The sequence below is a fragment of the Eoetvoesiella sp. genome (assembly GCF_035555955.1).
Lineage (GTDB): Bacteria > Pseudomonadota > Gammaproteobacteria > Burkholderiales > Burkholderiaceae_B > Eoetvoesia.
Genome location: NZ_DATMGA010000066.1, coordinates 169,838 through 226,404, shown reverse-complemented (window position 1 = coordinate 226,404; position 56,567 = coordinate 169,838). Strand labels below are relative to the sequence as shown.

Annotated in this window: 51 protein-coding genes, 3 pseudogenes and 1 riboswitch (1 of these 55 cut by a window edge); of the genes and pseudogenes, 30 read left to right on the top strand and 24 right to left on the bottom strand. The window is 61.0% G+C overall.

Annotation, left to right across the window (positions count from 1 at the left end; translation table 11 throughout):
• Positions 1 to 39, top strand: partial view of a HepT-like ribonuclease domain-containing protein gene (locus VNT00_RS16020; RefSeq protein ID WP_325589268.1) — the final stretch only. It extends 303 nt beyond the left edge of the window; the window shows 39 of its 342 coding nt (coding positions 304-342); the start codon falls outside the window, past its left edge; its stop codon occupies positions 37 to 39.
• Between the two features lie 103 nt (positions 40 to 142).
• Here VNT00_RS16020 and cueR read toward each other — a convergent pair whose 3' ends face one another.
• Complete coding sequence (gene cueR, locus VNT00_RS16015) at positions 143 to 538, bottom strand: Cu(I)-responsive transcriptional regulator (RefSeq protein ID WP_325589266.1); 396 nt, start codon at positions 536 to 538, stop codon at positions 143 to 145.
• A 127-nt stretch (positions 539 to 665) separates the two neighbouring features.
• Here cueR and VNT00_RS16010 point away from each other — a divergent pair, with 127 nt between their 5' ends.
• Both VNT00_RS16010 and VNT00_RS16005 read left to right on the top strand, forming a co-directional pair.
• Positions 666 to 866 (top strand): heavy-metal-associated domain-containing protein, encoded by a 201-nt coding sequence (locus tag VNT00_RS16010; RefSeq protein WP_325589264.1) that lies wholly within the window; start codon positions 666 to 668, stop codon positions 864 to 866.
• 197 nt (positions 867 to 1,063) lie between these two features.
• Positions 1,064 to 1,723, top strand: a complete 660-nt coding sequence (locus tag VNT00_RS16005; protein WP_325589262.1) for a DUF1345 domain-containing protein — start codon at positions 1,064 to 1,066, stop codon at positions 1,721 to 1,723.
• A gap of 45 nt (positions 1,724 to 1,768) precedes the next feature.
• On the opposite strand, the gene VNT00_RS16000 is transcribed toward VNT00_RS16005, so the two are convergent.
• Both VNT00_RS16000 and VNT00_RS15995 read right to left on the bottom strand, forming a co-directional pair.
• Positions 1,769 to 3,280 (bottom strand): MutS-related protein, encoded by a 1,512-nt coding sequence (locus VNT00_RS16000; protein ID WP_325589260.1) that lies wholly within the window; start codon positions 3,278 to 3,280, stop codon positions 1,769 to 1,771.
• A complete protein-coding gene (locus tag VNT00_RS15995; RefSeq protein WP_325589258.1) occupies positions 3,277 to 4,902 on the bottom strand; it encodes a MutS-related protein in 1,626 nt (541 codons plus the stop codon). The genes VNT00_RS16000 and VNT00_RS15995 overlap by 4 nt, the downstream gene beginning before the upstream one ends.
• Before the next feature lie 71 nt (positions 4,903 to 4,973).
• Positions 4,974 to 5,042, bottom strand: a riboswitch (Fluoride riboswitch).
• Between the two features lie 152 nt (positions 5,043 to 5,194).
• Here VNT00_RS15995 and VNT00_RS15990 point away from each other — a divergent pair.
• The 4 genes and pseudogenes from VNT00_RS15990 to VNT00_RS15975 all read left to right on the top strand — a co-directional run bounded on the left by VNT00_RS15990 (position 5,195) and on the right by VNT00_RS15975 (position 8,932).
• Positions 5,195 to 6,391, top strand: a complete 1,197-nt coding sequence (locus tag VNT00_RS15990) for a sialidase family protein (protein ID WP_325589256.1) — start codon at positions 5,195 to 5,197, stop codon at positions 6,389 to 6,391.
• Positions 6,388 to 6,867, top strand: a complete 480-nt coding sequence (locus VNT00_RS15985; protein WP_325589254.1) for a hypothetical protein — start codon at positions 6,388 to 6,390, stop codon at positions 6,865 to 6,867. The genes VNT00_RS15990 and VNT00_RS15985 overlap by 4 nt, the downstream gene beginning before the upstream one ends.
• Positions 6,868 to 7,664: 797 nt before the next feature.
• The gene (locus tag VNT00_RS15980; protein ID WP_414650946.1) at positions 7,665 to 8,216 is read left to right on the top strand and encodes a Mu transposase domain-containing protein; all 552 of its coding nucleotides are present in this window, start codon (positions 7,665 to 7,667) and stop codon (positions 8,214 to 8,216) included.
• Between the two features lie 23 nt (positions 8,217 to 8,239).
• A pseudogene (locus VNT00_RS15975) lies at positions 8,240 to 8,932 on the top strand (ATP-binding protein).
• An 85-nt stretch (positions 8,933 to 9,017) separates the two neighbouring features.
• Here VNT00_RS15975 and VNT00_RS15970 read toward each other — a convergent pair.
• Positions 9,018 to 9,146, bottom strand: a pseudogene (locus VNT00_RS15970) (hypothetical protein); the annotation flags it as partial.
• 295 nt (positions 9,147 to 9,441) lie between these two features.
• Here VNT00_RS15970 and VNT00_RS15965 point away from each other — a divergent pair.
• From VNT00_RS15965 to VNT00_RS17870, 4 genes and pseudogenes are all read left to right on the top strand, one after another.
• Entirely contained in the window at positions 9,442 to 10,035 is a 594-nt protein-coding gene (locus tag VNT00_RS15965) for an undecaprenyl-diphosphatase (RefSeq protein ID WP_325589250.1), read from the top strand.
• Between the two features lie 51 nt (positions 10,036 to 10,086).
• A complete protein-coding gene (locus tag VNT00_RS15960) occupies positions 10,087 to 11,304 on the top strand; it encodes an MFS transporter (protein WP_325589248.1) in 1,218 nt (405 codons plus the stop codon).
• Between the two features lie 45 nt (positions 11,305 to 11,349).
• Positions 11,350 to 11,572, top strand: a pseudogene (locus VNT00_RS15955) (transposase); the annotation flags it as partial.
• The gene (locus VNT00_RS17870; RefSeq protein WP_414650945.1) at positions 11,573 to 11,710 is read left to right on the top strand and encodes an integrase core domain-containing protein; all 138 of its coding nucleotides are present in this window, start codon (positions 11,573 to 11,575) and stop codon (positions 11,708 to 11,710) included.
• Between the two features lie 27 nt (positions 11,711 to 11,737).
• Here VNT00_RS17870 and VNT00_RS15950 read toward each other — a convergent pair whose 3' ends face one another.
• Positions 11,738 to 13,150, bottom strand: coding sequence for a Cu(+)/Ag(+) sensor histidine kinase (locus VNT00_RS15950; RefSeq protein ID WP_325589246.1), 1,413 nt, complete (start codon positions 13,148 to 13,150; stop codon positions 11,738 to 11,740).
• A gap of 3 nt (positions 13,151 to 13,153) precedes the next feature.
• Positions 13,154 to 13,837, bottom strand: coding sequence for a heavy metal response regulator transcription factor (locus VNT00_RS15945; protein ID WP_325589244.1), 684 nt, complete (start codon positions 13,835 to 13,837; stop codon positions 13,154 to 13,156).
• A gap of 302 nt (positions 13,838 to 14,139) precedes the next feature.
• Between VNT00_RS15945 and VNT00_RS15940 the strand changes: the two genes are divergently transcribed.
• The 5 genes from VNT00_RS15940 to VNT00_RS15920 all read left to right on the top strand — a co-directional run bounded on the left by VNT00_RS15940 (position 14,140) and on the right by VNT00_RS15920 (position 18,920).
• A complete protein-coding gene (locus VNT00_RS15940) occupies positions 14,140 to 15,984 on the top strand; it encodes a copper resistance system multicopper oxidase (RefSeq protein WP_325589385.1) in 1,845 nt (614 codons plus the stop codon).
• On the top strand, positions 15,981 to 16,955 hold the full coding sequence (locus VNT00_RS15935) for a copper resistance protein B (RefSeq protein WP_325589242.1): 975 nt from the start codon (positions 15,981 to 15,983) through the stop codon (positions 16,953 to 16,955). Before VNT00_RS15940 ends, VNT00_RS15935 begins: the two co-directional genes overlap by 4 nt.
• 115 nt (positions 16,956 to 17,070) lie before the next feature.
• The gene (copC, locus tag VNT00_RS15930; RefSeq protein WP_325589240.1) at positions 17,071 to 17,454 is read left to right on the top strand and encodes a copper homeostasis periplasmic binding protein CopC; all 384 of its coding nucleotides are present in this window, start codon (positions 17,071 to 17,073) and stop codon (positions 17,452 to 17,454) included.
• Positions 17,455 to 17,458: 4 nt separating this feature from the next.
• Entirely contained in the window at positions 17,459 to 18,394 is a 936-nt protein-coding gene (copD, locus tag VNT00_RS15925) for a copper homeostasis membrane protein CopD (protein ID WP_325589238.1), read from the top strand.
• Positions 18,395 to 18,461: 67 nt separating this feature from the next.
• On the top strand, positions 18,462 to 18,920 hold the full coding sequence (locus VNT00_RS15920) for a c-type cytochrome (protein ID WP_325589236.1): 459 nt from the start codon (positions 18,462 to 18,464) through the stop codon (positions 18,918 to 18,920).
• Between the two features lie 19 nt (positions 18,921 to 18,939).
• Here VNT00_RS15920 and VNT00_RS15915 read toward each other — a convergent pair whose 3' ends face one another.
• The 3 genes from VNT00_RS15915 to rrtA all read right to left on the bottom strand — a co-directional run bounded on the left by VNT00_RS15915 (position 18,940) and on the right by rrtA (position 23,937).
• Positions 18,940 to 21,072 (bottom strand): copper-translocating P-type ATPase, encoded by a 2,133-nt coding sequence (locus tag VNT00_RS15915; protein WP_325589383.1) that lies wholly within the window; start codon positions 21,070 to 21,072, stop codon positions 18,940 to 18,942.
• Positions 21,073 to 21,434: 362 nt separating this feature from the next.
• A complete protein-coding gene (locus VNT00_RS15910) occupies positions 21,435 to 23,273 on the bottom strand; it encodes a hypothetical protein (protein WP_325589234.1) in 1,839 nt (612 codons plus the stop codon).
• Positions 23,274 to 23,346: 73 nt separating this feature from the next.
• On the bottom strand, positions 23,347 to 23,937 hold the full coding sequence (gene rrtA, locus VNT00_RS15905) for a rhombosortase (protein ID WP_325589232.1): 591 nt from the start codon (positions 23,935 to 23,937) through the stop codon (positions 23,347 to 23,349).
• Between the two features lie 157 nt (positions 23,938 to 24,094).
• Here rrtA and VNT00_RS15900 point away from each other — a divergent pair, with 157 nt between their 5' ends.
• On the top strand, positions 24,095 to 24,721 hold the full coding sequence (locus tag VNT00_RS15900) for a glutathione S-transferase family protein (protein ID WP_325589230.1): 627 nt from the start codon (positions 24,095 to 24,097) through the stop codon (positions 24,719 to 24,721).
• On the opposite strand, the gene VNT00_RS15895 is transcribed toward VNT00_RS15900, so the two are convergent.
• Positions 24,713 to 25,405, bottom strand: coding sequence for a prepilin peptidase (locus tag VNT00_RS15895; protein WP_325589228.1), 693 nt, complete (start codon positions 25,403 to 25,405; stop codon positions 24,713 to 24,715). The two genes, VNT00_RS15900 and VNT00_RS15895, sit on opposite strands and share 9 nt — an antisense overlap.
• Positions 25,405 to 25,863, bottom strand: a complete 459-nt coding sequence (locus tag VNT00_RS15890) for a type II secretion system protein N (RefSeq protein WP_325589227.1) — start codon at positions 25,861 to 25,863, stop codon at positions 25,405 to 25,407. Before VNT00_RS15890 ends, VNT00_RS15895 begins: the two co-directional genes overlap by 1 nt.
• Positions 25,864 to 26,223: 360 nt before the next feature.
• Here VNT00_RS15890 and gspG point away from each other — a divergent pair, with 360 nt between their 5' ends.
• From gspG to gspF, 11 genes are all read left to right on the top strand, one after another.
• On the top strand, positions 26,224 to 26,676 hold the full coding sequence (gene gspG, locus VNT00_RS15885) for a type II secretion system major pseudopilin GspG (RefSeq protein WP_325589226.1): 453 nt from the start codon (positions 26,224 to 26,226) through the stop codon (positions 26,674 to 26,676).
• Positions 26,648 to 27,220: a prepilin-type N-terminal cleavage/methylation domain-containing protein gene (locus VNT00_RS15880; RefSeq protein WP_325589224.1), complete on the top strand. Its 573-nt coding sequence runs from the start codon at positions 26,648 to 26,650 to the stop codon at positions 27,218 to 27,220. Before gspG ends, VNT00_RS15880 begins: the two co-directional genes overlap by 29 nt.
• The gene (gene gspI / locus VNT00_RS15875; RefSeq protein WP_325589222.1) at positions 27,217 to 27,588 is read left to right on the top strand and encodes a type II secretion system minor pseudopilin GspI; all 372 of its coding nucleotides are present in this window, start codon (positions 27,217 to 27,219) and stop codon (positions 27,586 to 27,588) included. Before VNT00_RS15880 ends, gspI begins: the two co-directional genes overlap by 4 nt.
• Positions 27,585 to 28,229: a prepilin-type N-terminal cleavage/methylation domain-containing protein gene (locus VNT00_RS15870; RefSeq protein WP_325589220.1), complete on the top strand. Its 645-nt coding sequence runs from the start codon at positions 27,585 to 27,587 to the stop codon at positions 28,227 to 28,229. Before gspI ends, VNT00_RS15870 begins: the two co-directional genes overlap by 4 nt.
• Before the next feature lie 86 nt (positions 28,230 to 28,315).
• Positions 28,316 to 29,182 (top strand): type II secretion system minor pseudopilin GspK, encoded by an 867-nt coding sequence (gene gspK / locus VNT00_RS15865; RefSeq protein WP_325589218.1) that lies wholly within the window; start codon positions 28,316 to 28,318, stop codon positions 29,180 to 29,182.
• 1 nt (position 29,183) lies between these two features.
• Positions 29,184 to 30,206: a type II secretion system protein GspL gene (gene gspL, locus VNT00_RS15860; RefSeq protein ID WP_325589216.1), complete on the top strand. Its 1,023-nt coding sequence runs from the start codon at positions 29,184 to 29,186 to the stop codon at positions 30,204 to 30,206.
• Positions 30,203 to 30,802, top strand: coding sequence for a type II secretion system protein M (locus tag VNT00_RS15855; RefSeq protein WP_325589214.1), 600 nt, complete (start codon positions 30,203 to 30,205; stop codon positions 30,800 to 30,802). Before gspL ends, VNT00_RS15855 begins: the two co-directional genes overlap by 4 nt.
• A gap of 8 nt (positions 30,803 to 30,810) precedes the next feature.
• Positions 30,811 to 31,551: a type II secretion system protein N gene (gene gspN, locus VNT00_RS15850; protein WP_325589212.1), complete on the top strand. Its 741-nt coding sequence runs from the start codon at positions 30,811 to 30,813 to the stop codon at positions 31,549 to 31,551.
• A gap of 29 nt (positions 31,552 to 31,580) precedes the next feature.
• Entirely contained in the window at positions 31,581 to 34,055 is a 2,475-nt protein-coding gene (gene gspD, locus VNT00_RS15845) for a type II secretion system secretin GspD (RefSeq protein WP_325589210.1), read from the top strand.
• Positions 34,052 to 35,473, top strand: coding sequence for a type II secretion system ATPase GspE (gene gspE / locus VNT00_RS15840; protein ID WP_325589208.1), 1,422 nt, complete (start codon positions 34,052 to 34,054; stop codon positions 35,471 to 35,473). The genes gspD and gspE overlap by 4 nt, the downstream gene beginning before the upstream one ends.
• A gap of 55 nt (positions 35,474 to 35,528) precedes the next feature.
• Complete coding sequence (gene gspF / locus VNT00_RS15835; protein WP_325589206.1) at positions 35,529 to 36,740, top strand: type II secretion system inner membrane protein GspF; 1,212 nt, start codon at positions 35,529 to 35,531, stop codon at positions 36,738 to 36,740.
• Between the two features lie 142 nt (positions 36,741 to 36,882).
• On the opposite strand, the gene VNT00_RS15830 is transcribed toward gspF, so the two are convergent.
• The 4 genes from VNT00_RS15830 to VNT00_RS15815 all read right to left on the bottom strand — a co-directional run bounded on the left by VNT00_RS15830 (position 36,883) and on the right by VNT00_RS15815 (position 43,119).
• Positions 36,883 to 38,046 (bottom strand): formylglycine-generating enzyme family protein, encoded by a 1,164-nt coding sequence (locus VNT00_RS15830; RefSeq protein WP_325589204.1) that lies wholly within the window; start codon positions 38,044 to 38,046, stop codon positions 36,883 to 36,885.
• Positions 38,033 to 40,222 carry a sulfatase-like hydrolase/transferase gene (locus VNT00_RS15825; protein WP_325589202.1) on the bottom strand — a complete coding sequence of 730 codons (2,190 nt, stop codon included), beginning with the start codon at positions 40,220 to 40,222 and terminating at the stop codon, positions 38,033 to 38,035. The genes VNT00_RS15830 and VNT00_RS15825 overlap by 14 nt, the downstream gene beginning before the upstream one ends.
• Positions 40,223 to 40,518: 296 nt before the next feature.
• The gene (locus tag VNT00_RS15820; RefSeq protein WP_325589200.1) at positions 40,519 to 41,589 is read right to left on the bottom strand and encodes an aromatic ring-hydroxylating dioxygenase subunit alpha; all 1,071 of its coding nucleotides are present in this window, start codon (positions 41,587 to 41,589) and stop codon (positions 40,519 to 40,521) included.
• 660 nt (positions 41,590 to 42,249) lie between these two features.
• Entirely contained in the window at positions 42,250 to 43,119 is an 870-nt protein-coding gene (locus VNT00_RS15815) for a pirin family protein (RefSeq protein WP_325589198.1), read from the bottom strand.
• 375 nt (positions 43,120 to 43,494) lie between these two features.
• Between VNT00_RS15815 and mgtA the strand changes: the two genes are divergently transcribed.
• Complete coding sequence (gene mgtA, locus VNT00_RS15810) at positions 43,495 to 46,287, top strand: magnesium-translocating P-type ATPase (protein WP_325589196.1); 2,793 nt, start codon at positions 43,495 to 43,497, stop codon at positions 46,285 to 46,287.
• An 87-nt stretch (positions 46,288 to 46,374) separates the two neighbouring features.
• A complete protein-coding gene (locus VNT00_RS15805; protein ID WP_325589194.1) occupies positions 46,375 to 47,661 on the top strand; it encodes an arsenic transporter in 1,287 nt (428 codons plus the stop codon).
• Between the two features lie 52 nt (positions 47,662 to 47,713).
• On the opposite strand, the gene VNT00_RS15800 is transcribed toward VNT00_RS15805, so the two are convergent.
• The 9 genes from VNT00_RS15800 to VNT00_RS15760 form a co-directional block, all read right to left on the bottom strand.
• On the bottom strand, positions 47,714 to 48,622 hold the full coding sequence (locus VNT00_RS15800) for an intradiol ring-cleavage dioxygenase (protein ID WP_325589192.1): 909 nt from the start codon (positions 48,620 to 48,622) through the stop codon (positions 47,714 to 47,716).
• Positions 48,619 to 49,698 (bottom strand): branched-chain amino acid ABC transporter permease, encoded by a 1,080-nt coding sequence (locus VNT00_RS15795; RefSeq protein ID WP_325589190.1) that lies wholly within the window; start codon positions 49,696 to 49,698, stop codon positions 48,619 to 48,621. Before VNT00_RS15795 ends, VNT00_RS15800 begins: the two co-directional genes overlap by 4 nt.
• A 10-nt stretch (positions 49,699 to 49,708) precedes the next feature.
• Complete coding sequence (locus VNT00_RS15790) at positions 49,709 to 50,593, bottom strand: branched-chain amino acid ABC transporter permease (RefSeq protein WP_325589188.1); 885 nt, start codon at positions 50,591 to 50,593, stop codon at positions 49,709 to 49,711.
• Entirely contained in the window at positions 50,590 to 51,324 is a 735-nt protein-coding gene (locus VNT00_RS15785; protein WP_325589186.1) for an ABC transporter ATP-binding protein, read from the bottom strand. The genes VNT00_RS15790 and VNT00_RS15785 overlap by 4 nt, the downstream gene beginning before the upstream one ends.
• Positions 51,321 to 52,043 (bottom strand): ABC transporter ATP-binding protein, encoded by a 723-nt coding sequence (locus VNT00_RS15780; RefSeq protein ID WP_325589184.1) that lies wholly within the window; start codon positions 52,041 to 52,043, stop codon positions 51,321 to 51,323. The genes VNT00_RS15785 and VNT00_RS15780 overlap by 4 nt, the downstream gene beginning before the upstream one ends.
• A gap of 17 nt (positions 52,044 to 52,060) precedes the next feature.
• A complete protein-coding gene (locus VNT00_RS15775) occupies positions 52,061 to 53,338 on the bottom strand; it encodes an ABC transporter substrate-binding protein (protein ID WP_325589182.1) in 1,278 nt (425 codons plus the stop codon).
• Positions 53,339 to 53,363: 25 nt separating this feature from the next.
• A complete protein-coding gene (locus VNT00_RS15770; protein ID WP_325589180.1) occupies positions 53,364 to 54,872 on the bottom strand; it encodes an aldehyde dehydrogenase family protein in 1,509 nt (502 codons plus the stop codon).
• 16 nt (positions 54,873 to 54,888) lie between these two features.
• Positions 54,889 to 55,899 (bottom strand): hydroxyquinol 1,2-dioxygenase, encoded by a 1,011-nt coding sequence (locus tag VNT00_RS15765; protein ID WP_325589178.1) that lies wholly within the window; start codon positions 55,897 to 55,899, stop codon positions 54,889 to 54,891.
• Between the two features lie 78 nt (positions 55,900 to 55,977).
• Positions 55,978 to 56,484 carry a cupin domain-containing protein gene (locus tag VNT00_RS15760; RefSeq protein ID WP_325589176.1) on the bottom strand — a complete coding sequence of 169 codons (507 nt, stop codon included), beginning with the start codon at positions 56,482 to 56,484 and terminating at the stop codon, positions 55,978 to 55,980.
• Between the last annotated feature and the right edge of the window lie 83 nt (positions 56,485 to 56,567).

Genomic DNA, 56,567 nt, shown 5'->3' with positions numbered 1-56,567 from the left:
TTGCCTGAACTATTAAGACTATTACCTTTGAAACCATAGCCTGGAAGCTTGGGCGGTGAAAGCCGTCCGGTTGGCAAAGTTATCGGCTCGGTTGATATTTCCGCGATTCAGTCCATATAACCATATGGGCTGAGTCGCTTGCTTATGCATGCATGGACGAAAGCTCGTCGAGAATAGGGCAGTCGGGGCGGTTGTTGCCCTGGCAGCATGCAGCCAGGTGTTCAAGCTGGTTCCGGATGGATTGCAGCTTCGCGATGTCTTCGTCCAGCTCGGCAATGTACTGGCGCGCCAGCTTCTTGACGTCCGAGCTTTTGCGGCTGTCGTCTTCCCACAGGCCGATAAGGGTCTTGATGCGCTCGAGCGAAAAGCCCAGGTCGCGCGAGCGCTTGATGAAGCGCAGGGTCTGTATATTTTGATCGGAGTACTGGCGGTACCCCGATCCGGAGCGGTTGGCCTTGCCGATAAGGCCTATGCTTTCGTAATACCGAATCATCTTGGCCGTTACGCCCGATGCGGCGGCCGCCTGTCCAATATTCATGTCCGTGGTTCCAATCGTGTTCGACCCGCGTTGCGCATGACTGCGCATTTGTGCCGGAGTCCTTTACATTGCCATTGTAGGAAGGTTTATAGTAAAGCCGATCTTGTTTTTATGCACAGAGGAAGCCATGCTTGAATTCAACGTGAACGATATGACTTGCAACCATTGCGTCGGCGCCGTCACCAAGGCGGTAAAAGAGGCCGCGCCGGGCTCGACCGTGGAAGTCGACCTCGACAGCCACCGCGTGCGCGTCGACGGCGCAGCCAGCGCCGAAGCCGTGGCCGAGGCCATTCGCGAGGCCGGCTATACGCCGGTAGCTTGCTCCTGAGGACACCACATTTGCCCGCTGCGCGTGGTCAACCGCGCCAGCGCAGCAATCTGGCTTCTATGGCGGACAGCGCCAATGCAGCAAGCAGCCCGATGACGCCCAAAGCCTGAAGTCTGGCCCGGGCGATAATGCCCTCGCGTAGCCGCGGCTTGGATCTATGCTGCGGTGATGCAGCTTCAGGCAACGAGGAAAATAAAATGCTTGCAACACGCCATTTTTTTTACAATCATCAGCGCTTGCTTGTCGCTGTCGCGGCCGGCGTAATTGTCGCCCTGGCTTTCTTTTCCTCGCAGGAGACCATTGCCCACCAAATACTGGCCGGCTGGAATGTCATGGTGTGGCTCTATCTGGCATTGACTGGCTGGATGATGTTGCGGGCCGACGCCCCCAGGGTCCGCAAGCTTGCCGCGCAAGAAGACAAGAGCTGGGCGGCGGTATTGGCGGTCATGTCGGTTGCTTGCATGGTAAGCCTTGGCGCCGTCATTCTCGAGTTGCCGGCCGCTCATGGCCTGTCCGCCGGCCAGCGCTTCTCGCATTACGTTTTTACCGCTGTTACCGTATTCGGCTCATGGTGCCTGCTTGGCGTCCTGTTCACGCATCAATATGCACGGCTGTTTTACCGCTCGCGGCCTGAAAGGCGGCCCTTGCGTTTCCCCGATGATGAGCAGAAGCCCGACTATTGGGATTTTCTTTATTTTTCCTTCACCATAGTCGTGGCCGTTCAGACTTCGGATGTGGCCGTCATGGACAACGGCACGCGCAAGGCGGTTCTGGCGCAGTCCGTGCTTTGTTTCCTGTTCAATGTGGCCATTGTCGGGCTGTCGATCAATATCGCAGCCAGCCTGCTTGGAGGATGACGCGGCGGGCTATATGCCGGTGGCTTGCTCCTGCGTCTGCTGGTTTCAGACGGGCAGGGCTGCCGGCTCGAAAATTTCCTTGTACAAATCCGCTCCGTAACTCGTTTGCTGAGGCTCTCCGGGTTTGACATGGAAAGTGCGGGTTCCATCTTCAAGGCGCTCGGCAAGAAGGTAGGCGGCCCGATCGACCGGCTGGGCGTAAAGGCCGTGCGCGAACGCATATTGATGCGTCACGAAAAACACCTTTACGCCGCATTCCAGCAGGGCCTCGGTAATCGTCCGGGCGACTTCGGAGCCCTCTCGTTCGTTCGTCGCGGCGAAGGATTCATTGAACAGAACCAGTGCATTGACCGAAACCTGGTCGACGATGGAACTCATGCGCTTGAGTTCCTCGTCGAACTTGCCACTTTCCATCCCCGCGTCTTCCTCGCGTTTGTAGTGCGTGTACAAGCCTTCGCATAAATTGGCCGAGAATGCTTTCGCGCAGACGAACAAGCCGCTTTGCATCATGAGTTGCGCAACGCCGATGCTGCGCAAGAACGACGACTTCCCGCCCTGATTGGCGCCCGTGACGATCACCAGACGGCTGTCTTCGAGATCAAGGGTATTGGCCACCACTTTCTTGCGCATTTTCAATGCAAGGCAAACATCGTACAACTCTTCGAAGCTGGATCGGCGCTGGCCGGACTGCAGCACGTCGGGAAAGACGATTGGCTCCTCGAGCCGGGCCAGGCTTTCGCTCAGGTTTATGCCGCATACGTGGAATGCCAGTTCGGCGCGCAGCAGCGTAAAGAAGCTGGCAACGTGCTCGGCCGATTGGGCCAGCGCATTGGCTACCAGATTGATGCCCCGGTCTCCAAGCTCCGAAAGGGCGCGGGCCCCGTTTTCGTCCCGGGGGGGAAGGGTATAGCTGTAGGACGGCGGCTTCCTGGAAAACAGGCGGGTCAGCCAGTTGAGCCCGTCGTCGGACGGCGTGCGAAGCACATAATCGCTGCCGCGATTTCCCTGGCCCAGATGTGCGCTGACCAGAATGCCGTGCCGGAATCTCAGGGTTTTCAGATGGCTTCGCAGCTGTTCGATGTAGGCTTCGCCAAGTTCTTCGCTCAATGTTGCGAAAAGCCGCTTCCAGCCAGGCGAGTTGAATTGCGGCGCGACGCGGTTGGCCGTATCCCGCAGCTCTTCGAACTTCGGTATCAATACATTGATGACCTCCATCGAGCTGTGCAGGTTTGCAAGCGGGTAATGCAGGCCGATGCCCCAGTAGCCTTTCTGCTTGAGTTCCAGCGCCTCGATGGAGAGTTGGTAAAGCTGCCGCACGACCTCTTTGTTTTCCAGGGAGTCCCGCAGCGCGGCCTGGCGATGCGCGACGGTTTCAATATCGGTCTTTACCGAGGCGAGCAGGGCAGTGCGCTCAACTTTCTGCAGGTATTCATCCTCGCCCGCCATGGCCTGAACAAGCGTGTCGAGTTCTAGATCGTCGATCAGTTCGCGGCCGTTCAACGGAAAAGGGGCATCCAGGTCGAAATCGCGGTTCTCGTACATCAAATGGACTTTCATGATTGCACCCGTTCTTTTATGTGCTCGGAGAGCAAGCCATACTTTTGCGCCAGGGCCATGGCGTAGGAACGGCCTGTTGCGCGGGCCCGGACGATCTTGAAGGTACGCACCGTTTGCGAGGGGTCGACGCTGCTGACCATGCTCACCACGCTGTCGCCATACGATGCCAGCTCGTCGATGAAGGTCACCCATACCCCAAGGACGTCCAGCTCGATCGCTTTCTCCATGACCTTCTGGCTGAGATACAGTCCATCGGTCAGCGACGTCGAAGTGAAGATTTCGTTCATGACCAGGATGCTGCGCGGGCTGGCCGAGGTCAGTATCTGATGGATCCTGACGAGATCGTCCTTGAGCTTGCCGCGAAGATTGTCGATGTTCTCTTGCCGCTCGAAATGCGTGAATATGCTGTCGCTCAAGAGCAGCCGGGCTTCGGTTCCCGGCACCGGGCAGCCCATGGCGGCCAGAAAGAACATCTGCCCGAACATGCGTGCGAAGGTGGTCTTGCCTCCTTGATTCGGCCCGCTGACGACGATCATGCGTTCGCCGTCCTTGAGTTCGAAATCGTTGCATACGATCTTCTTGTTCATGGAAAGCAGCTTCTTGCCAAGGGCGATGTCGAAACAATCTTTGGCGTATACATGCTTGTCCGAATCGCTGATGCGCGGATAGCAGAAAGAGCGGCCGGCCTGGCTGAATAGCGCCATATGCTCCAGGTACGCCAGATAGAACTGGATCTCCCGGTCGAATTCGGCAATGGTCGGATCCAGGTAACTCTTGCTTTGCTCCCGAAGTTCGTCGAGCCTGCGGAAAATCTCGGGATTGAGCAATGCGACGAATTCCAGCACTTTCGCTTCTATGCCGTTCATGTCCGGATACTCGTGAAACTGGATGCGATGGTCGTGCACCGCGCCCTGCCGGAATTTCCGGAAGGCTTCTTCGATGACTGCGCTGTAGTCGGGCTCGCCGTCGTAGTGGCACACGCTCAAGGTGTCGCCTGAAATATGAATGCTGTAGGCAATGGCGTCCAGCTCGGACAGCAAGGCGCGCGCATTGTCGAAGAGCGTCGTGAATTCTTTTGAGTCCACATAGGCGGACACGTATTTGCGCAGCTCGAGCCCGATGGCCCGGGATTTTGCGGTGCTGGCCGTCAAGGCGAGGTTCAGGGCGCCTACGGCCGTGCAATAGATCATGACCGCTTCGATGTGCCAGCGTTTTTCCTGATAGGGATAATGAAGCTTCTCGGCCTGCACGAGGTGTTCGCGCATCTTGCGCATTTCCGCGGCGAAAGCCTGGAGCGCGCGCAGCAAGGGCTGTTCTTCGAGGTCGCGGAACACTTCATGGCGATACTCGACGTCGTCCTCGACGCACAGCGGGCTCCGAAAAATGCCCGCGAGGTTGTATTCCTGGCGGGCTGCGATGATGGCGTCGATGGCCTGATCTAGGTTCAGGTCGACGAAATAGCCGGGTTGGGGCGGTGTGTTCTTCGAGAGGCGAACGCTGCGCTGTCCGTCGGTGAACAGAACGCTGAACGCCGGCTCTGTGCCGGGCGCGCAGCCCGCTGGCCTGGGTTGTTGTTCGTTGGAAAGGAACTGCCGAACTGAAAAGGAGTTTGGATTCGCCATTGCGTGCCCCGACTGAGTCAGTTGGCGGCAGCGAGGGCTTGCAAAAATGCCTACGGGCCTCGGCTGCCGAGGTTAGCGTAGGCATCATCAACCCGGAATCGGGCGGTTAGCGTGGGAGGAATGCCATCTCCTGTCTTCATTCTAGCGGGTTATCGAGGAGTTGACCATCGGCCCCAACGGGTTTCCTGGGCTTCATGGCACCGGCCGCCGGGTGGCGGGCCAGCTTGTGGCGCCTGTCCGGGCCAGAGCGGGAAGGGGCCGTCGATGGTATTCTCCCGATAGAGGTAATGAAATGAGCAGACTGTCACGTTTATTATGGATATTGGCCCTTGTGGCGATGCCGTGGGGCGTTTTTGCCCACGATGGCATGCACATGGGCGGCCACAACATGGAATCGGGGGTGGCCACGAGCGCCGCTTTCGGGCCCGACGGCCGGCTGTGGGTGGTCGGCGCGAAGGCCGGCCATCTGGTGCTGCGCCACTCGGATGACCTGGGCCGCACGCTGAGCGCGCCCGTCATGGTCAATGCCCAGGCGATGCCGATTTTCACCATGGGCGAGGACAAGCCCAAGATCGCGCTTGGCAAAAGCGGGGAAATCTACATCAGCTGGACCGAGTCGCTGCCCAAGCCCTACACGGGCTATGTGTTCTTCACCCGCTCGGTGGACGGTGGCAAGCATTTTTCCAAGCCCTTCCGGGTGCATCGCGACGGCGCCGAAATCACGCATCGCCTGGATGCGATGAAGGTGGATGCCAAGGGGCGCATCCTGATCGCCTGGATAGACCGGCGCGATTTCGAGGCGGCCCGTTCGCAAGGAAAGGATTACCTTGGCACGGCGGTCTACTACGCCTGGTCGAACGACCATGGCAAGAGCTTCGGCCCAGAGCACAAGCTGGTCGACCATAGCTGCGACTGCTGCCGCATTGCGTTGTCGGAAGCGCCGAACGGCGGTGTTGCCGCCTTCTGGCGCGCCGACTATCCCGGCAACATCCGCGACCATACCTATGCGTTGTTGCGCGGCGGCGCCGTCGTGGACGAGCCGGCCCGCGCCACCTATACACAATGGCACGTCGAAGCATGTCCGCACCAAGGGCCGGGCCTGGCAGTGGGGGCCGATGGCGTGCGCCACGCTGTCTGGTTTTCCGCCAAGGACAATGCTCCGACCATCTGGTACGGGCAACTGGAGCCAGGGCAGCCGCCCCGGCATCTGCAGCCGGTTGCGCAGCTTGGCGCGGCCCATGCCGATATCGCGGCGGCGGGCCGGCAGGTGTGGATCGCCTGGAACCAGGTAGACGCCGAAGGCTTGAAGCTCATGGTGCGCGAGTCGGGCGATGGCGGCGCCCACTTTGAGGCCGCCCGTGAAATCGCCCGCACCGATGCGGCGGCGGGATCCCCGCAACTACTCTTGAACGCCAAGAATCAAGCCTTTGTGGCGTGGAGTACCAGCAGCGGTTTCCGCCTGGTGCCGGCAGCCGGGTCTGTCCAATGAAGAAACTGTTTATTCCGCTTATTTCGCTGTTGGTGGCTTTTCCGGCGGTTTCCGCGGCGCAGGAGCTGGAGCCTCTGCGCGCCAAGGATGTGCCGGAGTTGTTGAAGCCTCCGGCGCAAGGGGTGCGGGTCATCGAGTTGTGGTCGCTGTATTGCGTCTATTGCGAAGCCAATCTGCGCGAACTCGCATCGCTTGGCGGCGCCGACACCGAAGTTCACGCGGTCACCGTCAACATCGACGACATCGGCCAGCGCAACGACATCACCAGGCGGCTGAAGTCCGCAAACGCGGAAAGCGTTCCCGCGCGAGCCTACGCCGAGGCATCGCCGCAACGCATGAATTTCCTGATCGACCCGCACTGGGGCGGTGAAACGCCGCGCACGCTGATCATCCGCGCCGACGGCAGCCGGAAGGCGCTCAGCGGCACGCTGACCGGCGCGCAGTTCAAGGCTTTGCTAAAGGGCGAAGCGGATTGATGCGCGAGAGCGCCTGCCGCTTGTGGAGCAACCAGTGATTGAGAACGTGCGCGTGAAGTGCCGCACGGAAGTGGTTTCAGTGCTGGTCGCCGCAGTCATCGGGGATTCCCGGCATGGTTCAATGCCTGATAAAATACGCATAATGTATATTATGTTAAATAATGACTTTGAGCATATGATCGGGAGACTGGGAAGCCGTCTATTCAAGTAAAACTATGGGTATTTTTCAACTAAATTTTAATAGGAAGAGCTGCCTCCCATTCATGCCGTTCCCCTGGCGTTGAGCACTAGACGGCACTGCTCTGCGCATCTCGATATGCTGTCAGACCGTCAAGGTGGTTGTCGAGCCCTTTCCCCGCGTTTGCGACGTGTGGTGGTGGACTTTCCAAGGGCTCAAAAATGCGATCAGGATGCTGTTTCTGATCCTGACTCTGGCGTGTTGCGTGACATGGGATAGTGTGGTGCTCTGGGTGTCATGCCGGGCTGTCGCTACCAACTCTCGTTGCCGATGGGTTTCGCCGTATCCCATAGGGCCAGATCCGCAGGCTTAGACGCGGCTGCATCGCACATGGTGACGAGTTTTTCTAAGGTGTATATGCACCTGCTGGACAAGGTTATTTGGCCGCTGGAGGTCACGTTAAGCGTCATAGCCTGACCCGCAGCCAGGTCAAGAGCCTTAAGGAGGACAGGCGGCAGTACAGCGACAGTGCTATTTCCCCACTTGCGCAGCACGATTTCCATGTTTCGATACCTTGATTGCTTTAACCAATACTTCAGCTTGCAACCAATCGCTCCGCGTGCATCGGGACTGCCATGTCGCGCACGCGCGCATCTTGTACTCGGTGCCCTTTACGCTGGTGGGCAAGACCTTGTGGTTACGCTGCACGGATGGGTCGGTGTCCATCTATGAGGACTACCGCCAGGTGGCTGCGCATCGACGCGGTCAACGCCCTGGCGAACGCATCACCGTGCGTGACCACCTGCCGCCCCAGGCCTTGCAATTCCTGGCCCATGACCGGCAATGGTGCCTGGCCCAGGCGGGCGAGGTGGGTTCGGCTTGCCATGAACTCATCGCGCACTTACTCAATGATCGCATCCTGGAACGTTTACGTGCGGCGCAAGGCGTCTTGCGCTTAAAGGAGGCTTACGGCGCCCAGCGTCTGGAGGCGGCCTGCGGGCGTGCGCTACATCACGCTAGTCCGTATTACCGCACCGTCAAAACCATCTTGGCGGGTAACCATGACAAAACGCCCTTAATAAACGCCGCCCAGGACTCACCCTACGGTGCCGACGCACGATTCGTGCGGCCCGCCCATTCGCTGTTCGACCCTGACGCGACGCGTCATTAACCGGCAAAAAGGAGCTGTACATCATGAACCCCATCCCCAATCTGACGCCCCAGCTGAAGCAACTTCGCCTGTCGGGCATCCTGGGACTCGCTGGAGGCCCGCAATCGTCAAGCCATTGACGGCAAGCTGGCCTATACCGAGTTCCTCGCGCTGCTGATCGAAGATGAGATCGCGCGCCGTGACCAGAAAAAATACGCCACCCGGCTACGGCGCGCGGCGTTCCGCACCACGAAAACGCTGGATCGGTTCGACTTCGATCAATTGCCCCAATTGATCTGGCTCAGGCGCTTGGCCATTGCGCCGTGCGCCAGGGCATTGATGTACTCTTTACTACCTGCGCCAACCTGACCTCCAGCCTGAACGCGGCACGTGCTACCGGTGGTTATGAGCGAAAGCTGGCCAGCCTAGCGCGCATCGCGCTGCTGATCATTGATGACTTCGGACTCAAGCCCCTCAGGCCGCCGGCGGACGAAGATCTGCATGAGCTGATTGCAGAGCGTTATGAAACCGCGCCCACCATCGTCACCAGCAACCTGGATCTTCCTGAGTGGGATCAGGCCTTCCCCAGCAACCGCTTGCTGGCCTCGGCCACGTTGGATCGATTACGCCACAATGCCTATTGCCTCATTCTGGATGGCAAGTCGTACCGCACGCCAAAAACCGTACTTACCCCTGGCGTAAAGACCGAAAATAGCGTAAAAATAGCTCAAGATTAAACCCATCGCAGATGTTCGTTATGGCATGCTGCCATGGCGCCTATAAGCCGAAAAAACCCGGCTCCTATGTGGCGAAAGGTGACACCTGCCCCAGTCCTGCGTTCACCGCCAGGAAATCTGCAGCGGTTTCGCCCACTGTAGTGGACATGATCTTGATAATCCAAAAGGATAGCGTGATCGCGGGAACCTTCACGAACCAGTCGTTCGAGTCCATCGTATTCAAAGGTGAGATATTCATGATCGTGTATCTCCGATAGCCGCAATGGTAGGTTTGATGTAACGGTTCATGGTGGACTCTCCAAAAGAAACGCAGGAATTGCACAGTGGAGAGACTACGGGGGGCGACTTAGGACAGGCTGAGGAACCTTCCAAGATTACTGACAGGATCCGCGCCTCCCTGGATAGCAACTTTCCCTCAGTCTGCGCTAAGTCAGGCCTTGTAAACTTTCTGCCGCGAACAACTTCGGCCGTGAGAACAGGTCATTTCAAAGCAGGGGCACGTAGGTTCCATGGAAGCTATCAACCAGTCACTCTTCCTGTGGCTTAACGCACCAGACCACCCAGACCACCTCATTCTTTCCATCGCCATTTTTCTGGCTAGGGACCTCATCTGGGCGATACCGGCACTGATCGGAATTGGTTGGCTCTACGGCGGAGCCCGTACACGGCAGCTCCTATTGGTCGCAACGGCAAGCGCAATACTGGGGCTGTTCGCCAATCAACTGATCAGCCTATTCTGGTGGCATCCACGCCCCTTCATGGTTTATCTGGGTCATACCTTGATTGCTCACGCACCCGATTCATCTTTTCCAAGCGACCATCTGACCTTGTGGTGGGCCGTTGCGTTCAGCTTCCTTGCACAAGGGCGGCACAACCTAGGCACGGGGCTGGCCCTTCTCGGGGTCCCACTTGCGTGGTCGCGCATCTATCTCGGGGTGCATTTCCCGCTAGACATGGTGGGCGCCGGCCTTGTTGCGGTGGCAAGCACCTGGCTATCGCTACGCACTGCCTTTTGGTATCTGCCTCCCGCCTTCCACCTGGCAACCCTGATTCACCGTAAGATATTTTCACCGCTGATCGCGTGTGGTTGGGTCAAACGCTGAGCACACTCACCATATTACTGACGGCGAAGGCCCAAAGAAGGAACCGAGATCATGCAATCCGGTGTGACGGAGACTAGAACCTACAACCCACCCTCAAAAAGTATCCCACATGGGGTCTGGGTTTTGGGTTTCGTCAGTCTGTTGATGGATGTCTCGTCGGAACTCATCCACAGTCTGCTGCCCATGTTTATGGTGACCACGCTAGGCGCCAGCGCCCTGGAGGTCGGCTGGATCGAAGGTATCGCCGAATCTACCGCGCTCATCATCAAGGTGTTCTCCGGTGCCCTCAGCGACTACCTGGGCAAGCGCAAGGGATTGGCGGTCTTTGGTTACGCGCTCGCAGCGCTGACCAAGCCGTTGTTTGCGCTGGCGCCCACAATCGGCGTGGTGTTTGCGGCACGCCTGCTGGATCGCATCGGCAAGGGCGTGCGCGGCGCACCACGCGACGCGCTGGTCGCTGACCTGAGCCCCCCGGAGATCCGTGGCGCAGCCTTCGGCCTACGACAGGCGCTGGATGCGGTCGGCGCCGCCTTGGGGCCGCTGCTAGCCGTGGGTTTCATGCTGATCTGGGCGGATCACTTCCGCACGGTCTTTTGGGTGGCTGTGATTCCTGGAGCAGCTTGTGTCCTGCTCCTAGTCTTCGGCCTGCGGGAGCCTACTTCTACACAAAAAGTAAAACGCACTATTCCGATCCGCCGCGAAAGCCTGCGCCGAATGCCAGCCAGTTACTGGTGGGTGGTGGGCATCGGCGCAGTCTTCACCCTGGCCCGCTTCAGCGAGGCCTTTCTGATCCTGCGAACCCAGGACAGCGGCATCCCCATCGCTCTCGTGCCACTGGCTATCGTGGCCATGAATCTCGCGTTCTCTGTGTCGGCCTACCCTTTTGGAAAACTCTCAGACCATATGAGCCACCAAGCTCTGTTGGCGCTAGGCCTGGTGATGCTGATTGCAGCCGACCTATTGCTAGCCATGGGGCAGCACTGGACCATCATCACAGCCGGTATTTTGCTGTGGGGAGTTCATCTGGGAGCGACCCAGGGCTTGCTTGCCACCATGGTGGCGAATGCCGCACCGCCCCACCTGAGAGGTACTGCTTACGGATTCTTCAACCTTGTGAGCGGCGTTGCCATGCTCTTTGCCAGCGTTTTTGCGGGTCTACTCTGGGAAAAAATGGGCGCAGCCGCCACGTTCTACGCAGGCGCCGGCTTCTGCGCTATCGCACTCGCAACCTTGGCGAGCCATTCACTAGCAGGTCTACGTTCGAGCTGATGGACGAGGATAGGTAATCCCCCAGAAAAGGAACGGTCTTAAAGCATGAGCAGCGCTACGTTCTATAAATGGCGCGCCAAGTACGGCGGCATGGATGCTGGCCTGATGACACACATGAAAGAGCTGGAGGCGGAGAACGCCCGGCTGAAAAAGATGTATGCAGAGGAACGGCTCAAGGCCGAAATCCTGAAGGAGGCCATTGAAAAAAGTGGTGAAGCCATCTCACCGACGTGAGATGGCGCAACAAACGATCAAACGTTCGGCGCTGATGCCCTGGGCGGAAAAGCGCCACATCACATTGCAATTTATCCAACCAGGCATGCCGCAGCAGAACGCCTATATCGAACGGTATAACCGCACGGTACGCTACGACTGGCCCGCTCATTTTGGGCATGGGTTAGCTTAGTGGTGTTGCCGCAGCCTGGTCGCAGCGTTATCCGAGATGCATTAGAGTGGGCAGAGTTATTTCGAAGGTAATTAGGTTGTCCGATGCGGACACATTAATGGATCCGCCGTGCGCCTCAACGATGGATTTAACGATCGCCAATCCCAGTCCGGCACCCTCGCCGCTACGCTGCCTCGAAGCATCGGGTCGATAGAAGCGCTCAAAAAGATGTGGCAGATGCTCGGGTAATATCGCGGATGCTGGATTTTCTACCCGAAGCACGGCTTTGTCAGGAGTCGAACTCACCGACACGGTTACCGCGCCTGATTTAGGTGTGTTGCGAATGGCGTTGGACAGAAGATTACTCAGGGCGCGGCGTATCATAAGCCTATCCCCTTGCACCTCAATGCCGTGCCCAATCAAGATGAGCCTGACCATTTGCTCTTCAGCCCAAGCTTCGAAATAATCGAACAGGCTTTGTACTTCCGCGGCGAGGTTGATCGCAATGAACTCGGGTTTAAGCAGCTTATTGTCCGCTTGGGCCAAAAACAGCATGTCGCCCACCATTTTCGCCATCCGCTCGTACTCCTCCAGATTGGAGTACAGAATTTCGCGATATTGCTCAATGCTGCGTGCTTGAGACAGTGCCACTTCCGTTTGTGTCTTCAAATTGGTAATAGGAGTACGCAGCTCATGGGCGATATCGGCCGAGAAATTGGAGAGTCGGCGAAAGACGCCCTCAATGCGATCCAGCATGTCATTGAACGATACCGCCAGCTCCGTCAACTCGACCGGCACAGTTTCGGGCGCCAGTCGAATATGCAGCTGATCCGATTTGATGCGCTGGATTTCCCGGCTGATGCGTCGTATTGGTGCGTGGCCGCGATATACGGCAAACCATGTAGCTAGAATTGCAATCAAGCACGCCGCCACGGCAATCAGCCTCAAGTAGCTTCGAAAACTCTCTAGGTAGTGCAAATGAAAATTGATACCAGTGGCGACCGCCAGGATCAAAGACTGCCTCTGCGCAATGTCGTTGCCCATGAGTTGCACAATTGCCCCCCGGTATGCCTGCTGCTGGTCTCGCCAGATGCTTACCGAGTCGGCATCAATCTTGTCGACAACCGACGCCAACTGCATGAAACGTTCGAGATCCGAGTTGGGTGTCGCGTAGATTACGGTTCCATCTGGCTCGGACAGAAGAAATTGCGCGTTGTGCTGGCCCGAGATCGCGCCAGCCAATCGGCGCGTGAGGGCTTCGTTGCTTTCTCCTGGCTTTTGCGCTGAAAGCGACTGGGCCACGGACTGCACCACCGCATTCAGTTCATCGACATCCTGCTGCACGAAATGAGTATTAATGGACTGTTCGACGATCAATCCAAACGCCAGCAGCACGACTGTAATGACCGCTCCAATGGAGACGGTCAAGCGCAGGGCCAGCGACGCGGGACGGCACGTCATGGCTCAGGTCGTGCCGCTGACATCAAGCATATAGCCCATGCCGCGTACTGTATGAATAAGCTTGGGCTCGTATGCGTCATCGATTTTGGCGCGCAGGCGCCGGATCGCCACGTCAATGACGTTGGTGTCGCTGTCAAAGTTCATGTCCCAGACTTGGGACGCGATCAGCGAACGGGGCAGCACCTCGCCCTGGCGCCGCACCAATAGCTCCAGAAGTGCAAATTCTTTGTTGGTTAGATTGATGCGCACTTCTTTGCGGCTGGCGCGTCGACGCGAAATATCCAGCACGAGATCGGCGACCTGCAGTTGATCGCTTAACACCGAGGTGGAGCCCCGGCGCAGCAAAGTACGTACGCGGGCGAGCAGCTCCGCAAAGGCGAAGGGTTTGATCAGATAGTCATCGGCACCCAGTTCCAAGCCTTTTACACGATCTTCCACACTGTCGCGCGCCGTCAAAAATAGAACCGGCGTGACCGATTTCGCCGCGCGTAGCGCTTGCACAATGCGCCAACCATCAACGTCGGGCAGCATGACGTCCAGGATAATCAAGTCATAGGATTCAGTTAGGGCTAAATGATGACCATCCAGGCCGGTTCGAGCCAGATCGACCACAAAACCCGACTCCACCAAACCCTGACGCACGTACTCGCCGGTTTTTATCTCGTCTTCAACCACGAGTAGTTTCATAGAGGTCGTTCCTGCGAAGTTCTACTGTTTTCTGTTCGACTTACAAGGCGACACCCCGGCCCAGAGTTGTCAGTAATCATAGTAAGACTTTACCTGCATCAGTCTGACGCGACGATGACGAATGGATTACAGCATTGTAATGGCGGCGTCATCCGACCGACACGAGCACTTCATTAAAGTGTTAACCATTGATTTCATTAAAACTTCGATCATCTGGGGATGCTCCACTTCTCGCCTCCTTCGAAACTCTGGGATACGCTCACGTGAAACATCTGCTACCGCCCTCTTTTGCACTGCCTATCATGCCCCGTCGCCGATTCGTTCAAGGCCTCGCGTCCGGTGGGATTCTGTTGGGTTTGTCGCCATTTGCCCGCATGGCGTGGGCTCAGTCGGGCGATACCCGAACGGGCGTGCCCGCGGTGCTCTCAGGGACCGAGTTCAACCTGGAAATTGGCGAATCGCCGGTCAACTTCACTGGTAACCCACGAATGGCCACGACCATCAACGGGTTGCTTCCCGGGCCCACTTTGCGCTGGCGCGAGGGCGACACGGTCACCATTCGCGTTACAAACCGGCTAAAAGAAGCCACCTCAATTCACTGGCACGGCATTCTCTTGCCCTTCCAGATGGATGGTGTGCCGGGCATCAGTTTTGCCGGCATACCCCCAGGGGAAACGTTTACCTACCGCTTCAAAGTCCAACAAAGCGGCACATATTGGTATCACTCCCATTCGGGTATGCAAGAAGCGACGGGCATGATAGGGGCCATCGTGATTGCGCCTGCTCAAAGCGACCCGATCCGGGCCGACCGCGAATATGTGGTTCAGCTCTCAGACTGGGCCGACGAAGATCCCATGCGCGTGCTGGCCAAGCTGAAAATGCAGGGTGACTACTACAACTACAACCAACCAACCGCAGTGGATTTCTTCCAGGATGTGTCTCGGGATGGCCTTAAAGCGGCGATCGACAAGCGCAAGATGTGGAACGAGATGCGCATGAGCCCAACCGATCTGGCGGATTTGTCGGCTAATGTGTTGACCTATTTAATGAATGGCACGACGCCGGCGGGCAACTGGACCGGGCTATTCCGTCCAGGCGAGCGTGTTCGCCTGCGTTTCATCAATGGCGCGGCCAACACCTTTTACGACGTACGAATTCCTGGACTGAAATTAACGGTTGTTCAGGCCGATGGTGTCAACGTGGAACCTGTCACGGTGGATGAGTTCCGCTTCGGACCGGGGGAAACCTATGACGTGCTGGTCGAGCCCAAGGACGATACCTATACCGTATTTGCACAAGCGATGGACCGCACTGGGTACGCGCGTGGCACGTTAGCCACGCGTGCGGGGCTTACAGCTGCTGTTCCTCAGATTGATAAGCCAGAGTGGTTAGACATGATCGACATGATGGGCGCCATGCATGGCGGCATGCATGGCGGCATGGCGGGGATGAACCACAGTGGTTCGAGGGAAGGCCCAATGCAGGGCATGCACCACGGAGCAATGCAAAACATGGACCATGGCTCGACGACCAGCAGGCAGAGTAGCGGCATGATGCACATGGATCACCGGCCCATGACCGGAATGCACCACAGCGCTATGGGCAACCAGAATAAAGCCGCCAGCACCACAGTACGCCATGCCAGAACGGAGTACGGTCCCAGCACCGATATGCGCGTTGATATGCCGCGCACCAACCTGGACGACCCCGGCATCGGGTTGCGCAACAACGGTCGGCGTGTGCTTACCCTGGCGGACCTGCATACAGTAGGCGGCGCCATGGACCCGCGTGGGGCCGAGCGCGAGATCGAACTGCATCTTACCGGCAATATGGAACGCTACACCTGGTCATTTGACGGGGTGGAGTTCGGCAAATCGACACCTGTGCATTTTCGCTACGGCGAGCGGGTCCGGGTTATTTTGCACAATGACACCATGATGACGCACCCGATGCACTTGCACGGTATGTGGAGCGAACTGGAAACGCCCGATGGCGCTTTCCAGGCACGCCGCCACACGATTCCGGTTCAACCGGCACAGCGCATCAGTTTTCTTGTGACAGCCGATGCACTTGGGCGTTGGGCCTGGCATTGCCATTTGATGCTGCATATGGATATGGGCATGTTCCGCGAAGTGGTGGTGGCATGAGCGCAACGAATAAGAAAAAGGGAGCCTTGGCCGTGAATACCCCTATAAAAAAACGCATTCTCGCCCTCGCTGTCGCGACGCTAGGCGCTACCCCGATTTTTGCCCACGCCCAGACGCATGATGTCCATAGTGGCCACACCGCCATGCCGATCCGCTCGGCGCCTGCCCATGACATGGGAGCAATGGATAAGGGCAGCGGCGGGATGGATCATAGCGCCACGCAGATGCAAGGCGGATCGGCCCCGCCGGATGCACGCGATCCCGATGCTTACTCCGACGGCTATACCTTGGGTTCAGGCAAATATTCATTGGGTTCGGCGCATCGCTTGCATATGTCGGACGAGCACAATTTCGCGTCGGTACAGATCAATCGGCTGGAGTATGTCCGAGCACGCGGCAACGAGTCCGCGGCCTATGAGGGGCAAGCCTGGTTTGGCGGCACCTACAACCGGGCGGTACTCAAAGCTGAAGGCGAAGTAGCCAAGGGCAAGCTGGTGGATTCCCGAACAGAGTTGTTATGGGGACATGCCATCTCGACGTTCTGGGATAGTCAATTGGGTGTGCGCTATGACCATGGCACCGGACCAGATCGTGGCTGGTTGGCTTTCGGGGTTCAAGGCCTGGCTCCCTATTGGTTCGAGGTCGATGCCGCTGCGTATGTTGGCAATAACGGTCGGACCGCGTTGCGCCTGGGAGTTGAATACGACCTGTTGATTACGCAACGACTGGTTCTGCAGCCCAGGATTGAAGCCAACTTTTACGGCAAGCGCGACGAGGCCCGCGAAATCGGCAGTGGCTTGTCGAATACCGTGGCTGGACTCCGTTTGAAGTACGAAATCACCCGGCAATTTGTCCCGTATATCGGTGTCGAGTGGTTCGGCAAGTTTGGCCAAACGGCTAACTTCGCCAGGGATGCAGGGGAGCGTCCGCACGAAACCCGCTTCGTGGCAGGCGTTAGCTTCCGGTTCTGAACCGTATTGCGGGAAACATCAGGCTTGAAGTAGCGCCTGATGCTTAATAATTAACGCCAATTTCTATGAATATTTGTTATTGACATAGTGCGTGACCAACAAAACCAGGAACAACATGTCTACTTTTCGCATTTCTCTAGGCATTGCCACCATCGCCGGTGGGCTTCTTTTCAGTACGATGGCACAGGCCCATCCCAAGCTGCTTTCCTCTGAACCTCAAGCCAATACGCAAGCGGTATCACCGGAAAAAATAGAGTTGCATTTTTCCGAAGCGCTCGTTGCTCAATTCTCCGGTGCCAAGCTGCTTATGACCGGCATGCCAGGAATGACGCACCCCCCCATGGCGGTCGATGTCAACGTGTCGGGAGGCAAAGATTCCAAGACTATGGTTATCACGCCGGCCAAGCCTCTCATGACCGGTGCGTATCGCGTCGAGTGGCGTGCCGTTTCATCGGACACCCATCCTGTGACGGGCAAGCTTTCATTCGAAGTAAAGTAGTTCAATGAACGATTGGCTCCATATTGGTGTGCGTTTTGCGCTCTACTCCGATTTGATGCTGCTATTCGGCCTGCCGTTATTCGCGCTCTATAACTTCAGGAATGAACAACGCTTTGCGAAGGACGCGCTTAAGTTTGATTCGCTTCTGATTGGCGCAGCGGGTATTGGCCTGCTGTTATCGGCATGCAGCATGGCCGTGCTTGCCAAATCCATGAGTGGCGTTCCGAATTTCGCTGACCTTAGGCTGCATATATTCGACATGATTATCACAGGCACCAATGTAGGCCTGGCATGGGGTGCACGAGCCATAGCCCTGTTTCTAGCCATGCTTTCTTTGTTATTGTTGAAACGCTGGCGGCTCGCTGGCTTTTGCTTGGTCACGGTTTTCGCCGCGATCGCGCTGGCCTCTCTCGGTTGGAGCGGGCATGGCGCCATGGATGAAGGCATGCGCGGGTATGTGCATCTTGCCGCTGACATTGCGCATCTGCTTGCCGCCGGCGCATGGCTGGGGGCTCTGGCCGCGTTCGCATTGTTGTTACGAGGCGCCAAGCGCGACCCTTACAATCGGATGCTCCTGTTGAGCCACGGACTATCGGGGTTTGCAGGAGTTGGAACAATTATTGTCGCCACTCTGGCAATAACAGGCATTGCGAATTATTGGCTTATTGTGGGACCCACTCTGGCTGGTCTTGTATCCAGCCCTTATGGCACTCTGCTTCTGATCAAGCTTGGGCTGTTCGCTGCGATGCTCGGACTCGCTGCGGTAAACCGTTACCATCTAGGCCCCTTATTATTATTAAGGCTGGCCATAGCGCGCGGCGACCATGCATCCGCAGTCGTATCCTTGCGCAAGAGCTTGATTTTTGAGACCAGCGCGGCAGTTGTAATTCTAATGTTAGTGGCTTGGTTGGGGACGCTCAACCCAGTCGAATCAATGTGAACCCAGTAACGTTTTCTGCAAAATAAAAAGGATAGCTTGAGTGGTAACTGTAATGAAAAGGCCGGCCATGATTGTCAGTGCAGTTGGCTTAGTGGCGCTGGGTGTTGGCATATTCCTGTACGGAGCACGCACCGACTCCAGCCGCACGTATATCGACCCATCGGATCAAACCCTGGTTGCGCTCGGGAAAAAAGTCTATGCCAATAACTGTGCCGCCTGCCACGGCAGCAAGCTAGAAGGTCAGCCCGATTGGCGGATTCGTAAAGCGAACGGCCGGCTGCCTGCGCCTCCGCATGATGTAACTGGGCACACCTGGCATCATCCGGACGCCGTTTTAATTGACATTACTAAAAATGGACTCGTGCCTGGCATAACAGCGCCGCCTGGGTATGTCAGCGATATGCCGGCCTACGGCAAGCTACTGACCGACCATGAGATTACAGCCGTGCTGGCTTACATCAAGAGTTCCTGGCCTGCGAAGGCACTTGCCGCCCAGAAGGAAATAACCCAGCAGGCGTCGCAGTAGCTTAGCCAGACCAGAGCGGCTATTTTGATTTATGCAATCGCAAGGCATTTGTCACCACCGAGGCTGAGCTCAAGCTCATCGCCAGCGCGGCAATCATGGGTGAGAGCAACAGCCCCGTCAATGGATATAACACGCCTGCTGCCAAGGGTACGCCCAGCGCGTTATACACGAAGGCAAATCCCAGGTTTTGTTTCATGTTGGCAATGGTGGCATCAGATAAATGGCGAGCAATCGAGATGCCTCGCAAATCGCCTTTGACCAGCGTGACCTGGGCGCTGTTCATGGCGACATCCGTGCCGGTACCCATGGCAATGCCCACATCGGCTTTTGCCAGTGCGGGTGCGTCGTTAATGCCATCGCCGGCCATGGCTACGATGTGCCCTTGGTTTTGAAGTTTTGTGACAAGATCAAGCTTATCGGCCGGTTTTACCTCGCCATGGAATTCGTCGATGCCCAGGCGTTCGGCTACGGATCTGGCTGTGGAAACACCATCACCGGTAGCCATAATGACGCGGATTCCGGCGGCCTTCAGTTCATTCAAGGCTTCCTGTGTGCTGGCTTTAATGGGGTCTGACACGGCGAGTAAACCCAATAGATCGCCATCCGCTGCAAGGTACATGACGCTCGCGCCTTGCACACGCAGGCTATCGGCCTTTTCGCTCAATATCGCCACATCGATGCCTTCTTGCTGCATCAGCGCGGTATTGCCGAGCGCAAGACGTTTGTTCCCAACTTTTCCACGAACGCCAATCCCCGAGTCAGACTCGAACTCTTGTACCCCGGCCAATGCAATACCCTGCTTTCGCGCGGCACTAACAATGGCGTCTGCCAGGGGATGCTCGCTGCCTTGATCTAGGCTGGCGGCAAGACGCAATACCTCGCCGACGTTAACGCCCTGGACGGGAACTGCTTGCTCAAATGTGGGTCGTCCTTCGGTCAAAGTTCCGGTCTTATCGACGATCAAGGTATCGACCTTGCGGAAATTCTCGATAGCAGCGGCATCTCGGAACAAGACGCCGTGCGTTGCACCACGGCCAGTGGCGACCATGATGGACATGGGCGTAGCCAAGCCTAGCGCGCAAGGGCAAGCAATAATCAGCACGGCTACGGCATTGATGAGGCCGTACACCCAACTGGGCTGGGGTCCCCAGAATCCCCACACGAAAAACGTAATCACGGCTATGGCAACCACCGCCATGACAAAATACCCTGCCACGTGATCGGCCATGCGTTGCATAGGCGCCCTGGAGCGCTGCGCTTGCGCAACCAGTTGCACAATTTGAGACAACACCGTGGCCGCGCCCACTTTCTCGGCGCGTATCACCAAGGCACCCGATGTATTCATCGTAGCGCCAATCACTTTGTCGCCCACACGTTTGCTTACCGGTAGCGGCTCACCCGTAAGCATGGATTCGTCAATTGAACTCGCGCCCTCTTCAACCGTCCCGTCCACCGGCACTTTTTCGCCCGGACGCACACGCAAGCGATCGCCTTCGTGCACGTGGGTAAGCGGCACATCTTCTTCAATGCCATCAGGCAGGATACGCCGGGCCGTTTTCGGGGCTAAGCCCACCAACGACTTGATCGCCGCAGACGTCTGCGAGCGGGCTTTCAATTCAAGAATTTGCCCGAAAAGCGTCAATGAAATAATGACGACTGCGGCTTCGAAATACACCGCGATACGTCCCATGGACAAGAAGGTGTCGGGAAAAACGTCTGGTGCAACAGTCGCCACTACACTGTAGATAAAGGCGGCCGATGTTCCTAAGCCGATTAGGGTCCACATGTTAGGGCTACGGTTGATGACCGATTGCACACCCCGTACGAAAAACGGCCAGCCTGCCCAGAGTACGACTGGCAAGGAAAGCACCAGCTCGACCCAACTTTGGGTAGTCATGCCAAACCAGCCCAATTGGTGACCGAACATGGCCAGCGTCATGACGATTATCGTTAAAGGCAAGGTCCACCAAAACCGGCGGCTGAAGTCAGCCAGCTCAGGATTATCGTCCTCCAGTGTGGGCATAAGCGGCTCGAGCGCCATCCCGCACTTGGGACAGTTTCCGGGGCGATCTTGGCGAATCTCCGGATGCATCGGACAGGTATAGATCGTGCCCGGAGCGACTGCCTGAGGCGATTGTTCGGTCACCGACATACCGCAAACGGGATCTTTCAACACCGAGGCCGCTGCCGGTTTAGCGTGGCTGTCTTCACTTTTCGTCGATCCGTTGCTCAAGTCGTCTGGTTGACTGTGATGCGTATGTTCGTGATCGTGTGGTGCCATGACGTACCGATGTCCCCATTTAGTACTGGGTTACGCTAAGCGTTATCACCATCCTGAAAAAGGGCAGAGCCCGAAATCGCAACGGACGGTAGGCATAGTTATCATGCCACACTTTACTAATGGCGAAATCGAAAATTTGGCAACAATACCATTACATATTTGTTAACTTCGAGGCATCCGATAACGACATCTGGATGGGGTTGCCCTATTGATCTAGGATCCCGGTCATTAAATCATTGACGGCGCCCGGCCGAAAAACGGCGATAGCCCAGAAGCAGCAAGCCGCCCGCCAGGCCGAACAGACCCATGGCGCCGCCGCCCGAGCCACCTTCGTGCGCGGGAGGTTTCACGAATAGCGCGGCATGCCAGGCGATGCCCTGATTCTCGGCGTCGCCCAGCTTGGCGCCGGCTTCGCTGTCGATGGAGAACACATGGCGCCCTGTGCTGCGGTCGTAGAAGCGGTATACGGGCGACAGCCCCGGCCAGGAGCGGTTGAAGGCTCCGAACGCGCGCCCTTCCCTTGTCCAGTTGGCATCGCCGTCCAACTGAGCCTGTTCAGAGGTATCCAGTGTGTAGATGCGATCGCCGCTTTTGGATACATAGCTCATTACCGCGGTGACGCCGGGCCGGTCGGTTTCGTTGGCGAACTCCACATCCTTGAGCGTATAGCCCTGGCCGTTCACCAGGTCGTTGGCCCGTTCGGAGTCGCTCGTCAGCACGTCCGGCCGACCGCTCGCGGCCAGGCGAAATACCACTGGCAGGTCGGTGTCGAGATCGTAGCTGGCCAGCGACTGGCTGGCATAGCTGACGGTGCGCGGCTCATCCAGGCTTTTGTCGATGGGGTACACCTGCGGATTGGCCGGTTTGGTGTAGGTGGTGCCTGCCTGCGGACTGCGCCCCGGGCCGCCAGGATTGTAGATGTCGCTATAGCCCGACACCTTGGAGGTGGGTATTTCCACGGATTGCAGCAAGCGTATGGCGGCGGCGCCGCCCTTCAGGATTACATCGAAATAATTGTCGTGGTCTTCCGTGTAATAGGCGCGCTGCGGAGCGCCCTCGGAAGGCGGGCCGACTTCTGCCAGGCCCACAATTTCGATCTTCCCCGCTCCCAGGTCGTAAACCTTTCCGGCTTTGTCGAGGACAACGGGATTGCCGTTCGCATCCCTGGCGTGCAGCCGGAAAAAGGTTTCGAAATCGGTGGACATGAAGCCGCTGACGCCGTCCGGCGAGAACCCGCCCGACGTGAACAAGCGCAACCGGTATTGGGCATCGTCGCCGTAAAGTGAGTAGGCGTCGTTGGGAAACGAGCCGTTGAGCGCGGGCGGCGGAAAGTCGCCGGCCGGCGAAAAGCGGCTGAGCTTGGCGCCGACCAGGGCTGGCCCGGCCACGTAGGGATTGCTGCTGGGCGCCGACAGGCCGACGATAGATACGGGGCCGTTGGGGCCGACCGCCATGAGCGGCGACGATCCGGCCACGAACGAGACGGTTACCGGATAAATCGCGCCTACGGTGTCGGGCGAAAGCCGGTTGGCGAATTCGCCGAACACCACGATGACGTGGCGTTCGTTATGATCGTAATTGGGATTGAGCGCCGCCGCGACGGGATGGACGATTTCACCGGTGTTGAGCGTAATGGCGATGTTCTCGGGCGATACCGAACTGGGCAGCAACGGCCAACTGACTTCGATGGGCATGGCGTCGGCCAGCACCGGCGTGGCGCCGAAGCCCGCCACCACCGAGCCGACGACGCTGGCGCCGCTGGTCAGGTTGCGCAGCGGCGGAACCGGATCGAGCGCTGCCCAGTCAAGATTGACGCCGGCCCCGGCATTCACCGCGAGGGGCAAGTCGCTGGCATTCAGCAAGCCCGGAATGCCGATGATGCCTTCGAAACCCAGGTTGGCAGCCAGTATTTCCGGCTTGTCCGTCCAGAGGTCGGAGTTGATCAGGACGTCGCGGTGCAATTGGATATAGGCTGCCGCCTGCTTGGGGTCGGGCACATCGGCAGCATGTGCAAGAGAGATCAGAAGGGTTGAAATGGCGGCAGCAAGTACCGTGCGCGCGGCTGAGTTCATCGGTTCGTGTCCTATTGTTGTCGGGGCGTCGGGCCAATGACAGGCAGTGATGCGCAAATTGTAACATTATTAATCAAATTTGTCTGAATATTTCCAAAAAGAAAATTCTACGACGCCAGACGGACTGCAGGGCCAGCAAAGCCAGGCCCAGGCAAAATCCGTAGATATGCGCGACTCCGACGATGCGCCCTCCTATCAGATGTTCTTCCAATGCTGCCGGCGCAACCAGCCACTGCCACAGCATCCACGCGGCGATGGCTGCCAGCGCCAATGCCGCGGGATGGTCTCCGCGCCGGGCCTGAGGAAGCAGGCCCATGGCGAACAAGCCATACAGCACGCCGGACAGGCCTGCGTAGCTGGAAACTTCCGGAGAAAACCGCCATAGAAGCAGGCTGAGGCCCAGGGCCAGGCCGGCAAGCCTGAGCCAGAGAAAGCGGTCGAAAAGCCGAGGAGCCAGGGCGCAGCACAGCAGAACGCCCAGAACGTTCAGGCCGGCATGGGCCCAGCCCAGGTGGATGAAATGCGCCGTCGGAAGGCGCCACCAATCGCCGGCCGCCAGCCCGTCGCGGCTGAAGCGCAAGAGCTGGAGCGCGGGCCTGCCCGCTACCTGCGCGAGCAACAAGATTGCGGCCAGGGCCAAGGCGTGCAGCCAGGGATTTGGCATGGTTGCTTTTGTTCCGGGAGTCACTGGTGATGGCTGGCGTGGTGTCGATACTCTATGGCATCATAAGTACATTGGCCTGGACGCCGCAAGCGTTGCCGGGCAGGCGGCATCCATCGTGGAGGCCGTTCGTTCCTGTTCACTTTTCAAGAGATTCGAAATGCTTAAGATCTGGGGCCGCACCAATTCCGTCAATGTCCAGAAAGTGCTGTGGTGCTGCGACGAGCTGGCCCTGCCCTACGAACGCATCGACGCGGGCATGCAGTTCGGCCGGAACAAAGAGCCTGCCTACCTGAGCATGAATCCGAACGGGCAGATTCCCACCATCGAGGACGGTGATTTCGTTTTGTGGGAATCCAATTCCATCATGCGCTATCTGGCCATGCAGTACGGCGCTTCCGGCAGCCTTTATCCGCAAGCTCCCAAGGCGCGGGCCAGCGTGGATCGATGGCTGGACTGGTCGTTGTCCACCTTGCAACCGGCTGACAAGCCCGTGTTCTGGGGCATGGTGCGAACGCCCGTCGAACAGCGCGACATGGCTGCCTTGCAGGCCGCGGCCGATGCGGCCGGCAAGCTTTGGCTGATCGTCGACGCGCATTTGGAAGGCCGAAGCTTTCTCGAGGGTGAAGCCTTTTCGCTTGCCGATATCGTGCTGGGCGCATTTTGCCGCCGCTTCATCGGCATGGACGGCCTGCGCAAGCCCGCTACCCCGCAATTGCAGCGCTGGTACGAATCCCTGCAAGAGCGCCCCGCTTTTCAGCGCCATATCGCACCGGCGCTAAGCTGAGCCCGCCGCCAGCCTCAGCAGCACCAATATGCCCGCGCCCGCCAGATAGGGGCCGAAGAACACCGGCTCGCCTTTTTGCATGCGCCCAGCCAGGCGCAGCCCCAGCGCCGCGGCCAGGGCCGCGCACGACGAAATCAGCAAAACCCAGGGCAGGCACATCCATCCCAGCCAGGCGCCAAGGGCGGCCAGCAGCTTGAAGTCGCCATGGCCCATGCCCATGCGGCCGGTCAGCAGCAAAAACAATCGGCAAACACACCAAAGCACCAGATAACCCGCCACCGCGCCCAGCACGGCATCCGGCAGAGGCGTGAAGCCGCCCTGCAGATTCACCAGCAAGCCCAGCCACAGCAGCGACAGGCTCAGGCTGTCCGGCAACAGCCCGGTTTCGGCATCGATCCAGGCGAGCGCCAGCAGCACCATGGTGCAGGCGATGGCCGCCGCGGCGGCAAGCGTCGGCCCCAGCAGCCAGGCCCACACTATGGCCAGGACTGGACCCGCCGTCCAGAAGGCCAGTCGGCAGTGCCGATGAAACGGGGTTCGTTCGTTGGAGATGTGCGGATCGAGCGCACGCGGCAAGCGATACGCGGTGCGATCCAGGACAGCCGCCAGAACCAGCGCAAGAGCCACGGCCGCCAGCATGGCGCCCGCCCGCCCCATGCCCCAGGGAATCCACAGATCAGGCATCAGTGGCGGGTTGCAGACTTGTTAACAGGAACAAAGCCTTGCACCACGCTTGCCGGGTTGGCCGGCATGGCAACCTGCTCGGTAACCCCATCCTGGTCAATGGAGACGGCGTTGGCCGTGACGCCGGCCAGGGTGACGCCAGGCGCCAGCGTCTGCCCAACCCGATAGGCCTGAGCCGTCCCGCCATTGACGGAAAGCAGGGCCGCCCCGCCCTTGTCGCTGGTAATCAGCCCCATGAGGGCCACGCGCACGCGCAGCGCCCCGCCGCCGAACCAGCGCGCCACGGCGGCGGTGTTTTGTTCCGAAGTAACGGTGTCGAGCATGGGCGGCAGCGCGCGCGGCGCCGGCGCAAACAGCAGGGCTCCCCACACGCCTATGCCCAGGGCAAGCGCCACGATGGCCAAGCCACGGGCAAATGCGGGCATATCGACACGAGGTAATGCAGGCGAAAGGTTCATTGACGATGGATCCTTGCTGGCGGCGACGAATTACGGCCTGCGCCGTTAAACCATGGAAAGCCGATATGATGACGGTTTAAGCGATAAACCGCAAAAATTTATCGAATGCGGGCCTGTTTGCGCCGATCGGCCAGTGTGGGCGGACGAAAAACAGCAAATCAATATAATCCTGTCAATTGGGGTTGCAGCCATTGTCATTTTCAGGCGAGTACGTTAACTTAAAATGTTCCAAAAAATGACACCTATCAGTTTTTGTGTCGGAGACTCCCAATACCAGCAATGATTTCCATTCGATTTCCCTGGCTGCGCCGTTGCGCGGCCTTTCGCGCCTCTTCTTTTCCCTTGCCACCGCCCTTCTCCATGAAACACCATCCGCCCGCCTCTTCCCGTCCTTCCTACACCCATCGCCAGCTTGGCTTTTCCCTGATCGAAATCATGGTGGTGGTCGTCATCATGGGGATCATGGCCGCGCTGATCGTGCCCAATCTCATGGATCGCCCCGACCAGGCCCGCGCCGTGGCCGCGCGCCAGGACATCGGCGCCCTCATGCAGGCGCTCAAGCTGTATCGGCTGGACAATGGCCGCTACCCCAGCGCGGAGGAAGGCTTGAAGGCCCTGGTCAACGATCCGGCCAATGGCCAGCGCTCGGGGCGTCGTTCGTACATGGATCGCCTGCCCAACGACCCCTGGGGCACACCGTATCAATACCTGAACCCGGGCGTGCACGGTGAAATCGATGTGTTCTCGCTGGGCGCCGACGGGCACCCGGGAGGCGAAGGCAACGATGCCGACATTGGTTCCTGGTCCAAATAGCCGGGCGCTGCCAGCAGGCCTTCGGCACAAGCCGCAGGGGCTTGTTGCACGATCCTGCCGGCAAAGAGGGTTCTCGCTGCTGGAAGTGCTGATCGTTCTGGTGGTCATCGGCATTGCCACGTCCACCATCAGCGTCAGCGCGTTTTCCGGAGGCGATGCCCGCGCCTTGCGCCAGGACGCCCAGCGCCTGGCGCAATTGTTTGCCGTCGCCCAGGCCGAAGCCCGAAAGGATTCGGGCCTGGTCGCCTGGGAATACAACAGCCGGGGCTATGGGTTTGCGCGGGTTTCGCGCGACATCTTCCTGCCCGCGGGCATGGCGCGCCAATCCGGCCCCGTGCTTGCCAGGCGCTTTGCCGACGGCAGCCCGCTGCGTCCACGCTCCTGGACATCCGATAACGCGATTGCCGTGCGGGTCGATCCAGCCGGGCAGACCGTGTTCAACGCCGAATGGATATCCGGCCCCCTGGCCGTCGAACTCAACGACGGGCGGAACACCGTTCGCATCGTGCGATCCGGCAATGGCCAGTACGAGGTGCTTCCATGAACCCGCCGCAGACGCAGGCCGGCTTCACCTTGCTGGAGGTGCTCATCGCCCTGGCCATCGTCAGCATCGCTCTGGCCGCCTCGATACGGGCCCTGGGCGTCAGCGCCGGCGGCGCCCACGCCATGCAGCAACGCAGCCTGGCGCTTCAGGCTGCGGAGAACAATCTGGCAGAGCTGCGCCTCCAGCGCGCCTTTCCGGTCGTGGGCCGTACAACCGTGCCCTGTCCGCAGGGGCCGCTTGCACTGGAGTGCGAGCAGCAGGTCCAATCCACCGTCAACGGCAACTTCCGGCAGGTCACTGTGCGGGCGCGCCTGGAGCAGGGCCCGGTGCTTGCGCAGTTGAGCGGCCTGCTGTCGCTGCTGCCATGAAGCGCGCGCTTGCCGGCCAGCGAGGTTTCACACTGATCGAGGTGCTGGTCGCCCTGGCGTTGATGGCGCTGCTCAGCGTCATTTCCTGGCGCGCACTCGATCTTGTCGAGCGTTCCAGCGAGAGGCTGGGCGCCAGCGCCGACGACACCCTGGCTCTCGTGCGAGTGCTGGGGCAGATTCAAAGCGATGTCAGCCGTTATGCAGGAAGCGACGTCCTGGCTTCGCCCGCCACGGAAGCCGCGTCGGAGGCGGAGTCCTCTACGGCAAGCGGTACAGGTTCGGCCATCTCCACAGGCCCCCTGCTGCCCCCCGGCATCGTCTGGGCCGATCCCGCGCTGATCGTGGTGCGTTCGGCCGGCGATGGAGCATGGCAGCGGGTCGTATGGCGCAAGGAAGGCGATACCCTGCGCCGCGCCGTTGCGCCGGCCTCCCAAGCGCTTCCCTTGCCCGAGCCCGGGGCCGGGGAAACCGTGCTCACGCATGTAAAGGGTTTCGCGGTGCGCGCCTGGGTGCCCGGCCGAGGGTGGTCGGCCATCAAGGCTATGGACATGCAACTGACGGCCACGGGCCTGGAAATCCAGATCGAGCGTCAGCACAACGGTGTCGACGAGACCTACAGAAAAGTGGTGGTGCTGCCGTGAGCCGGTTTCCACGCATCTTTCCTCGCCGCTGCGTCCCGCCGTCCAGATCGGAGCGGGTGCCGCCGCGCGCTGCCCGCCAGAGGGGCATGGCGGTCATCGCCGCACTGGTCGTGGTCGCCGCGGCGGCGGTCGTCACCGCGGCGATTGTGGAGCGCCAGTCCCTGCTTGCCGATACCCTGGCCGGCGAACGGGATCGCGTGCAAGCGAAGTGGCTGCTGCGCGGCGGCCTGGACTGGTCGCGCGTAATCCTGTTCAACGACGCCCGCCATAACGCCGTGACCCGCAAGAACGCGATCTGGGACCAGCCCATTTCGGCCCTGGAAATCACCGCGCCGGGCGATGCGCGCAAAGCGTATTTTTCAGGCCAGATCGAAGACGAACAGGGCAAATTCAATCTCACAGGGCTGGCTGTCCAGGGGGTCGTCCAGCCCGCGCAAGTGGCAGCCTTGAAAAAACTGCTTGGCAGTCTGGGGGTGCCGGACGGACTGGCCGGGCCCATCGCCCAGCGCGTCGCCGACTCCCAGCTTCGCCCGGACGGCGGGCAGGCGGCTCCGGGGCTCAGAAGCGTGGGCGATCTTCTCGGCATTGAAGGCATATCGCCCGCGATGGCCGCAACGCTGTCATCCTACCTGGCCATTTTGCCGAAAAGCGCCACCATCAACGCCAACACGGCCAGCGCCGAAGTGCTGAGCGCCAGCATTCCCGGCCTGGCCCTGGCCCGGGCCCGCGATTTGACCGTACAGCGTGACGGAGGACGATGGTTCACCAGCCGCGCCGATTTCTTCAATCGCCTGAACGATCCCGACATCGTGCCTGGGAACCAGATAGGCATAGCCAGCGACTGGTTCAAGGTCACCGGCCAGGTTGCCCTGGACGATGTCGTTGCGAGGATGCAGGCGTTGTTGTATCGTCACGGCGGCCAGCCGCCCGCCATCCGCTGGATCAAGGAATGACATGAAGAACCCATTGCGCCTGGCCCTGCCCCCCCTCGACCGGATAACGCCCGGCTCCGTCGCGGCTTTTGCGTTGTTCGACGGCAAAGGTCAACTGCTGCGCAGCGGCGAGCTGCCCTTGTCGGAGCTGGCCCAGGCGGTTCCTTCCGATCAGGTGCATGTCGTCCTGCATCCAGGCGATGCCATCGTGGCGACCGTCCAGTTGCCTCCGTTGCCGGCGAAGCGGCTGGATGCCGCCGTGGAGGCCAGCGTCGAGCCCATGGCGCTCAGCGATACGTCGAGCCTGTGCATCGCCCACGGTCCGCGCGACGCCGAAGGCTATGTCTGCGCGGTCTGGACGGACCGCCAGGCCTTGCTGCAGGCCTGGCGCCAGCTGGACGACGCGGGCTTCAAGGTTGTATCCATCGTCCCCTTCCCGCTGGCCATCCCCGACAACGATCCCCATCCCGATCTGCCGCTGGCGCTTCCCGTGAACGACCGCTGGCGGGCCCCGTTGCCTCGCTGGTCCCTGGCACGGCCCGAATGGCGTCCGGCTTCGCAAGTGCATCGCTGGCGCCGCGCGGCCCTGTGGGGCGGCGCCGCCGCCTTGCTGTGGCTGGCCGGCCTGCAAATCTATGCCGCCCAGCTGCGCGGCGAGGTCCGCACGCTCCAGGTTTCCATGGAGCAGGCGGTGCGCAAGGCGTTTCCATCCATACCGGTCGTCATCGATCCGGTCATGCAGGCGAGAAAGCAGCGCGACATGCTGCGCCTGAAGGGCGGCGCGGCCGGCGAGGACGACTTCATGCCTCTGGCGATGGGCGCGGCGCGCGTGCTGGGGTTTGCCGATGGCCATGTCGCTTCGCTGCATTATGAAAAAGGAGAGCTCACTTTGACCCTGGCCGAAGGCTATACGCCGCCCGCCAACGAGGCAGCCCTGCATCAGGCGGCGGCGGTGCAGTCGCTTGTGCTGGAAAAGGACGACAATGTTGCGCACACCTGGCATATACGGCGCGCCGCCGCGCGAGCCAAGGAGCTCCGCCAATGAGCGATTACCGCCGGCCGCCGAGCCCCTCCCCGTCTTCCGTTTGGCGCCAGCAGTTCGAGACGTCGCGACAGCAGGCTCTTGCGTGGTGGAACGAACGCACGCACCAGGAGCGCAGGCTGTTGCAGGTGGGCGGAGCGGTTGTCGCCGCCGCCCTGGTCTGGACATTGGGCATGCAGCCCGCCCTGCGCACCATTGCCCGGGCACATGAACAACTGCCTCGCCTGCATGCCGATGCGGCGCAGGTGGATGCCTTGATACTCGAAGCCCAGGCTCTGCAGCACAGCCAATCCGGAAAAATCGACACCTCCGATCTTGCCGGGGCATTGCGCGCCACGCTGCAGCGGGCCGGCCTGGAAGACACCGCCGCGCTCACGGAAGTTCATGGCGGCGCGGACAACGGGCCGCGGCAGTGGGAAATCGTTCTGACCAACGCCAGCGCCACGCACGTCATGCAATGGCTGGCCAGCCTGCCCTATTTGCTGCAATTGCAGACGCGAACTGTCGAGCTGGCCCGCGCCAACGTGAACGGGCGCGACAGGCCGGGCCAGGTCACGGGACGGATCGTCGTTCAACAGCCCGCCGAGCGTGCGCCATGAGCCGGCGCATGGTTCTCCGCCTTATCGGCCTGGCGCTGCTGGCGGGCTGCGCCGCCCTGGCGGTATTGCCCGCGCGCTGGGCCATGGTAATGCTGCCCCAGGCCTGGCCGCTGGCAATCGTCGATGCCAGCGGAACGCTATGGTCGGGCAGCGCCACCATCGCGGTTGGCGCTCCGTCGTACCGTCGCACTTTGCCCGACCCGCTGCGCTGGCAGTTGTCGTTCGCACCGGGTCCCAGGCTGCGCGTCACCCACCCCTGGCTGGGCGGCCCACTCATCCTTACGCCGGGCTGGACGGGCGTGGGGGTATCGGGACAAACGCTGAAACTGCCGGCCTCGGCGCTGGGCGCGCTGGATGCGCGCATCGCGGCCATCGGTCCCGGCGGCGAGCTTTCGTTCAAATGGCCGGCAAGCGTCATTGGGTCGGGCAGCCAGCCGGCCGGCACCGTGCTGCTCGACGCGCAGTGGCACAACGCCGTTTCCAGCCTGACACCCGTTCGCCCCCTGGGCGATTACACCCTGATCCTGAAACAGGGTGCGCAGAAAAACCGTGTGGATCTCGTGCTCGACACCCGCCAGGGGCCGCTGATGCTGAACGGCGTGGGAACGCTGGACGGCAAGGCCTCCAGGTTCGACGGGACGGCGCAGGTGGATCCGGCGGCCAGCAAAAGCATCCATGCCGCTCTGCACGACGTGTTGGCCGCTCTTGGACCGCAGCGGAACAATCAAACCATTCTGCATTTTCGTTAATGCATCTCAACAGGCTTATCGATACCGTCATGAAAAATCCCCATAACAAAGTGAGCAACAGCCATCGTTTCCACCCGGCCTTGTCCACCCTGGCGCTATCCCTGCTTCTGGCCGGCTGCGCTACGGCTCCCAAGCAGAATACGGCCGATGCCGGCTCCTCGCCCCTGGTCGTTCGCACCTCGGTCGGCCAGGAAGGCTGGCACGAGGAGCCTTCGAAAAACTACACCCCACCCCCGCCCAAGCCTGCTCCACGCCGCCGGTCCGCGCCGCATGAGCAGGCCGAACAAGAGCCTGCACCCTCTTCCGAAGCCGCCAACAAGCCGTCCGGCGCCACCACCATGCTCAACTTCGTGAGCGCCGACCTGCAAGGCGTGGTTCGCGCCATGGCGCGGTTCACCGGCCGCAACTTTGTCGTGGATCCGCGCGTGAAAGGCCAATTGACGCTGGTTTCGGAGGCGCCTGTCGATTCGGACACCGCGTATTCGATGTTGCTCAGCGCCTTGCGCATGCAGGGCTTCGCCGTGGTCGAGGTCGACGGGGTAAGCCGGGTCGTGCCCGAAGCCGACGCCAAGCTGCAGGGGTCTGCGGTCAGCCAAAATGCGCAGACCACGGCCAAGCACAGCGGCGAACTCATGACGCGGGTCTTTCAACTGAAGTACGAAAACGCGGCAAGTCTGGTGCCCATATTGCGGCCGATGGTCGCTCCCAACAACCCCATCAATGCCTATACCGGCAACAACACGCTGGTCGTCACCGACTATGCGGACAACCTGGATCGCATCGCCAAGGTCATTGCCCGCATCGATACGCCCAAAGCCATCAGCACCGACGTCGTCCCCATTCAGTACGGCGTCGCGCTCGACGTCGCGGCGCTTGCCGCGCAACTGCTGGACAACAAGACCGGCGGCGATACATCGCAGCAAACCGTCGTGCTGGCCGATCCGCGCACCAATTCCGTCCTGCTGCGCGCCACCAGCCCGGAAAAACTAAAGCTGGCCCGCAACCTCGTCGAAAGAATCGACAGTCCCGAGTCTCAGGAAGGCAATCTGCACGTGGTGTATTTGCGCAACGCGCAGGCAACCAAGCTGGCCCAGGTCCTGCGCGGCGCGCTGGGCGGCCAGAACAGCCAGGGCGGTCAGCTTGGCAACAGCAGCGGCGGCGACAGCGGGGGCTTGAGCGGCACGCTCTCGGGAGGCTTGTCCAGCGGCTCTTCGAACACGTCGTCTTCCAGCGCCCTGCAAGGGCTCAACACGGCATCGAGCACGAAATCGTCCTCCGGGCAGAACAGCATGTCCGGCGCCAAGGGCGGGACGACCGGCTCTTTGGGCGGTTCCGATGGCAACTCCATGCAGTCGGTGGGCTTCACGGCCGGCGGCGCCACGGTTCAGGCCGACCCGTCCACCAACACGCTCATCATTTCCGCGCCTGCTCCGCTGTACCGCAGCCTGCGCGAGGTCATCGACCAACTGGACCAGCGCCGCGCCCAGGTGCTGGTTGAAAGCCTCATCGTCGAGGTCAATGCCGACAACGCCGCGGAATTCGGCATTCAATGGATGGCCGGCGGCAACGACATCACCAGCGGCAAGACCGCTTTCATCGGCGGCGCCAATCTTGGCGGCACGGGCTTGACCACCGGCACCAGCACCACCATCGACGCCCTGGCCCAGGGCCTGAGCCTGGGCGTGGTCAACGGCACGGTCAACGTCCTGGGCAACCAGGTGCTGAACCTGGGCGTGCTGGCCCGGGCTTTGCAGTCGAAAGGCGGCGCCAACGTGCTGTCCACGCCCAACCTCATGACTCTGGACAACGAAGAAGCCAGCATCATGGTCGGCAGGACCGTGCCGTTCGTCACAGGGCAATACACGACCACGGCCGACGGGGCCAGCAACCCGTTCCAGACCATCACCCGCGAAGACGTCGGCCTGACCCTGCGCATCCGCCCGCAGATATCCGAAGGCGGCACCGTCAAACTGGCGCTTTACCAGGAGGTCAGCAGCCTGGACGGCAGCCTGACCAGCGACGCGAGCACGCTGGTCACGCGCAAGCGCGCGCTGGAAACCAATGTGCTGGTCGACGACGGGCAGATCATCGTGCTGGGCGGCCTGCTCGAGGACACCATCAACGACAGCTCGAAGTCGGTGCCCTTGCTGGGCGACATTCCCCTGCTGGGCAACCTGTTCCGCTACGACAGCCGGCAGCGCACGAAAACCAATCTGATGATCTTCCTGCGGCCGCACATTGTGCGCAATGCTCAGGACGGGGCCAGTCTTACCCTGGATCGCTACAACTACATGCGCGAGGCGCAGGCGCACTTGCCGCCCAGATCCACCTGGTTCTCGCCCTCGTCGGCCATGACGCCGCTGCCCAATGTCACGCGCAACCCGCAAACAGGCCTGCTCGATCTGCGCGAGGCGCAGCATGCCGCGCCGGCGCCCGCTGCCGGCGCTGCCGCTCCGGCCGCCGTGCCATCCCCCGGCACGCCCGTTCCCGAAAAGCAGCCATGAGCATCCGGCTTCCCTACGCCTGGGCGCGCACGCACCGGGCTTTGATCCAGACCGGCTCCGCCGGCGTCGTGCTGATCAGCTCTGCCACCACGCCCGGCTGGGCGCTGGCCGAGATTCGCCGGCGCTATGGCGATCTGGCGCACCGGGAGGTTTCCGACTCCGAACTCGATACGCTGCTTGCGGCCGCCTATGCGCAAACGGGCGATGCCGCCGCCGTGGTGGACGAGGCGGCCAACGAGATCGATCTCGATCGCCTGATGCAGGACATCCCCGAAATCGAGGATCTGCTCGAAGCCAGCGACGACGCTCCCGTCATCCGCATGATCAACGCGCTGTTCACCCAGGCCGCCCGGGACGGGGCCAGCGACATCCACCTCGAGGTATTCGAGAACCACTCCGTGGTGCGCTATCGCGTGGACGGCACCCTGCGCGATATCGTCAGTCCGCGCCGCGCCCTGCACAATGCCCTGGTGTCACGCATCAAAATCATGGCCAGCCTCGACATCGCCGAAAAGCGCCTGCCGCAGGACGGCCGGATCGCCCTGCGCGTGGGCGGCCGCCCCATCGACGTGCGGGTGTCCACCCTGCCAACCGGCCATGGCGAGCGCGCCGTGCTGCGCCTGCTCGACAAGGAGGCCGGGCGCCTCGAACTGGAACGGCTGGGCATGGCCCCCGAAGTGCTGCGCCAGCTGGATGCGCTGATCCACCAGCCGCACGGCATCGTACTGGTCACCGGCCCCACCGGCAGCGGCAAGACCACGACCTTGTATGCCGCGCTGGGTCGCCTCGACGCGGCGACCACCAATATCCTTACCGTGGAAGACCCTATCGAGTACGATTTGCCGGGCATAGGACAAATGCAGGTCAATTCGCGCATCGAGCTGACATTCGCCGCGGCGCTGCGCGCCATCCTGCGCCAGGATCCCGACGTCATCATGATCGGCGAAATCCGAGACCTGGAAACCGCGCAGATCGCGGTTCAGGCCTCGCTCACCGGTCATCTGGTGCTGGCCACGCTGCATACCAATGACGCGGTGTCCGCCGTGACCCGGCTCATCGACATGGGCGTGGAGCCCTTTTTGCTGGCTTCCACATTGCAAGGCGTTCTGGCGCAGCGGCTGGTGCGCAAGCTTTGCCCACAGTGCAAGATCAGCCTGCCCGACGGCACGGCATCGCTGAATTCCGGCGGGTGCGCCGCTTGCGGCCATACGGGGTATAGCGGCCGCACCGGCGTGCACGAGCTGTTTTCGGTGGACGACGCCTTGCGCGGCATGATCCACGCCGGCGCGGATGAGCAGGCCTTGCGCCAGGCCGCGCAGCGCACCGGCCTGCAAAGCCTGCGCCAGGACGGCAAGCGCTGGGTCGAGCAAGGCATCACCACCGACGACGAAATCGCCCGCGTGACCCGCGAGGTTTAGGGCCTGTTAACCCCCAAAGGAGCCCCGCGCAGGCTCCAGCCTTCGAGGCCTATATATGCCTACCTATCAATATGAAGCCGCCAATGCCACGGGACGCACGGAACGCGGGCTGATCGACGCGGACAGTGAACGCAGCGCCCGCCAGGCCTTGCGCGCGCGCGGCTTGCTGCCGCTGTCCGTACGGGCTGCAGGCGGAGGGCGCGGCAAGCCGGGACAGGTATTGAAAGGTCCGCGCATCAGCGACTCGGATCTGGGCTGGCTGACCCGACAGCTCGCCAGCCTGCTGGCCGCGCGCCTGCCTCTGGAAGCCGCCCTCAGCGCCACGCTGGAACAGGCCGAACGCCAGCATGTTGCCCATACGCTGGCCTCGGTGCGCGCTGACATCCGTGCGGGCCATCGCCTGGGCGAAGCGCTGGCGGCGCGTCCCCGCGATTTCCCGCCCATTTACCGCGCCCTGATCGACGCCGGCGAGCAGTCGGGCGATTTGTCCCAGGTCATGGAAAAGCTGGCCGACTACATCGAGTCGCGCGGTGCGCTGCGCAACAAGATACTGACCGCCTTTATCTATCCCATCATCGTCACCGTCGTCTCCATCGCCATCGTGATCTTCCTGCTGAGCTACGTCGTGCCCCAGGTGGTGGGTGCATTCAGCCAGGCGCATCAAACGCTGCCCTTTCTGACCCGCGCCATGCTGGCCATCAGCGGCTTTGTCCGCGACTGGGGTGTGATTGCCGCCGTCGGCCTGGCAGCGCTGTTTTCACTGTGGCGCTGGCATCTGCGCCATCCCGCCGCCCGCTTGTCGTGGCATGCGCGCGTCTTGCGCCTGCCGCTGATCGGGCGCTACGTGCTGGGGGTCAATACCGCCCGCTATGCGGCGACCCTGGGCATCCTGACCAGCAGCGGCGTCCCGTTGCTCAGCGCGCTGGAAGCGGCTGGACGCACTCTGAGCAACGACAAATTGCGCCTCGCGGTGGATGAAGCCACCCGGAACGTCCGCGAGGGCAGTCCCCTGGCAGCCGCCCTGCAGGCGCAAAAGGTGTTTCCGCCGCTGTTGATCCACTTGATAGGCAGCGGCGAACGAACCGGGGAATTGCCTGCCATGCTGGAACGGGCGGCCCGCACCCTGTCCAGCGAACTGGAGCGCCGGGCCTTGACCATGACCGCCCTGCTCGAACCGCTGATGATATTGATCATGGGCGGAATCGTGCTGCTCATCGTCCTGGCCGTCATGATGCCCATCATCGAAATCAATCAGATGATTCGATAAGGCAAGGTATTGTTTGCGCGGGCACGCATGCCCGCGCCCGGATAGGCACGAGACGTGCGCGGCAAACGCAAAGCCGCCGCGACGGCAGTGGCAGTCGCGGCGGCTTGCATGCTGGACTTGGCTACGGGATCTGGCTATGGACTCAGCGCGTTGCGGCCGAAGCGACCTGCCGGGGCGCCGGCGCATCCTTGACCAGGCGGAAACCCACATGGGACATGGGGCTGGCCGGGTCGGAGCCGCGCCGCGCACTGGGCCGGTACGACAGGCAATAGCTTTCGTTGCACAGGAAGGAGCCGCCGCGGATGACCCGCTTGGGCGCGTTGACCGGCATGCCAGGTTCGGAAGGGTCGAAGGACTTGGCCGGGCCTTGCGGATTGTCGATGGGCCCGTTCTTGGCGAGTGCTGCCTGCTTGGCGAAATAGTCGGAACTGTACCAGTCGGACACCCATTGCCAGGCATTGCCTGTCATGTCCGACAAGCCGTAGCCGTTCGGCGGAAAGGTGCCGACCGGCATGGTGCCGTGGGCGCCGCCGGCCTTGGGGCTTACCACCGGAAAAGCGCCCTGTTTGCTGTCCCAGTAATTGGCCTGCTGCTGGCCGTCGGGCGCAAGCTCGTTGCCCCAGGCATAGGTGGCCTGGTTCAGGCCGCCGCGCGCCGCGAATTCCCATTCCGCCTCGGTGGGCAGGCGCTTGCCCGCCCACTTGGCATATGCCAGGGCGTCTTCGTAGCTTACCTGAACGACGGGGTGGTTGCCCTTGCCCTCGATGGAGCTGCCGGGGCCTTGCGGGTGCCGCCAGTCGGCGCCTGGCACATAGCGCCACCATTGCGAATAATCGGCAAGATTGACCGGGGCTCTGGTGCCGACAAAGACCATGGCGCCCGGCACCAGCACGCTATCTGGCGGCTTGGGCGTGCCGGGGGGAAGCTGCACGCGTATGGTGTCCCAGTCGGGTTTTTTCTCGGCGGTGGTGACGTAGCCGGTCTGCTTGACGAATTCGGCGAACTCGTCGTTGGTGACGTCGGTGACGTCCATCCAGAAACCGTGCACCCTGACCGGATGCTCCGGGCGCTCGTTGCGCTGGGCGAGCTTGCTGTCGCTGCCCATCTGGAAAACGCCGCCCGGGATCCATGCCATGTCCTTGGGTGCGGAGACGCCGTCGCCGATGATCACCGTGGGTGCGGCCGGCTGCTTGGGCTGCGACGGCATGGCAAGCCAGGCCGCCGCGCTTGCCGCGGCCAGTACGGCAACCGCCGCCGTGCCGGCAACGATGAACTTGCGGCGGCGCCCGGGCTTAATAGATGCCATAGGATTTCTCGCAGGTCTTGCCCAGGTTGTTCTGGACGATGCTGCCGTCGTTGGTGTCGGTCTTGCCGTCGAGAAGGTTGTTGACGAAGAAGTCGTAGACGCTGGACAGACCCCACTGATTGGCGATGCGGCTCCAGTTGGACACGTCCTTGGCGTCGACCACGCCGTCTTTGTTGCCATCGCCCGGGCAATAGGGCTCGGATGCCAGCATTTTGGTCAGCTTGGCCTTCAGGTCGTCGTAGGCGGCCTGTGTTTCCGCATTGGCGGCAGGCAGCAGGTTGCGGTCGGGCGTATCGAGCAGCGGCGTGGGCGCGGCTTCGTTGACCTCGTACAGCTCCTCCTCGACGATAGGAGCGGTAATGGTCTTGGTGGCCTTGTCGTAGTTCTGGTAGGTGTTCTGCACCAGTTTGTATTGGTCGTTGCGAATGGCGGTGGAGATTTCGGGCAGGATGTCGATAAGATCCCGCCCGGCGCCGTCCAGTGCCTGATTCACCGCGGCGCAACTGCGATAGCCGACTCCGCCATTGGGCACCACGTCTGTGTCAGGGCCTGTCGATTTTGCATTGTCGTAGCCTTCGCCCCACCAGACTCCGCCGTTGTCTTCGCACACCCCTTTGTTGATGGGAATCTGCGTGCAGCTGCCGCTGATGACGCAAGGCTGGTTCCGGCCGCCGTTGGCTTGCAGGTTGTAGCCGCCCATGGTGAAGTTGATGGTGCGCAGGCTGGCCTGGCCGGGGTTGGTCAGGTAAGGCAGGATGCCGACGGAGTCGAGGGTGCGCGGCACGGCCTTGTGGGCGTCGATGCCGGCCAGTTCGCCGAAGAACTGGAACAGGTCGACCATATTGACCATGTGGTCGACTTCGCGGTCGGGCTGGGCAACCTGCGGCCCGGCGATGATCAGCGGATCCCAGACGCCGGTCTGGTAGGCCGTGCCCTTGGCCTGCCCGGTCTGGAATGGCAGCTTGACCGCGGAGCCCAGGGTGCCGTTGTCGCCGACGATGACGATGACGGTGTTGCTGGCCTTGGGATCGTAGACGAGCGAGCCGTCGTCCCCGCGCTTGGCCAGGCCGGTTTCGACCAGCAGCCGGCCGAACTCGGTGTCCATGGCTTCGGTCATCTTGTTCTGGATGACCCTGCCGGCGATGGAGCCTTCGCAATCGGCGCCATCGATGAGCGCGTCGTGGTTCTTGAACAGGCTGCCGGGAGGCTGCTGCCAGGGCGTGTGGGCCGCGCTATAGCTGACCGTGGCCATCCAGGGCTTGCTGGGCGAGCGGGTCTTGATCCAGTCGATGGCCGCATTGGTTTCGATGGTGGTGCGGTAGCCTCTGGCGCGGGGGTCGGTGAGCGGTACATCTTCGACCTTGCCGTTGTTGATGATGACCAGCGGCGAAACGTAATAGGCGTTCTGGGTGTTGAAGTTCAGTGCGGGATGGGTGGCGCCGCAGGCTTGATTGGGCACGAAGATGCCGCCCGAGGTGAGGCATTGCAGGCCCGCCGGGTCGTCCGCCGGCGAAGAGCGGGTGATTTTTGTGCAGGAGTTGTCGGCCTGATAGCATGCGCCGGTGTCCGCGCCGGCATTGCCGACGCCATGGCCGGGCACGAAGCCGCAGCTGTATGTGTCGGCGGGGGCGACATTGCCCGCCGTGGTGTCGATGGAACCGGGAAGCCCGCCGATCCAGCCGTAAAAATAATCCCAGCCCAGCTCGGCTGGCGTGCCATCGCCCGCCTCGTTGTTCTCGGGGCCGGCAAGATGGAATTTGCCGAACATGGCGCTTTCGTAGTTGGCCTGCTTGAGCAGCTTGGGCGCCGTGACGTCGTAAGGCGACAACTGCGAATTGGCCAGGTCGTTCTGGCCGATGGCCTGATAGATATTGGTGCGGAACGGATAGCGGCCCACGAAGAAGGAAGCCCGCCCCGGCGAGCATTCAGGCATGGACCAGGCGTTGCGGAAGCGCACGCCCGCCTTGGCGATGGCGTTGATGTTGGGCATGCTGGGCGGGGTGTTGCCGCCGTAGCCGAAAGCCGCCATCTGGTCGATGCCGACGTCGTCCATGATGACGAAAAGAATATTGGGCGTATTGGCGCTGGACGCGACATCGGAGCCGCCGTCGTTGCAGGATGCCAGGGTCATGGTGGCAGCAACCGCTGCAAGCAAAGCTGGGAGCTTCTTGTACAAGGTCTTCTCCAGGGTGGGGCATGTTCAGTTCAATCAGGCCCCAATAACACCAAGAGCCCGCAAAGACGTCCTCGCCTTCTGTGCAATTATTGTAATAAGCAAACGCTGCTAATTACTAATTTTGAAAAACTGTAACATACTTTTATGGCCTGGATGCCTGAATTTTGCGCCGGAGGTTTGCGCCAAACCGAGGCGTGCCGCGGGCAATAGCCGCCGCGCAATCCCTGGACGCCATGGGTCGAGGCTCTCGCGCCGCCCGCTGGCGCGGGAGCCGGACCGCAGGGCTGTCCGACGGTTCAGGCGGCGGCAGTTCTGGCTGCTGGCGCGGCGCTGCCACCTGCGCCCTCCTCTTCTTTGGCGATAAGCCTGGCGAGCAGCCTGCGGGCCCTGACGGCCGCCACGTCGTTGGACATGAGAACGGGGTTCAGGCTGAAGAAATCGGTGGTTTCCATTTCTTCCTGTACGCCGTAGATGATGGGGCCGTCTTCTTTTTCAAAAGCGTCTCGCATGGCCTGGAGTTTCATGGCATTGAAGTCGGCGTCGTGGGTATTGTGGTTGCGCCGCGTCGCAAAGAAATAATGCGTGCTGGTTTCGGTTTCGGGCGTGGTCGTGTGCAGGTCGTAGGCGCCCACCCCTTGCTCGAAGGGTGTGTCGCCCTGGGCGCCGCCCACCGAGAGCTGGATGTTGGCGGGCGGCATCCAGGTCACGTCGAAAAAGTGCCGGGCTTCCTTTTCCGGGTGCGGCAAAAACCCGGCCAATACCAGGATGGGCGGGGTTTGCTTCCACTCCCATCGCGCAAACACCGAGTTCTCGGTTTCACGCACCTGGGGAACGATGGGCGACAGTTGGCCGCGGGTGGAGATGATTTCGCCGTGGACATGGTCGATGTGGCTCAGGTCCATGACGTTGTCGATGATGAGTTCGTAATTGGCCCGCATATGCATATAGGTATGGCCGACGCCGGTAGGCGGACCATCGTCGAGTGGGCTGTAGTCTGGCAGCAGGCCGGGATCAGCCGCTTCATCACCCATCCATATCCAGATAAACCCGTACCGTTCTTGCAGCGGGAACGTCTGTACCTTCGCGGCCTTGGGGATGTTGCCTTCGCCGTGAGGGTTGTGCGTGCACTGGCCAGAGCAATCGAACTGCAGGGCGTGGTAATGGCACACGATTTCGTCGCCGATCTTCTTGCCAAGATGCAAAGGCGCGAACCGGTGCGGACATCGATCGCGCATGGCGACCGCCGTTCCATCCTGCTTTCTGTACATGAGTACCGATGTGCCGAGGATTTTTCGATGGAACAGCTCGTCGGCGCCGACTTCGGTCGACAAGGCGGCAACATACCAGGTATTTTTCAAATAGGCCATTGTTCATCCTTTGGTTCAGTGGGGATCCGGACTCCGTTGTTTTCATGTACGTTCTATCCCGGTAATTTTATGCACAAAATATTATTTTAGGCATAATGATTTCTACTAGAAATGCCATGAAAGCCCTGGGCGCGGGCTTGGAAAACGGCCGGGCGGTCGGGGATATTGTCGAGGTATTGGGGTATGTTTACTGTGTAACAGTTGGCTAAAGCCATGAACCGTGGGGATGGTTGAAGGTCAAAATACTATCTGATCAACTATTCGATAAGGCCAGATGGAATCATGAACGGCACCTTGCGCCGAATCGCTCTTTCGGCTCTTGTTCTTTCCGTCCTGGGCGGGTGCGCAGTATATGCACCGGCGGACGATGGCTATGCCTATTACCCATCCGGGCCCGCCTACGTGGCTCCCGGCCCGGTTTATGTCGCGCCTCCCCCCGTCTACGTGGGCCCGCCGGTTTCGCTGAATTTTGGATTTGGCTATTGGGGCGGCAGGCATTACCACGGCGGCTGGCACGGGCGGGGCGGTGGTTGGCACCGAGGCCACCGTTGACCTGCTATCGGCCTGCCGTTGCAGATACGACCCCCAGGCTCTTCCGAGCCTCGGGGCCGTTTTTACGTAAAACGAAGCGTCATGCGCTCAGCCTGTCGTTTGGCATTTTCATGCGCTTGGCAAGGGAATGAATTCCTGATCGTCCAATTGAGGCAATAATATCCGCCCTTCTTCCCAGTCCGCCTTGGCCTGTTCGATGCGCTCCTTGCGCGAAGAGACGAAATTCCACCAGATATGGCGCTGGCCCAGCGGCTCGCCGCCCAGCATCATCAGGCGGCTGGCCTCCAGGGCCTTGACCGCCGGCGCCGGGCCCGCCCCGAACACGATCATCTGGCCCGCGGGATAGGCCACGGACTCGACCTGCACGCTTCCGGCCGCCACATAGACTGCCCGTTCGGGGTAGTCTGCTGGCAGCGTGATCGAAGCGCCCTCCTGCAAGGCGATATCGGCATAGAACAGGGGGGAATGAATGGTGGCCGGGCTCTCGAGGCCAAAGGCCCGCCCCGCGATAAGGCGCCCCGAGACGCCGGTGTCGCTGAACAGGGGCAGCTCGGACGCGCTGTAGTGATTGAATGCGGGGTTGTCTTCTTCGTGGCTTTCAGGCAGGGCCACCCAGGCCTGTATGCCATCGACACGCCCTCCCCGATCGCGCATGCCGTCGAAGCGTTCGGAATGCGCAATGCCTTTGCCCGCCGTCATCCAGTTGAGGTCCCCGGGGAGTATGACCTGCTCTATGCCCAGATTGTCGCGATGGGTTATTTGCCCATCGAACAAGTAGGTGACCGTGGACAGGCCTATATGGGGATGCGGGCGGACATCCAGATTTCTGGGAACCGGTCGTGGCAGTTCATGCGGCCCCATCCGGTCGAAGAAGATGAACGGGCCTATCATCCGGCGCTTGCGGAACGGCAGGACGCGGCCGACCTCATAGCCGCCGCCAAGATCGTGGATTCGAGGTTCTATGACTAGTTCGGGCATGGATAATCTCGCTGAGTGGGTGCGGTTGGATACCGTTGAAGAATACGATTGGTTGCAGATTATGTGTTGCTATTTCGCCAAGCTGATTATGCGGCAATTGTGCAGCTTTTGCGGCGGCGCTAGAATGCGCTAGTTCAATTTTTCGTGACGGAGTTTTATCTGTGGATAGTCCCAGTTGTCGATCTAGTATCGATTTTCCAACTGCAAGGTAGTCACAGAACTTCGTCTTCTGCCGCTGCCTTGCCATAACGGCGGGTAGCGGAACACAAGGCTTTCCCCAAGCCTTGCGAATCTGCTCCTCTGGCTTGAATCGGCGGACCCTTGCCGGGTTCGCAAACTGGTTGCGCGCGCTACCGCGCCGGCCGGGAGCATGCGATGCATTTCAAAAAAATCTTTCACCCCGATATTGCAATACTGAAGGAGCTGTTTGCGGGCTTCGTTCGCAGCCGGCATGTCGGCCGGCATTTTCGCCGTCTTCCCTTTTTTGGATCTTTGTCCAGGTCCAGCGCCTTGCAGGAAGTCCCGCAGGCTCTGAGCCACACCTTGATCGCCCTGGCGCAGTGCAGCCAGGCCACCTTGTTCGAAAGCCTGGGCGCCGGCGCGGACGGTTTGTCGAACGATCAGGCCGCGGCCATCCGCGAGCGCACGGGCCCCAACGAAATCGGGCACGAAAAGCCGCTGTCGTGGCGGGCGCATTTGTGGCATTGCTATAAGAACCCCTTCAACCTGTTGCTGAGCCTGCTGGCGGTCATTTCGTATGTCACCGAAGACAAGACCGCCACACTGGTCATCGGCGCCATGGTGCTGCTTTCCACGGTACTGCGTTTTTGGCAGGAGGGCCAGTCCAACAAGGCGGCCGACGAGCTCAAGGACATGGTCGGCAACACGGCCACGGTGCTGCGCCGCAGCGGCCCTGCCGGCAGCGCCGGGGAAGCCGCCGGGAACGGCGAGGCGGCCGCTCTCGCCGCCGGCCAGCCGCGCAAGACCGAGATTCCGTTCAAGGATCTTGTGCCGGGCGATATCGTCCTGCTGTCCGCCGGCGACATGATCCCGGCCGACATGCGGGTGCTGGCCGCCAAGGATCTGTTCATCAGCCAGGCCTCGATGACGGGCGAGTCCCTGCCCGTCGAAAAATTCGCCGAGCTTTCCAACCCCCGGCAGGCCAATGTGCTGGACCTGGACAATATTTTGTTCATGGGCACCAATGTGGTGTCGGGCTCGGCCACCGCCATGGTGGCGACGACCGGCGGCAAAACCTATTTCGGCGCGCTTGCACAGCGCGTCACGGCCGCCGACCCCGCCCCCACGGCGTTCCAGTCGGGTGTCAACAAAGTAAGCTGGCTTCTCATCCGCTTCATGTTCGTGATGTCCCCCGTGGTGCTGCTGATCAATGGCTATACCAAGGGAGACTGGCTGGAGGCGTGCCTGTTCGCACTGTCGGTCGCCGTCGGCCTGACCCCCGAAATGCTGCCCATGATCGTGACCTCGACCCTGGCCAAGGGCGCGGTCTTCCTGTCACGCAAGAAGGTCATCGTAAAACGCCTCGATGCCATTCAAAGCTTCGGCGCGATGGACGTGTTGTGCACCGATAAAACCGGCACCCTTACCCAGGACAAGATCTTCCTCGAGCGCCATACCGATGCCTATGGCGCCGAATCGGACGAAGTGCTGGAGCTGGCCTACTTGAACAGCTATTACCAGACCGGCCTGAAGAACCTGCTGGACGTCGCCGTGCTGGCGCACGCCGAAGTGCATCGAGACCTGGACGTTGCCTCGGCGTTTCGCAAAGTGGACGAAATCCCGTTCGACTTCAACCGCCGGCGCATGTCCGTCGTAGTGGCCGAACACGGCGAGCATCATCTGCTTATTTGCAAAGGCGCGGCCGAAGAGATGCTGGGCATTTGCACCCATGTGCGCCACGGCGGCCAGGACGAGGCTCTGTCGGACGCGCACCTGGCCCAGGTGCGGGCGGTGACGGCCGACCTGAACGGCCAGGGCCTGAGGGTGGTGGCCGTGGGCGTCAAGGAAATGCCGCCCGCCAAAAGCGCCTACAGCATTGCCGACGAATCGGGCCTGACCCTGGTCGGCTACATTGCCTTTCTGGATCCGCCCAAGGAGACGACCGCCCCGGCCGTCGCCGCCCTGGCGGCGCATGGCGTGGCTGTCAAGGTACTGACCGGGGACAACGAACTGGTGACGCTGAAGATATGCCAGGAAGTGGGGTTGCCCGCCCGCAGCCTGTTGCTGGGTTCGCAGGTCGAGGACATGGACGACCGGCAGTTGGCCGGGGCCGTGGAAGAGCACCACATCTTTGCCAAGCTGACCCCCATCCATAAGGAGCGCATTGTCCGGGCCTTGCGCACGAACGGCCATGTCGTGGGCTTTCTGGGAGACGGCATCAACGACGCACCCGCGCTGCGCGCCGCCGACATCGGCATTTCGGTGGATTCGGGCGTGGACATCGCCAAAGAAGCTGCCGACATCATCCTGCTGGAAAAAAACCTGATGGTGCTGGAAGAAGGTGTGATCGAAGGCCGCAAGACTTTCGCGAACATGCTTAAATACATCAAGATGACGGCCAGCTCCAATTTCGGCAATGTGTTTTCGGTGCTGGTGGCCAGCATCTTCCTGCCTTTCCTGCCCATGCTGCCCTTGCAGCTCCTGGTACAGAATCTGCTTTACGATGTATCGCAAATCGTCATTCCGTTCGACAACGTCGACGAACAGCAGCTGCGCAGGCCGCAAAGCTGGCAGCCCGACGACATCCGGCGCTTCATGCTGTTCTTCGGCCCCTTGAGCTCGGTCTTCGACATCATTACGTTCGGCGCGATGTGGTATTGGTTCGGGGCCGATTCGCCGGAGCGGCAAACGCTGTTCCAGTCGGGGTGGTTTGTCGTCGGTCTGTTGACGCAGACCTTGGTGGTGCACATGATACGCACGCCCAAAGTGCCCTTCCTGCAAAGCCGGGCATCGTGGCCTTTGCTGCTCATGACGGCGTGCGTGATGGGCATCGGGGTGTTCCTGCCCATGGGGCCGTTGGCCGGCTATTTCAAGTTGCAGGCGCTGCCGCCCATGTATTTTGTATTCTTGCTGGTGGTATTGCTGGGTTATGCGGGATTGGTCCAGGCCATGAAAAAACTCTACGTGAGGCGCTATGGCTGGCAGTAGCGGGCAGGATGGCGTGCGCGGCACGCCTGCCTTGCCGCGTGGCGCGACGCAGGATTTTTTGACGATAACAACCTTGATGTGATAACGATGCTTGTTGCGCTGGCCATTTTCATTTTTACCCTGGTGCTGGTCATCTGGCAGCCGCGCGGGCTGGGCATAGGCTGGAGCGCCCTGATCGGCGCGGCCCTGGCCCTGGCTTGCGGCGCCGTCCACCTGGCCGACATCCCCGTGGTCTGGCACATCATCTGGAACGCCACGGCCACGTTCGTCGCCATCATCGTTATCAGCCTGCTGCTCGATGAAGCCGGCTTCTTCGAATGGGCGGCCCTGCACGTGGCCCGCTGGGGCCGGGGACAGGGCCGCCGGCTGTTCGTCCTTGTCGTGCTGCTGGGCGCGGCGGTTTCTGCCTTGTTCGCCAACGACGGCGCGGCGCTGATCCTCACTCCCATCGTCATGGCCATGCTGGCGGCGATGGGGTTCGGCTCGGCGGCGACGCTGGCTTTCGTCATGGCCGCGGGCTTCGTTGCCGACACGGCCAGCCTGCCTCTGGTCATATCCAACCTGGTCAACATCGTCTCGGCGGACTTTTTCGATATTGGCTTCGGACGCTACGCTTCGGTCATGATTCCCGTCGACCTGGCATCGATAGCCGCCACCTTGCTGGTACTGTTCCTGTGCTTTCGCCGCGACATTCCAAGGCATTATGAAATGGATCGGCTGAAAGCGCCGGAGCGGGCCATCCGATGCAAAGCCACTTTCGCGGCCGGATGGGTGGTCATGGCCGGCCTGCTGCTGGGCTTCTTCGTTCTGGAACCGTTGGGCATACCCATAAGCGCCACGGCGGCCGTGGGCGCCCTGGCGCTCCTGCTCGTCGCCGGACGAGCCCATATTATCGGCACGCGCAGAATCGTGCGCGGCGCGCCCTGGCACATCGTCGTGTTTTCCATAGGCATGTACCTGGTCGTGTACGGCTTGCGCAATGCGGGCCTTACGCAATGGCTTTCCGGCTATTTGTCGTGGCTGGCAAGCCTGGGGCTGTGGCCGGCCGCATTCGGGACCGGGGCGATGGCCGCCCTGCTTTCCTCCATCATGAACAATCTGCCGGCGGTCCTGGTCGGCGCGCTGTCCATCCACGGCAGCCAGGCCGGCGGCGCGATCCAGGAAGCCATGATTTACGCCAACGTCATCGGCAGCGACCTCGGGCCGAAAATAACGCCCATAGGCAGCCTGGCCACCCTGCTGTGGCTGCATGTACTGCAACGCAAGGGCGTGACGATTTCCTGGGGCTATTACTTCAGGATAGGCATCGTCCTGACCCTGCCGGTTCTGGCCGTTGCGCTGGCGGCACTGGCGTTGCGGCTGGGCCTGGGCTAGGACCAGGAGGCTTTACCGATAGGTGATGGCCGGGCCCGGCCGCAGGCACGGCCTATGCGGCGGCCGTGCTGTCTTGCGCGCCGGCCGTCTTGGCCGGCGCCGCGGGCTTCGTCATGACCAGGTCGTAATGCATGGTGTAGAACGGCTCGTTCATGACCGTGCCGTCGGGGGCTGTTCCGCCGGCTTCATGGCGCTGGTAGTCGCCCAGCAGCGACGACCTGACACCGAATACGGCGTCCGATTTCAGATAGGGATCGGTCTTGTCGAAGACGTGGGTGATAAGCGTGGAATAGCCCTCGGCGGCCACCATGAAATGGATGTGCGCGGGACGCCAGGGATGCCGGCTGGTGCTTTGCAGAAGCTTGCCCACGGGGCCGTCGGTGGGTATGGGATACGCCACGGGCTTGATGGTGCGGAAATGGAAATCGCCGTTTTCGTCCGCGCGCAGCCTGCCCCTGCCGGCCAGCTTGTCGTGGGGATGCTGCACGTCGTAGAAACCGTCTTCGTCCGAATGCCAGACATCCAGCACGGCGTTGGCGATGGGCGCGCCATCCATGTCCCGGACCGTGCCGCTGGCGAAGCACGGCTGGCCTGCCGCGCCGTTGCTGATGTCGTCCCCATTGGCGTACCACGGCGCGTTTTCAACGTGAAACGGCCCGAACACCGTGGATTCGGTTGCCCCCTGCGGCTTCCTGTTATTGAGCAGCACAGTCAGCATCGACATGCCCAGCACATCGGAAAGCAGGATGAACTCCTGCCGTTTGTCGCTGCATATCTTGCCGGTTTCGGTGAGGTACTGGATGGCGAATTCCCACTCCTGCTCGGTCAGCTCGACCTCGCGCGCGAAGTCATGCAAATGGCGGGTAAGGCCTGACACCAGTTGCTTGAGCCGGGGATTCTGGCAGTCGGCCAGCCGCGCGTTGACGGCGTCGGTGATGTTTATTTCGTCGTAGTTGATCATGATGCTTCCTTGGCTGGACGGGGTGGCGCGGCGGGCCGGGCCGGGCTGCCGGCGGGCTCGATTTCCAGGCGTCGCTGCACGGGAAAAAGACGCAGGCCGAAAGTCGACTGGACATAGCCCCAAAGGCCTTGCTTGAACAAGGTGGTGATCAGGATGGCCATGATGCCCAGCCCCACCAGGTACCAGGTGCCGTAATCCGAGAAAAACCGGTTCAGCACCCAGAAGATGACGGCGCCGAGTATGGGGCCTTCTATGGTTCCGAGCCCGCCGATGATGACCAGGAAAATGGCGAATGCCGTCCAGTTCACCGAAAACGCCGCATCGGGCGAAATGCGCAGGTTGCCCAGGAAATACAAAGCTCCCGCCAGGCCGGCGCCCAGCGCCGCGACGATGTAGACGAACAGTTTGGTGGACTTGACGTCGATGCCCTGCGATTCGGCGGCAACCTCGGAGTCGCGTATGGCAAGCAGGGCCAGGCCCTGCTTGCTGCGCAGAAACCAGTAAGTGACGGCAATCGTGGCCACCACCGCGGCCAGCGTCATCCAGAACGTGACCGACTGGCGCGTCGCGCGTTCGATGCCGCGCAGCGCCGTCAGGCTGGTTCCCGACCCGCCGCCAATGGCCGAGATATTGGCGAAGGTAAGCCGGAAGACTTCGGCGATGACCCAGGTGCCGATGGCGAAGTAGCCGCCTTGCAGGCGGAAGGCGATTTTCGATACGGGAATGGAGATCAGCGCGGTCAGGACGGCGGCGGCGGGAACGGCCAGGAATGGATTGAAGCCCAGGAAGTTGCCCATCACGACCAGCATGTAGCCGCCAAAGCCCAGAAAGGCCTGCTGGCCCACCGAAACCATGCCGCCGTAGCCGGCCAGCAGGTTCCACATGCTGGCGAAGATGAAGTAGCAGGCAATCTGGTTGAATTCCTGCATCCAGCCGGCATTGGCCCACCAGGGCATTGCGGCGGCGAACACCACCAGGACGATCGCAACCGCGAAGCCTGCCCTGCTGGCGCGGGTATGGCGCTGGATGGAATACGGCCCTGGAATCGCGGCCGGCGCGGCCAGTGTTTTTTTCATTGGTCGAACCTCAACGTGTCTTGGGGAACAAGCCTTGGGGCTTGACCAGCAGCATGGCCAGGAATACGACATGGCCGCACCAGATTCCCCAGCCCGGGTCGATGCGGAACCCGATGACCTGGGTGATGCCCAGCACGATGCCGCCAACGAACGTTCCCCAGAAAGACCCCATGCCGCCGATGATGACGGCCTCGAATGCATAGATGAGCAATGCCGGGCCGTCGGCCGGAGCGACCGTGGTGCGCATGCCCTGCAAGGTGCCAGCGACGGCGATGAGGACGAAGGCGATGGCGGTGGCCAACGCATAGATGTGATGCGATTCCACACCCATGAGTTTCGCAGTGTCGCCGTCGTCGGAAGTGGCCCGGAAGGCCCTTCCCAGCGCCGTGCCGGAGAACAGCCATTGCATGGCGAACGCAATGGCGATGGCGACGATGAAGATGATGAGAGGCAGGAGGCCGATGGTCAGGCCTTCGTGGATTTGCAGGCTTTGCGTATTGAGCCCGGCGGTTTCGATGGCGCGGGGGTCGGCCGTGAAGATTTCCATGAGCATGTTCTGGATGACGATGGAAATGCCGAAAGTCACGACCAGCGACGGCAGGGGATCCTTGCCCAGCGTGCCGTTGAGGATGAAGCGCTGCAGGGCATATCCGATGGCGAAGGCAATGGGCAGCAGCGCCAGCAGTGCCATCCACGGAGCCATCGCGCCGTGGATCCCCAGCGCGGGAAGCAGGCTCAGTGCGCCGAAGGCCGACAAAATAAGGAAATCGCCGTGCGCAATATTGGTAAGCCGCATCACGCCGAACATCAGCGACAAGCCCATGGCGAACAGGGCGTACAGGCTTCCCAGCAAGGCGCCCTGGATCAGGACCGCGATAATGGCGATGAGAGTCATGCTTGGGCCCTTTGTTCCGGCGCCGGGTTTTCGGGCAGGCCGAAATACGCGGCGGTAATCTGTTCCTGGCTGATCTGCTTTGAAGCGCCCGTCAGCGACACCCTGCCCTCCTGCAGGCAGTACAGGCGGCTGGATACGTTGCGCGCCATGGTCGTGTCCTGCTCGACGATGACGGCCGTCAGGCCGCTGGCGGTGACGCTTTCGAGCGCTTCGTAGATTTCCTTGACCACGATGGGCGCCAGCCCCAGGGACAGTTCGTCGCAGATCAGCAATCGGGGATTGCTCATCAGCGCGCGTCCTATGGCCACCATTTGCTGCTGTCCGCCCGATAGCGCGGTGGCGGGCGCATGGCGGCGTTCCTTCAGTATGGGAAACAGCCTGCCGACGGCGGCCAGGTCCCATGGGCCGGAACGCTTGCGGTAGGCGCCCATGAGCAGGTTTTCCTCGACGCTCAGGCTGGGAAACAGGCGCCGGCCTTCCGGAACCATGGCGATGCCTCGTTGCACGATTTTTGCGGGGGTCATGCCGCCTATGGCTTCATCCTGGAAGCGCACGGCTTGCGCGGGCGCCGCCAGCAATCCGGTGATCGTCTTGAGCAGTGTGGTCTTGCCCGCGCCGTTGGCGCCGATCACCGCGACGATCTCGCCTTCTCCAACCTCGAAGTCGATGCCGAACAGTGCCTGGAAGTCGCCATAGAAAGCAGTGAGTCCATCGGTTTGCAGCAGCTTCATGTTTGCATGCCCATATATACGCGTTGAACCTGCGGATCGTTCATCACGGCCGCAGGCTCTCCCTCGGCCAGCTTCGCGCCGAAGTTCAGGACCATCAGGGTGTCAGCCACGGCCAGCAACGCATGCACGACATGCTCGATCCAGACCATGGTCACGCCCTGTTCCTTGATGACCATGATTTGCTCGACCAGGCTCTTGGCTTCGTATTCGGTCAGGCCTCCGGCGATTTCGTCCAGCAACAGCAGGCGCGGCCCGGTGGAAAGCGCCCTGGCCAGCTCCAGCCGCTTGCGATCGAGCAAAGCCAGCCCGCCCGCCAGTTGATTGGCCTTCTTGAGCAGTCCCGTGCGTGCCAGGACATCCACGCTGCGGGCGCCTGCATCCTGCTCGGTGAGGCCGCCGCCGAAGCTGGCCGCGACCAGGCAGTTTTCAAGCACCGTCATGGCGTTGTAGGGCTGGGGTATTTGATAAGAGCGCCCTATCCCCTGGCGGCAGCGCTTGTGGGGAGCCATCGCCGAGACATCGGAGGCGCCGAATACGATACGTCCCTTGTCCTGGCGGACGTCGCCGGCGATAAGGTTGAACAGCGTCGTCTTGCCGGCCCCGTTGGGGCCGAGTATGCCCAGCGTGGCGCCCTGCGGGACGGTGAACGTGATGTTGTCCGTAACCGTCAGGGCGCCGTAGTTCTTGCTTACGCCTTCCACCGAAAGCAGCGTCGTCATGGTTTTTTCCACCGTGGTCAGGAAATCAACTGCAGCTTGCCTCCCGCGGGGATGGACGGGTAGGCCTGATTGTTGACGATGACCAGATCGTAGGGATACTTGCCGCCCTTTACCCATTGGCCCAGGACAAGGGGTGTCTTGGATATGTTCTTGAACGGACCCTTGCCGCCCCATTTGACCGGGCCGACCAGGGTGTTGGTGCTGGTGGCCAGCATGGCGTTGCGTATGCCGGTGTTGTCCAGGGTCTTGGCGCGCTTCAGCACATCGACCGCCACTTCGAACAAAGCGTGGGCAAAGCCTATGGGCTGGGTCCATTGGCGCTTGGTTTCCGACTCGTAGGCGGCGCAGACCTCTTTGGCGGTCTTGCCTGTCAGCGAGGACTTGAACGGGTGGGACGGCGACCACCAGACCTCGGTCGAAACGAGATTGCCAAGGTTGCCCAGCGCCTCGACGGCGGTTGGAAACAGCAAGGCCTTGCCCAGCGTCACCACCTTGGGATGGAGGCCCTGCTGCTGGGCCTGGGTAAGGAAGGTTTTGGCATCGGGCGGAATGACGACCCCCGTGACGATTTCGTCGCCGGCCTTCTTGAAGGCGGCGATCTGGGCCGAGAAGTCCTGGTTCATGTTCTGGAACCGGCCCGGATCGGTAAGGGTGAAGCCCATTTCCGACAGCGGCTTGGGAAAGCCGATGTTCTTGTCCCCCCAGGCGTTGCCGTCGCCGTCGTTGGGAAACAGGCCGCCGACCTTCTTGTTGGTCTGCACGCTTTTCCAGCCGTTGGTGTAGTTTTCGATGACGTCTTCCAGGCCCCAGAAGAAGTGATAGGTCCATTCGAAGCCCTTCTCCGGATTGCCCTTGCGTCCAAAGAACCAGGACTGCCAGGGCACCACGGTGGAAATGCAGGGCACCTCGTTGAGTTCGCAGGCGTCCGAAACCGGATTGGCGGTTTCGGGGGTCGACGAAACCAGGATCATGTCCACGTTGTCGCGCAGTATCAGGTCGTTGGCGACCTCTCCAGCCCGGTTGGGCGAGGACTGGCTGTCCTTGAGCAGCACCTTGACCGGCAGCTTCTTGCCGCCGACCTCGATGCCGGCCTTGAACATGTCCTGCAGGTTGGCTATGACCCATTTGTCGGACTCGCCGAACGGTGCGAGGGGCCCCGTTTGCGGCGAGACGTAGCCGATCTTGATTTCCTTGCTTTTGGCAAAGGCGGGCGTGGCTCCCATGGCGCCCAAGGCCGCGGTGGCGCCGGCGGAAAGTATCAGGTTACGTCGTGTTGGATTGAAATTCTTCTTCATGATGTCTCCCTGGTGAATGTTGTGGTCAGCGGGCGTAGTACGGACGCATGTTCGCGTCCACATTGACCCATACCGACTTGACCTGCGTATATTCGCGCATGGCTTCAAACCCCATTTCGCGTCCATAGCCCGACATCCCCACTCCTCCGAATGGCGATGCGGGGTTGACCCTCTTGTAGCAATTGATCCAGACCATGCCCGACTTCATGCTCTGGGCGAACTTGTGCGCACGCTGTAGATCGCGCGTCCACAGCCCTCCTCCAAGGCCGTATTGCGTGCCGTTGGCGATGGCCAGCGCCTGCTCGTCGGTGCTGAACCGCGTGACGGTGACGAAAGGCCCAAACACCTCTTCCTGGCTGACTCGGCTGGCCGGGTCGGCGACGACCACGGTGGGCTCGACATAGCAGCCATCGGCCAGGGCCGGGTCGGCCGGCGCTTTTCCTCCGAGCAGGATCTGGCCGCCCTCTTCGCGCGCCACGTCGCAGTACGACAGGACGCGGTCGCGCTGCTGGCGCGAGGTCAATGGCCCCATCTCAGTGTCGAGGTTCAAGGGATCGCCCACCCGCAGCGAGCCCGCCAGCTTGATGAAGCGCTCCAGGAACTCGTCGGCGATGGATTCATGCAGCACGAGACGGGAGCCGGCAATGCACGCCTGGCCCTGGTTGTGGAAGATGGCGTAGGCGGCGCCGTTGACGGCGGCGTCCAGATTGGCGTCGCCGAAAACGATGTTGGCGCCCTTGCCGCCGAGCTCCAGCTGTAGTTTCTTGAGGTTGCCCGACGACGCCTGGACGATGCGCTTGCCTGTCGCCGTGGAGCCGGTGAAGGCGATCTTGGCGACCTCTTCGTGCTCGGCCAGGTATTGCCCCGCGACGCTGCCCAGGCCCGGCACGATGTTGACCACCCCGTCCGGGAAACCGACTTCGGACATGAGCTCGGCGATGCGCAGAGTAGTCAGGGGCGTGAGTTCGGCGGGCTTGAGCACGACGCAATTGCCGGCGGCCAGCGCCGGCCCCATTTTCCAGCTGGTGAACATCAGCGGAAAATTCCACGGCACGACCTGCCCGACGATGCCGACGGGTTCGCGCAGCATGTAATTGAGGAAGCCCTCTTCGACAGGGATGACCGTGCCCTCGAGCTTGTCCGCCATGCCGCCGAAATACCGGAACGTGACGGCGGTGCGCGGCGCATCCAGCGCCAGGGTGTCGCGCAGCGGATGCCCGGTGTCCAGGGATTCGAGCCTGGCCAGCTCTTCGGCGTGGGCATCGATGGCGTCGGCCAGCTTGAGCAGCAGATGGCCGCGATCCATGGCCGCCATGCGCGACCACTTGGGCAAGGCCGCCCGGGCCGCCTTGATGGCCTTGTCGACGTCGGCCGGGCCCGCCATGGCGACTTCGGTGATGACGGAATTGTCGTGCGGGTTCAGCGTGGGAAGCGTTTCGCCGGACTCGGCATCGACGAACCGGCCGCCAATGAACAACTGGTTCCGTACCGGCAGGTCGAGCCCCTGGCCGGCCTGCATGTTTTCGACCTTCATGATCCAGACTCCTTGCTTAAAACGTAACCGGCACCTCGGGCGATTCGCCCTTCTGGATTTCGTACACCAGATTGGGAGAGCCGTTTTCCCATACCAGCAGCATGGAGCGTTTGGGGCTGAAGCCTTGATGGCGGCAATAGGCGGGCATGGCGGCCATGTCGCCCGCCTTCATGATGACCCGGGCCAGCGGCTTGCCGGTGTCGCGGTGCGAGCAGTCCCAATGGATTTCATCGGACATCTGGAAGAACCACTCGACCCTGTCGTTGCCGTGGATGATGGGCAGTATGTGCTCCTCGGTGGTGGGACACATGTAGCTGTACTTGACGACGGAAGTGAACGAGGGATTCCAGGTGACTTGCGAGCGCGATAGAAAGCCGAACAGGTTGAAGGCGTGCACTTCGCCCTCGAAGCCGGGCTCGGGATGCAGCTCTGGCTCGGCCAGATCCACATCGGCGAAAGCCCGGTTGACCGGCGCGCCGCTGGCGTCCGAGCGCAGCGAAAGATCGTCCGTCATGCCGACGCAGCGGGTGGCCAGCTCACGTTGCCGATGAGTGGCGGCCTTGTTGTCCCCATGCTTTCTGCCGTAGGGGCTGCCTGTCTCCTGGGGAGCGGCGAAGGGGTCGAATCCTTCGTTGGTCCAGTCGTCGAGCATTTCGACGAAAATCTCGCGGATCTGCTCGGTGGGAAAGTTTTCAAGCTTGTCGACGCCGGCTTCCTTCATGGTGGCGTTGAACGAACCAGCGAACAGGTCCACCGATTTATAGTGGTTGACCGTGCCCAGGACATCGTCGAAGTTGACCCAGCCGTAGAAGAATCCCCAGGCCACATCGCGCATGAGGGCGCGCAGATAGCTGCCGACGTCCATGCTGTGGCTCATGGGGCGACCGTCGCGAGTCGTCCAGGCAATGTGGGCGAAGTACTCGTCGCGCCGGAAATTGAAGGAGCCCAGCGTAAAGGACCGGTACCCCATGACGGGATCCGGCTTGCTGATGTCGATGGTGTGTTTGATTTCTGCAGGTGCGTTCATCTCACCCTCCAGTAGCGTGAATAAATCAATGAGTGATGCGCCGGGGCACGCCCGGCGGATTGGTATCGAGGCGCCGGTTCAGGCCGTCTGGCAGATGTCGGCCCAGCGTTCCTGCGACAGCTCGCCCTTGCAGGTTTGCAGCACAACGACCGAGGGCGAGGCCGAACGGAACTGGTAGGCGGTGTTCTTGGGCAGCATGCCCTGATGGCCGCGCGACAGTTTCATCCAGCCCATTTTTTTTCCCTTGGGCTCGCCGGCCACCAGTTGGGCGCCGTTCTTTTCCTGGTCCTGGACTTGCTGGCCGGGATCGAGCTTGATCAGATGGATCTCGACCTCGCCGTCCATGCACAAGGCGAATTCGTCGTGCGCGCAGGTGTACCAGGGCGATTCGCCCTCGGCGCGCAGCGTTTCAAGGACGTAGATCTGGTTGATGGCGGTAACGATTTTTTCGTAAGGCCGGGCGTTGGCGGCCACTTCGAAGCAATTGGAAAAGGCGTAGTGCCTGGCATCGTCCCCGATAATTTCCACACGCCCTTTTTCGTAGCGGTCGATGGAACCGAATTGGGTGTGATAGGTAGCGGGCATGGCTTGTCTCCTATGTCTGAAAGCATATTGATTATGGTTTTTTTGTATGTGCTGTCAGTGTAAGAACTGCTGCCCTTCTTGAG

Coding starts and splice junctions, on each gene's coding strand:
- VNT00_RS15880 (WP_325589224.1), top strand. CDS start 26,648: ATGCCGACATTGGTTCCTGGTCCAAATAGCCGGGCGCTGCCAGCAGGC.
- VNT00_RS15995 (WP_325589258.1), bottom strand. CDS start 4,902: ATGGCGAATCCAAACTCCTTTTCAGTTCGGCAGTTCCTTTCCAACGAA.
- VNT00_RS15855 (WP_325589214.1), top strand. CDS start 30,203: ATGAGCGATTACCGCCGGCCGCCGAGCCCCTCCCCGTCTTCCGTTTGG.
- gspG (WP_325589226.1), top strand. CDS start 26,224: ATGAAACACCATCCGCCCGCCTCTTCCCGTCCTTCCTACACCCATCGC.
- gspK (WP_325589218.1), top strand. CDS start 28,316: ATGGCGGTCATCGCCGCACTGGTCGTGGTCGCCGCGGCGGCGGTCGTC.
- VNT00_RS15915 (WP_325589383.1), bottom strand. CDS start 21,072: ATGTCGGTGACCGAACAATCGCCTCAGGCAGTCGCTCCGGGCACGATC.
- copD (WP_325589238.1), top strand. CDS start 17,459: ATGAACGATTGGCTCCATATTGGTGTGCGTTTTGCGCTCTACTCCGAT.
- VNT00_RS15790 (WP_325589188.1), bottom strand. CDS start 50,593: ATGACTCTCATCGCCATTATCGCGGTCCTGATCCAGGGCGCCTTGCTG.
- VNT00_RS15765 (WP_325589178.1), bottom strand. CDS start 55,899: ATGAACGCACCTGCAGAAATCAAACACACCATCGACATCAGCAAGCCG.
- gspE (WP_325589208.1), top strand. CDS start 34,052: ATGAGCATCCGGCTTCCCTACGCCTGGGCGCGCACGCACCGGGCTTTG.
- VNT00_RS15780 (WP_325589184.1), bottom strand. CDS start 52,043: ATGACGACGCTGCTTTCGGTGGAAGGCGTAAGCAAGAACTACGGCGCC.
- VNT00_RS16005 (WP_325589262.1), top strand. CDS start 1,064: ATGCTTGCAACACGCCATTTTTTTTACAATCATCAGCGCTTGCTTGTC.
- VNT00_RS15815 (WP_325589198.1), bottom strand. CDS start 43,119: ATGCCCGAACTAGTCATAGAACCTCGAATCCACGATCTTGGCGGCGGC.
- gspI (WP_325589222.1), top strand. CDS start 27,217: ATGAACCCGCCGCAGACGCAGGCCGGCTTCACCTTGCTGGAGGTGCTC.
- VNT00_RS15775 (WP_325589182.1), bottom strand. CDS start 53,338: ATGAAGAAGAATTTCAATCCAACACGACGTAACCTGATACTTTCCGCC.
- VNT00_RS15985 (WP_325589254.1), top strand. CDS start 6,388: ATGAAGAAACTGTTTATTCCGCTTATTTCGCTGTTGGTGGCTTTTCCG.
- mgtA (WP_325589196.1), top strand. CDS start 43,495: ATGCATTTCAAAAAAATCTTTCACCCCGATATTGCAATACTGAAGGAG.
- copC (WP_325589240.1), top strand. CDS start 17,071: ATGTCTACTTTTCGCATTTCTCTAGGCATTGCCACCATCGCCGGTGGG.
- VNT00_RS15935 (WP_325589242.1), top strand. CDS start 15,981: ATGAGCGCAACGAATAAGAAAAAGGGAGCCTTGGCCGTGAATACCCCT.
- VNT00_RS15800 (WP_325589192.1), bottom strand. CDS start 48,622: ATGATCAACTACGACGAAATAAACATCACCGACGCCGTCAACGCGCGG.
- VNT00_RS15805 (WP_325589194.1), top strand. CDS start 46,375: ATGCTTGTTGCGCTGGCCATTTTCATTTTTACCCTGGTGCTGGTCATC.
- gspD (WP_325589210.1), top strand. CDS start 31,581: ATGAAAAATCCCCATAACAAAGTGAGCAACAGCCATCGTTTCCACCCG.
- VNT00_RS15920 (WP_325589236.1), top strand. CDS start 18,462: ATGATTGTCAGTGCAGTTGGCTTAGTGGCGCTGGGTGTTGGCATATTC.
- VNT00_RS15900 (WP_325589230.1), top strand. CDS start 24,095: ATGCTTAAGATCTGGGGCCGCACCAATTCCGTCAATGTCCAGAAAGTG.
- VNT00_RS15910 (WP_325589234.1), bottom strand. CDS start 23,273: ATGAACTCAGCCGCGCGCACGGTACTTGCTGCCGCCATTTCAACCCTT.
- VNT00_RS15785 (WP_325589186.1), bottom strand. CDS start 51,324: ATGAAGCTGCTGCAAACCGATGGACTCACTGCTTTCTATGGCGACTTC.
- VNT00_RS15870 (WP_325589220.1), top strand. CDS start 27,585: ATGAAGCGCGCGCTTGCCGGCCAGCGAGGTTTCACACTGATCGAGGTG.
- cueR (WP_325589266.1), bottom strand. CDS start 538: ATGAATATTGGACAGGCGGCCGCCGCATCGGGCGTAACGGCCAAGATG.
- gspN (WP_325589212.1), top strand. CDS start 30,811: ATGGTTCTCCGCCTTATCGGCCTGGCGCTGCTGGCGGGCTGCGCCGCC.
- rrtA (WP_325589232.1), bottom strand. CDS start 23,937: ATGCCAAATCCCTGGCTGCACGCCTTGGCCCTGGCCGCAATCTTGTTG.
- gspL (WP_325589216.1), top strand. CDS start 29,184: ATGAAGAACCCATTGCGCCTGGCCCTGCCCCCCCTCGACCGGATAACG.
- VNT00_RS15830 (WP_325589204.1), bottom strand. CDS start 38,046: ATGGCATCTATTAAGCCCGGGCGCCGCCGCAAGTTCATCGTTGCCGGC.
- VNT00_RS15940 (WP_325589385.1), top strand. CDS start 14,140: ATGCCCCGTCGCCGATTCGTTCAAGGCCTCGCGTCCGGTGGGATTCTG.
- VNT00_RS16000 (WP_325589260.1), bottom strand. CDS start 3,280: ATGAAAGTCCATTTGATGTACGAGAACCGCGATTTCGACCTGGATGCC.
- VNT00_RS15965 (WP_325589250.1), top strand. CDS start 9,442: ATGGAAGCTATCAACCAGTCACTCTTCCTGTGGCTTAACGCACCAGAC.
- VNT00_RS15760 (WP_325589176.1), bottom strand. CDS start 56,484: ATGCCCGCTACCTATCACACCCAATTCGGTTCCATCGACCGCTACGAA.
- VNT00_RS15820 (WP_325589200.1), bottom strand. CDS start 41,589: ATGGCCTATTTGAAAAATACCTGGTATGTTGCCGCCTTGTCGACCGAA.
- VNT00_RS16010 (WP_325589264.1), top strand. CDS start 666: ATGCTTGAATTCAACGTGAACGATATGACTTGCAACCATTGCGTCGGC.
- VNT00_RS15945 (WP_325589244.1), bottom strand. CDS start 13,837: ATGAAACTACTCGTGGTTGAAGACGAGATAAAAACCGGCGAGTACGTG.
- VNT00_RS17870 (WP_414650945.1), top strand. CDS start 11,573: ATGCCCTGGGCGGAAAAGCGCCACATCACATTGCAATTTATCCAACCA.
- VNT00_RS15770 (WP_325589180.1), bottom strand. CDS start 54,872: ATGAAGGTCGAAAACATGCAGGCCGGCCAGGGGCTCGACCTGCCGGTA.
- gspF (WP_325589206.1), top strand. CDS start 35,529: ATGCCTACCTATCAATATGAAGCCGCCAATGCCACGGGACGCACGGAA.
- VNT00_RS15990 (WP_325589256.1), top strand. CDS start 5,195: ATGAGCAGACTGTCACGTTTATTATGGATATTGGCCCTTGTGGCGATG.
- VNT00_RS15895 (WP_325589228.1), bottom strand. CDS start 25,405: ATGCCTGATCTGTGGATTCCCTGGGGCATGGGGCGGGCGGGCGCCATG.
- VNT00_RS15795 (WP_325589190.1), bottom strand. CDS start 49,698: ATGAAAAAAACACTGGCCGCGCCGGCCGCGATTCCAGGGCCGTATTCC.
- VNT00_RS15890 (WP_325589227.1), bottom strand. CDS start 25,863: ATGAACCTTTCGCCTGCATTACCTCGTGTCGATATGCCCGCATTTGCC.
- VNT00_RS15950 (WP_325589246.1), bottom strand. CDS start 13,150: ATGACGTGCCGTCCCGCGTCGCTGGCCCTGCGCTTGACCGTCTCCATT.
- VNT00_RS15960 (WP_325589248.1), top strand. CDS start 10,087: ATGCAATCCGGTGTGACGGAGACTAGAACCTACAACCCACCCTCAAAA.